This is a genomic window from Myroides sp. C1519 (assembly GCF_038039755.1).
GTDB lineage: Bacteria > Bacteroidota > Bacteroidia > Flavobacteriales > Flavobacteriaceae > Flavobacterium > Flavobacterium phaeum_A.
Window position 1 is genome coordinate 1 of the sequence record NZ_JBBPHM010000023.1, and the last position, 42,191, is coordinate 42,191.

General features: G+C 31.7%; 33 protein-coding genes. 12 read left to right on the forward strand and 21 right to left on the reverse strand.

Annotation, left to right across the window (positions count from 1 at the left end; genetic code table 11):
• Positions 1-218: 218 nt before the first annotated feature.
• The 4 genes from AABL81_RS11745 to AABL81_RS11760 all read right to left on the reverse strand — a co-directional run bounded on the left by AABL81_RS11745 (position 219) and on the right by AABL81_RS11760 (position 4,473).
• Positions 219-914 (reverse strand): RluA family pseudouridine synthase, encoded by a 696-nt coding sequence (locus AABL81_RS11745; protein WP_090407252.1) that lies wholly within the window; start codon positions 912-914, stop codon positions 219-221.
• Positions 915-993: 79 nt separating this feature from the next.
• On the reverse strand, positions 994-1,812 hold the full coding sequence (gene panB / locus AABL81_RS11750) for a 3-methyl-2-oxobutanoate hydroxymethyltransferase (RefSeq protein WP_341341106.1): 819 nt from the start codon (positions 1,810-1,812) through the stop codon (positions 994-996).
• A 56-nt stretch (positions 1,813-1,868) separates the two neighbouring features.
• Entirely contained in the window at positions 1,869-3,044 is a 1,176-nt protein-coding gene (locus AABL81_RS11755; RefSeq protein ID WP_341341107.1) for an SH3 domain-containing protein, read from the reverse strand.
• A gap of 4 nt (positions 3,045-3,048) precedes the next feature.
• Positions 3,049-4,473 carry an L-serine ammonia-lyase gene (locus AABL81_RS11760; protein ID WP_341341108.1) on the reverse strand — a complete coding sequence of 475 codons (1,425 nt, stop codon included), beginning with the start codon at positions 4,471-4,473 and terminating at the stop codon, positions 3,049-3,051.
• Between the two features lie 396 nt (positions 4,474-4,869).
• Between AABL81_RS11760 and AABL81_RS11765 the strand changes: the two genes are divergently transcribed.
• Positions 4,870-6,318 (forward strand): ATP-binding protein, encoded by a 1,449-nt coding sequence (locus AABL81_RS11765; protein WP_341341109.1) that lies wholly within the window; start codon positions 4,870-4,872, stop codon positions 6,316-6,318.
• 82 nt (positions 6,319-6,400) lie between these two features.
• Here the strand turns inward: AABL81_RS11765 and AABL81_RS11770 are convergent, their stop codons facing one another.
• A complete protein-coding gene (locus tag AABL81_RS11770) occupies positions 6,401-7,030 on the reverse strand; it encodes a DUF6266 family protein (RefSeq protein ID WP_341341110.1) in 630 nt (209 codons plus the stop codon).
• 1,123 nt (positions 7,031-8,153) lie between these two features.
• On the opposite strand from AABL81_RS11770, the gene AABL81_RS11775 reads away from it, so the two are divergent.
• The 8 genes from AABL81_RS11775 to AABL81_RS11810 all read left to right on the forward strand — a co-directional run bounded on the left by AABL81_RS11775 (position 8,154) and on the right by AABL81_RS11810 (position 20,117).
• Positions 8,154-9,692 (forward strand): type I restriction-modification system subunit M, encoded by a 1,539-nt coding sequence (locus AABL81_RS11775; protein ID WP_341341111.1) that lies wholly within the window; start codon positions 8,154-8,156, stop codon positions 9,690-9,692.
• 2 nt (positions 9,693-9,694) lie between these two features.
• Entirely contained in the window at positions 9,695-10,555 is an 861-nt protein-coding gene (dinD, locus tag AABL81_RS11780; protein ID WP_341341112.1) for a DNA damage-inducible protein D, read from the forward strand.
• A complete protein-coding gene (locus tag AABL81_RS11785) occupies positions 10,536-11,705 on the forward strand; it encodes a restriction endonuclease subunit S (RefSeq protein WP_341341113.1) in 1,170 nt (389 codons plus the stop codon). Before dinD ends, AABL81_RS11785 begins: the two co-directional genes overlap by 20 nt.
• Before the next feature lie 13 nt (positions 11,706-11,718).
• Positions 11,719-12,243 (forward strand): hypothetical protein, encoded by a 525-nt coding sequence (locus tag AABL81_RS11790; protein WP_341341114.1) that lies wholly within the window; start codon positions 11,719-11,721, stop codon positions 12,241-12,243.
• Between the two features lies 1 nt (position 12,244).
• Positions 12,245-13,066, forward strand: a complete 822-nt coding sequence (locus AABL81_RS11795) for a hypothetical protein (protein ID WP_341341115.1) — start codon at positions 12,245-12,247, stop codon at positions 13,064-13,066.
• Positions 13,067-13,081: 15 nt separating this feature from the next.
• Positions 13,082-16,291 (forward strand): type I restriction endonuclease subunit R, encoded by a 3,210-nt coding sequence (locus tag AABL81_RS11800; protein WP_341341116.1) that lies wholly within the window; start codon positions 13,082-13,084, stop codon positions 16,289-16,291.
• A 172-nt stretch (positions 16,292-16,463) separates the two neighbouring features.
• A complete protein-coding gene (locus AABL81_RS11805; protein ID WP_341341117.1) occupies positions 16,464-17,372 on the forward strand; it encodes an endonuclease NucS domain-containing protein in 909 nt (302 codons plus the stop codon).
• Positions 17,373-17,405: 33 nt separating this feature from the next.
• Positions 17,406-20,117: a KAP family P-loop NTPase fold protein gene (locus AABL81_RS11810; protein ID WP_341341118.1), complete on the forward strand. Its 2,712-nt coding sequence runs from the start codon at positions 17,406-17,408 to the stop codon at positions 20,115-20,117.
• Between the two features lie 610 nt (positions 20,118-20,727).
• Here the strand turns inward: AABL81_RS11810 and AABL81_RS11815 are convergent.
• Together AABL81_RS11815 and AABL81_RS11820 are read right to left on the reverse strand one after the other, a co-directional pair.
• Positions 20,728-21,822 (reverse strand): hypothetical protein, encoded by a 1,095-nt coding sequence (locus AABL81_RS11815; RefSeq protein ID WP_341341119.1) that lies wholly within the window; start codon positions 21,820-21,822, stop codon positions 20,728-20,730.
• A gap of 99 nt (positions 21,823-21,921) precedes the next feature.
• Positions 21,922-22,965, reverse strand: coding sequence for an SMI1/KNR4 family protein (locus tag AABL81_RS11820; protein WP_341341120.1), 1,044 nt, complete (start codon positions 22,963-22,965; stop codon positions 21,922-21,924).
• A gap of 96 nt (positions 22,966-23,061) precedes the next feature.
• On the opposite strand from AABL81_RS11820, the gene AABL81_RS11825 reads away from it, so the two are divergent.
• Complete coding sequence (locus AABL81_RS11825) at positions 23,062-23,295, forward strand: hypothetical protein (protein WP_341341121.1); 234 nt, start codon at positions 23,062-23,064, stop codon at positions 23,293-23,295.
• 102 nt (positions 23,296-23,397) lie between these two features.
• Here AABL81_RS11825 and AABL81_RS11830 read toward each other — a convergent pair whose 3' ends face one another.
• The 5 genes from AABL81_RS11830 to AABL81_RS11850 all read right to left on the reverse strand — a co-directional run bounded on the left by AABL81_RS11830 (position 23,398) and on the right by AABL81_RS11850 (position 27,011).
• A complete protein-coding gene (locus tag AABL81_RS11830; RefSeq protein WP_341341122.1) occupies positions 23,398-23,886 on the reverse strand; it encodes a DUF7832 domain-containing protein in 489 nt (162 codons plus the stop codon).
• Positions 23,887-23,906: 20 nt separating this feature from the next.
• The gene (locus AABL81_RS11835; RefSeq protein ID WP_341341123.1) at positions 23,907-24,587 is read right to left on the reverse strand and encodes an Abi family protein; all 681 of its coding nucleotides are present in this window, start codon (positions 24,585-24,587) and stop codon (positions 23,907-23,909) included.
• 293 nt (positions 24,588-24,880) lie between these two features.
• Complete coding sequence (locus tag AABL81_RS11840; protein ID WP_158210458.1) at positions 24,881-25,162, reverse strand: hypothetical protein; 282 nt, start codon at positions 25,160-25,162, stop codon at positions 24,881-24,883.
• A gap of 308 nt (positions 25,163-25,470) precedes the next feature.
• Positions 25,471-25,902, reverse strand: coding sequence for a hypothetical protein (locus AABL81_RS11845; RefSeq protein WP_341341124.1), 432 nt, complete (start codon positions 25,900-25,902; stop codon positions 25,471-25,473).
• A gap of 293 nt (positions 25,903-26,195) precedes the next feature.
• Positions 26,196-27,011 (reverse strand): class I SAM-dependent methyltransferase, encoded by an 816-nt coding sequence (locus AABL81_RS11850; protein WP_341341125.1) that lies wholly within the window; start codon positions 27,009-27,011, stop codon positions 26,196-26,198.
• A 252-nt stretch (positions 27,012-27,263) separates the two neighbouring features.
• Here AABL81_RS11850 and AABL81_RS11855 point away from each other — a divergent pair, with 252 nt between their 5' ends.
• Positions 27,264-28,112 (forward strand): hypothetical protein, encoded by an 849-nt coding sequence (locus tag AABL81_RS11855; RefSeq protein ID WP_341341126.1) that lies wholly within the window; start codon positions 27,264-27,266, stop codon positions 28,110-28,112.
• 193 nt (positions 28,113-28,305) lie between these two features.
• Here the strand turns inward: AABL81_RS11855 and AABL81_RS11860 are convergent, their stop codons facing one another.
• From AABL81_RS11860 to AABL81_RS11870, 3 genes are all read right to left on the reverse strand, one after another.
• Positions 28,306-29,016: a hypothetical protein gene (locus AABL81_RS11860; protein WP_341341127.1), complete on the reverse strand. Its 711-nt coding sequence runs from the start codon at positions 29,014-29,016 to the stop codon at positions 28,306-28,308.
• Between the two features lie 237 nt (positions 29,017-29,253).
• Complete coding sequence (locus AABL81_RS11865; RefSeq protein ID WP_341341128.1) at positions 29,254-29,937, reverse strand: HNH endonuclease signature motif containing protein; 684 nt, start codon at positions 29,935-29,937, stop codon at positions 29,254-29,256.
• A gap of 92 nt (positions 29,938-30,029) precedes the next feature.
• Entirely contained in the window at positions 30,030-30,290 is a 261-nt protein-coding gene (locus AABL81_RS11870) for a hypothetical protein (RefSeq protein ID WP_341341129.1), read from the reverse strand.
• 159 nt (positions 30,291-30,449) lie between these two features.
• On the opposite strand from AABL81_RS11870, the gene AABL81_RS11875 reads away from it, so the two are divergent.
• Positions 30,450-30,893 (forward strand): hypothetical protein, encoded by a 444-nt coding sequence (locus AABL81_RS11875; protein ID WP_341341130.1) that lies wholly within the window; start codon positions 30,450-30,452, stop codon positions 30,891-30,893.
• A gap of 243 nt (positions 30,894-31,136) precedes the next feature.
• Here AABL81_RS11875 and AABL81_RS11880 read toward each other — a convergent pair whose 3' ends face one another.
• The 6 genes from AABL81_RS11880 to AABL81_RS11905 form a co-directional block, all read right to left on the reverse strand.
• Positions 31,137-31,883 carry a hypothetical protein gene (locus AABL81_RS11880; protein ID WP_341341131.1) on the reverse strand — a complete coding sequence of 249 codons (747 nt, stop codon included), beginning with the start codon at positions 31,881-31,883 and terminating at the stop codon, positions 31,137-31,139.
• Positions 31,884-32,218: 335 nt separating this feature from the next.
• Positions 32,219-32,959, reverse strand: a complete 741-nt coding sequence (locus AABL81_RS11885) for a hypothetical protein (RefSeq protein WP_341341132.1) — start codon at positions 32,957-32,959, stop codon at positions 32,219-32,221.
• A gap of 244 nt (positions 32,960-33,203) precedes the next feature.
• Positions 33,204-34,742 carry an ATP-binding protein gene (locus AABL81_RS11890; protein ID WP_341341133.1) on the reverse strand — a complete coding sequence of 513 codons (1,539 nt, stop codon included), beginning with the start codon at positions 34,740-34,742 and terminating at the stop codon, positions 33,204-33,206.
• 2 nt (positions 34,743-34,744) lie between these two features.
• A complete protein-coding gene (locus tag AABL81_RS11895; protein ID WP_341341134.1) occupies positions 34,745-36,001 on the reverse strand; it encodes an SIR2 family protein in 1,257 nt (418 codons plus the stop codon).
• A 138-nt stretch (positions 36,002-36,139) separates the two neighbouring features.
• Complete coding sequence (locus AABL81_RS11900) at positions 36,140-37,126, reverse strand: hypothetical protein (protein ID WP_341341135.1); 987 nt, start codon at positions 37,124-37,126, stop codon at positions 36,140-36,142.
• 731 nt (positions 37,127-37,857) lie between these two features.
• Positions 37,858-41,778: an AAA family ATPase gene (locus tag AABL81_RS11905; protein WP_341341136.1), complete on the reverse strand. Its 3,921-nt coding sequence runs from the start codon at positions 41,776-41,778 to the stop codon at positions 37,858-37,860.
• Between the last annotated feature and the right edge of the window lie 413 nt (positions 41,779-42,191).

Genomic DNA, 42,191 nt, shown 5'->3' on the forward strand with positions numbered 1-42,191 from the left:
AAACAACAAGGGGCGAACACATAGGTTCGCCCGTACGAGCGCGATGCGTGATATGGAAACCGAAATACGTGAAACGTAAAACGTGATGCGTCGAACCGGAAACTGAAAACCGGAAACTGAAAACCGAAATACGTGAAACGTGATGCGTTGAACCGGTAACTGGTAACCATATAAAATATAAAAGGTGCATATCGCAATTGATATGCACCTTTTATATTTTAGTTTGATACCTCATTCCAGATAACATCTTCTGGAGTAGGGGCAGTTATCGTCAAGGATTCTTTTGTTACAGGATGCACAAAAGTAAGCTTGCGTGCGTGTAAGTGAATACCTCCATCAGGATTACTGCGGTCAGCGCCATACTTTAAGTCGCCTTTAATCGGGCACCCCACAGCGGCAAGTTGACAGCGAATCTGGTGGTGTCGTCCCGTGTGTAAATCAATCTCCAAAGCAGAGTATGTTTTCAACTGATGGAACATACGGTAAGACAACTTTGCTTTCTTACTATTTGGAACTTCCTTTTTATGCGCCTTAGACGTATTGTTTTTAGGGTTTCTAACCAAGAAATGCTCTAAAGTATCTTCCACTTTAGGAGGGGCATTCTTAATTACCGCCCAATACGTTTTTTGTGTTTCTCTATTTTTAAACGACTCATTCAAGCGAGTAAGCGCTTTTGAAGTCTTAGCAAAAACCACCAATCCCGATGTAGGTCTGTCTAAGCGGTGAACCACCCCTAAAAACACCTCACCCGGTTTGTTGTATTTTTTCTTTAAATAAAGCTTGACGATATCACTTAGCGGCATATCGCCCGTTTGGTCACCTTGAACAATATCCCCCACGCGTTTATTAACCACAATAATATGGTTATCCTCGTGAAGCACTTGTAAGTTATCAGGTGTAGAAACAATTTTCATAGAATAGATTTTAAAACAAAAATATCCTTTAATAGTGTTTAAAGGATATTTTTGAACTTATATAAAAGAGTATATAAGCTTAATATTGTTCATTTTCGTTGGGGAAATCAACAGCTTTAACGTCTTGTACGTATTGCTCAACAGCCTCTTTCATTTGGTCGAAAATGTTTAAATAACGACGTAAGAATTTAGGGTTGAACTCGTGTGTTAAACCAATCATATCGTGGATAACCAATACTTGTCCGTCAACACCATTACCAGCACCAATTCCGATTACAGGAATAGAAATGCTTTCAGCTACTTTTTTCGCTAAAGCAGCAGGAATTTTCTCTAAAACAACAGCAAAACATCCAATTTCTTCCAACATTTTAGCGTCTTGAATTAATTGAGCTGCTTCTTCTTCTTCCTTAGCTCTTACCGTGTAAGTTCCGAATTTGTAAATAGATTGAGGCGTTAAACCTAAGTGTCCCATTACAGGAATACCAGCATCTAAGATACGTTTAATACCATCTTTAATTTCAATTCCACCTTCCATTTTAACTGCGTGTGCACCACTTTCTTTCATGATACGAATTGCAGAACGCAAAGCTTCTTTAGGATCCGATTGATAAGAACCAAATGGCAAGTCAACAACTATTAAAGCTCTCTCCGCACCACGTACAACAGATTGTGCGTGATAAATCATTTGGTCTAATGTAATAGGCAATGTTGTCTCATGTCCTGCCATTACATTACTTGCAGAGTCACCCACAAGCATTACATCTACTCCTCCAGCTTCCAATACTTTAGCCATTGAGTAATCATAACACGTAAGCATTGAAATTTTTTCACCATTAGCTTTCATATCGATAAGCGACTTAGTAGTCACTTTCTTATAATCTTTTTTTGCTACTGACATAATTGTTCTTTTTGTTAGAAATGTAAAATTAGATAAAAAGAGGGGAATTAAAAGGATTAACAGTAATAAATCAATTCCACTCTTGATAATAATCCATTTTGGAAGATGAAAAGGTAAGCCTGTCCATCTAAATAAATGGTGTATGATTTGTCTAAAGGCGAGATATTACCTATCAATCCCTTAGCTATTTTTAAAAAATCTTTCTCCGTTGTTTCGCCATTTAGCAAATGCTTGCCAATTTTAAAACCGTTGAAATTAAGCATATCCATTTTTCGAGCTTTCACGGTACTTGACAAATCGTTCGTGATAAACTCAGCCGAGTTATATAAAGCATTACCTTCATAATCACCTAAAGCACAATCTTCCAAATCCGAGTACGTCTCTAAAGGATACCCAATGTATTGTTTAACCAGCTCTCCATCAAAACCAGCCAATGGTTCAACGATGCCGTTGATTGTAAAACCAAATTGTTGTTTTTTCTGTAGCTTTTCTACTTTACTTGAATCCCCGTCAAGCGGAGTTGCCTCTAAAACTTGTTTTTTAAGTTGATTAATCTCTGCTAACTCCATCAAATTGTTGTTTTTAGCATACTCAACAAAAACGTCTAACGCCTGAATTGTGTAATAATGTGCACTATTCCAACCCAATTCCAACACGCGTTCAGCGTATTTCTTTTGGTCCTGAGTGTCCGTAGCATACTTATACGCTTGAATTAACTCGTCTAAATCAGGGCGTTGTCCTAAAAATTTTGCTTGAATATACCCCTTTCTATCCATATAATCAATAGGAACCCACGCTTCTTTATCATCAGGGAAAAAGGGTAGTGGCACAATAGTACCATTTAGCACTGTTCCCAACACAGAAGACGTACTTGAAGGATACTCGCGAACTTTTAGTCCCGCCACAGTTGTAAACAAGTGAGGAGCCGCATAAAACTCGTCCTCATCAATAATAGGAGCAGGAGAAGCAATTGTTTCCACCGCTTTATACTTCGTGCTGAGGTTTTTAATGTCGTTTATGTACATAGGCGATTGGTAATCAACCAGCACTTTATACAATTTATTAGACACTTTTTCAAACGAAGTCAGCTGTGTTCCTTGTGTGTAGACACCCATTTTTTGCGTTGCTTGGCTATCCTTATAAGCAACCGTAGGCGCGTTGACATACAGTATGTCTTGCGCCCACGTTTGTATTGTAATACAACAAAGTATTGTCGTTATTAGTCTCTTCATATAGTTAACAATCAGACAAACTAACAGCAACTGCCAGTCCACCTTCAGAAGTTTCTTTATACTTGTTGTTCATATCTTTAGCTGTTTCCCACATCGTGTTAACCACTTTATCCAAAGGCACTTTCGCATTCTTAGGATCAGTGTCTAACGCTAATTCAGCCGCATTAATAGCCTTAATAGCTCCCATTGTATTTCTTTCAATACAAGGTACCTGTACTAAACCACCGATCGGATCACACGTTAATCCCAAGTGGTGTTCCATTGCAATTTCAGCTGCCATCATCACTTGTTCAGGCGTACCACCCATCATTTCACACAATGCACCAGCCGCCATAGCACTTGACACGCCAATTTCAGCCTGACAACCACCCATTGCAGCAGAGATAGTTGCTCCTTTTTTGAAGATACTACCAATTTCACCTGCCACTAAAAGGAACTGCTTAATTTCTTTCTCACTTGCCTTGTGGTTTTCAATTACCAAATAGTACATCAAAACAGCCGGAATTACTCCCGCACTACCATTTGTAGGAGCAGTAACAACGCGACCTAAAGCAGCGTTAACCTCGTTTACAGCTAAAGCAAAACAGCTTACCCATTTCAAGATTTGGCGGAAGTACACCTTCGTCTTGCGGATTGTTTGTAGCCATTCTTGTGGATTAGTATAAGGTAAGTCGCCTTTTAATTTAGAGTGAGTATCATACGCCCTTCTACGCACATTTAGTCCACCAGGCAATATACCTTCAGTGTGACAACCAATGTACATACACTCCAGCATTGTATTCCACACACGCATAAGTTCGTGGTGAATTTCATCATCCGTACGAAGAGATTTTTCATTTTCGTACACGATTTCAGAAACCGACATTCCTTGCTCTTTACAATAAGCTAACAGTTCAGTTGCCTTATCAATAGGGAAAGGGAAAGACGCTTTAATCTCGTCATTTTCTTTATTCTGAGCCGTTTCCTCTTTCACAACAAATCCACCCCCAATAGAGTAGAAAGTAGATTCATAGATTTCGTGTTCACCATATTGAGCAGTAAACGTCATTCCATTTGCGTGAAAAGGCAAGAAGTTTCTATTGAAAACAATTTGAGTTTTAGGATCAAAGGTAATTGGTGTTTTACCCCCTAAAACCAAGGTTTTCGTATCATTTATCTTAGCTATAATTGAGCTTATATCCTCCACAGGCACATACTCAGGGTCAGCCCCACTTAAACCCAGCATCACAGCTAAGTCCGTTGCGTGTCCCACTCCCGTTAGAGAAAGCGAGCCATATAAGTCTATTTTTACATTAGAAACTTGATTAAATATTTGGCGATCGTGCAGTTCATTTAAAAATTGTTCTGCTGCTCTCCACGGACCTAAAGTATGAGAACTTGAAGGTCCTACGCCAATTTTGAGCATATCAAATACAGAAATACATTCCATAAAGTTGTTTCAGTTTTAGTAATACGAAGATAGCTAAATTCTGTTCTGTTGCAAGTTTTAACAAGTGATTTAACGTGGCCCTATCATCGATTATAACTGCGTGACATATTGTTTTTTTATTGTTGTATGAGTTGTAATTATGAGGTTTATAATGATGTATTGTTTATTAAAAGCAATGATTTCCATTTACGACTGATGTAGGGCTAAATATTTTTAGCCCAGAGAGCATACGACACAAAGTGTTAGTATAAATGGTAATTGCGAATTGTATTACCGACCTATTCTCAATAATAAGCTTTAATTTTTTATTTTAGACATCTATTATAGTATATTTTGTAAAAATAAGCATTTTTAGAATTGTCTATTTTTACTATATTTGTATAAATAAGAAAAATTATGAATAATTCAAGGCTTATTCCTACAGAGAAAATAGTTGAACGTTTACAATATGAAAACCCTTGGTGGGTAAGCGAAGAGATTCCATCCTTGTATAAGGAGATGTCTAAGAGATTATATTTTGACTTATTTTATCCTTTTGTAACAGAAACAGATGTGCGTCGTGCAGTTGTTTTAATGGGACCAAGACGAGTAGGTAAAACTGTAATGATGTTTCATGCTATTGATAGCTTAATCGAAGAACATATAAATCCACAACGTATTTTTTTTATAGGGATTGATAATCCTATTTATGTAAATCTTAGTTTACAAGAAATTTTGGACTTATGTAAAGAATCTGTAAAAACAGATAGTTTAGACAATTGTTTTGTCTTTTTTGACGAGATTCAATATTTAAAAGATTGGGAACGACATTTAAAAGTATTAGTAGATTCTTATCCTAAGACAAAATTCATTGTTTCTGGTTCAGCAGCAGCAGCTTTAAAATGGCATAGTACAGAGAGTGGAGCGGGGAGATTTACTGATTTTATGTTACCTCCACTTACTTTTCAGGAGTTTATTCATTTAAAAAATAAAAATCATCTTATTTACAAAGGCACTATTCAATATGGAGAAAAAGAGATTTCGTATTGTCTTCCATTAAACATTGATGAGCTAAATAATGAATTTTTACAATATCTAAATTTTGGCGGTTATCCAGAAGTGGTTTTATCTGAAAAAATTCAAAAAGATATGGGACGTTATGTGAAAAATGATATTGTAGATAAAGTATTACTACGTGATTTACCAAGTTTATATGGTATAAAAGATGTACAAGAACTTAATCGTTTTTTTACATATATAGCTTACAATACAGGTAATGAGTTTTCATATGAAACGATGTCTAAAGAAAGCGGTATTCAGAAAGAAACGCTTAAAAAATATTTAGAATATTTAGAAGCTGCTTTTTTAATAAAAGTGTTAAACAAAGTTGATATCAATGCAAAAAGGTTGAAGCGAGTTACAAGTTTTAAAGTATATTTAACTAATTCATCGCTTAGAACAGCATTGTTTTCTCCAGTTAAGGCGATAGATAGCGAAATGGGAAATATGGTAGAAACTGCTATATTATCACAATGGATGCATCGTGAAAATTTAGATTTAACATATGCTCGTTGGAAAAATGGACGTTTTGAAGGAGAAGTAGATTTAGTTTTATTAGATGATAAAAAGTTCAAACCTCTTTGGGGGGTAGAAATAAAATGGAGTAATCGTTTTTTTGATATGCCTCAGGACTTAATGAGTTTAGTACAGTTTTGTAAATCAAATCAATTTGAGAATGCATTAGTAACAAGTATAGACAAGCAAGGTACAAAGAAAGCCAGTGATATAAATTTTACATTTGTTCCTGCTTCTGTTTATGCATATAATATTGGTGAGATAACGTTAAAAATGAAAAATGTAATGTGATTAATATATAAGTAAAACAAAACCCCCTCAGCATCACACTGAAGGGGTTTTGATTAGTAAGTTTAAGTAATAGTTTAAAGGCTTAGTATAAACCTAAAAATGAGCTAATACTACAATCAGTTTCTTTTGCATTTACGACAACAAACCACAATACAATTTCATTACCTACCCAGGTTTCAGGTAATGGAATTTGGATACTTTGTTCTGATCTCATTACTGTTTCTTCAGGTAAGAAAAACATTTTTTGATTGGTTGAGTATAAAATAGGAACAATCTTGTCATCGCCTTTTGCTATTTTAGAAGTCATATTTGTATTCCACGAAATATTTATTTCATTGTTTTCTTTTACGATATCCGTAACAGTAACCTGTGGCAAGTTTCCTTTAGTGATAACCACTTTAGAATAGTCAATCTCAAAGTCTTCACCGCTTTCAACTACTGTTTCCAGTAATTGGTGCGACATAGCTAAATTCGTACGTGATTTAGAACCTTGGTACTGTCCAAAATACTTAGCCGTAATTTTGTTTAGCGGCGCTAAGAAGTGCGCGATTAACTTAAACTTTGCACGTTGTTTAATTTGAAGTTCAGACCCCACTCTTTTTTTCTTTTTAGGTTTAGCACGAATAATGTCTTTACCTCTCCAGTTAGCACCTACTACAGTTCCTACTTTTCCGCTGAATCCACCTAAGATTCCAATTGATAATTCTGCCATAATTTTAGTTTTAAAAGGTTATAAATGAATTGTATCGATTTGGTGTAGCTACATTTCCTTCATCTTTACATTGCAAAACTACGGTCATAAAAAAACTTTTTTTTCAAAAGTGGTTATTTTGACATCATTTGCTATCATTTGCTATCAAATGAACATATAATTGACCAAAAGTGGGACGGAGTAAAAGGACTTTTCTTTTTTGATGTAGGGGTGAATTATGGTGTTTTCGGTTAACATTTATCGGTTTTCTAAAAAATCCGATGCAGGGGCCTAAATATTTTTAGTCCGCTATGTTGTTTATTTATAAACAAGTCTGCTTAATACATATCCATACAGAGACATTGCGTATTTTGGTTTCCCGTTCCCGGTTTTCTAAAAAATCCGATGTAGGGGCTAAATATTTTTAGCCCGTTATGTTGTTTATTTATAAACAAATCTGCGTAATACATATTCATACAGAGACATTGCCTATTTTCGGTTTTCAGATCCCGGTTTTCTAAAAAAACCCGATGTAGGGGCTAAATATTTTTAGCCCGTTATGTTGTTTAATTATAAACAAACCTGCGTAATACATATTCATACAGAGACATTGCGTATTTCGGTTTTCAGATCCCGATTTTCTAAAAAAATCCGATGTAGGGCCTAAATATTTTTAGTCCGCTATGTTGTTTATTTATAAACAAACCTGCATAATACATATTCATACAGAGACATTGCGTATTTTGGTTTCCCGTTCCCGGTTTTCTAAAAAAATCCGATGTAGGGGCTAAATATTTTTAGCCCGCATAGTATATGACATAATGTGTTTCTACAGCAATAATCACGTTTCACGCTGACGTTTGGTAGACGTGATACTTCGCGTCTCCACATTGCATCTGATACTGCCATTTCCATAATTATATTTGAATTTCCACCACCCCAGGTGTAGAGGTGAATTATTATGTATCCCGGCAATGCTCTACATATCGGTAGAGATGAAATATTGATCACTACCAAATAGTAAGGAAGTACTATTGTTTTATTTTTTTATATTTCACTCAATGAAATTGTTACTTCCCCTTATTTTAGTAGCTTTTTATATAAAGAATAGATATTTTTACAAGAATTACAATTAAATCACAGAATGGCAAAAAAGAAAAAAGAAGAAGTTCAAGAAACTATCGAGAAAACCTTGTGGAAAGCAGCAGACAAACTGCGTAAAAACATCAATGCAGCAGAGTATAAAGATGTTGTATTAGGTTTAATTTTCTTAAAATATATATCAATTGCATTTGAAAAGATGCACGCAGACCTAACAGCAGAAATTGACCAAGGAGCAGATCCAGAAGATAGAGAAGAATATACAGCAGAAAACGTATTTTTTGTACCACCATCTGCACGTTGGTCTTTTTTACAAAGCAGTGCAAAACAACCTACAATTGGAAAGATTGTAGATGATGGGATGGATGCTATTGAAGCAGAAAATGCGCAGTTAAAAGGAATTCTTCCAAAAGTTTACGCAAAACAAAACCTTGATCCTACAAGTTTAGGGGAGTTAATTGACTTAATAGGAAATATAGACTTTGGAGAAACGGCAGAACGTTCTGCGGATGTTTTAGGTCACGTATTTGAGTATTTCTTAGGACAATTTGCATTAGCAGAAGGACAAAAAGGAGGGCAATTCTATACCCCTCGTTCTGTTGTAGAGCTATTAGTTGAGATGTTAGAACCTTACAAAGGACGTGTATTTGATCCGTGTTGTGGTTCTGGTGGGATGTTTGTACAATCTGAAAAGTTTGTATTAGAACGTCAAGGAAATATAAATGACATTTCAATTTACGGACAAGAATCTAACCAAACCACTTGGCGATTAGCTAAGATGAACTTATCTATTCGTGGGATTGATTCTTCTCAGGTAAAATGGAACTCTGAAGGTTCGTTTTTAAATGATGCTCATAAAGATGTAAAAGCTGATTATATCATAGCTAATCCTCCGTTTAACGTAAGTGATTGGGGTGGAGAGCTATTGCGTAAAGACGCACGTTGGCAGTATGGTGTACCACCTATTGGAAACGCCAATTTTGGGTGGTTGCAACATTTTATTTACCACTTAGCACCAAAAGGACAAGCTGGGGTAGTATTAGCTAAAGGGGCTTTGACCTCTAAAACATCAGGCGAAGGAGAAATACGCAAGCAGTTAATTGAAGAAGGATTGATAGATTGTATTGTTAACTTACCGGCTAAGCTCTTTTTAAATACACAAATTCCAGCGGCACTTTGGTTTATGAGACGTAAGAAAGTTGAGAATCCAGCATACCGCGATACAACTAATGAAATCTTGTTTATTGATGCACGTAATTTAGGACATCTAATCAATCGCCGTAATCGTGAATTGAGTAAAGAGGACATTGACTTAATTTCAAATACATATCACAATTGGCGTAATGTAGAAGGAACCTATGAAGACGTAGCAGGATTCTGTGCCTCAGTACCAGTGAGTAAAGTAGCCGAATTAGATTATGTGTTAACACCTGGACGTTATGTAGGATTACCTGATGAAGAAGATGACTTCAATTTTGAAGATCGCTTCACTTCTTTAAAGGCAACCTTAGAAGAACAATTAGAAAAAGAAGCAGAACTAAATCAGATCATTAAAGATAATTTATTAAAAATAAACCTTTAAGTATGGGAGGTGATATGCAAAATATAAACGATAGCTTGTTTGAGCAAATTAAACATATTGATGAGTATGGCAATGAATATTGGAGTGCACGCGATTTAGCAAAAACATTTGAGTATTCAGAGTATCGCCATTTTCTGCCTGTAATTGCTAGAGCTAAAACAGCTTGTGAGAATAGTGGGCAAAATATTGTGGATCATTTCGAGGATATCCTCGATATGATAGCGATTGGTAAAACAGCTCATCGTGAGGTGGATAGTGTAAAAATGTCTCGTTATGCCTGCTATCTTGTGGTTCAAAATGCCGATCCCTCTAAAGAGATTGTGGCACAAGGACAAACGTATTTTGCAGTTCAAACGCGTATACAAGAGATACGCGAGATGGATGAGTATACTAATTTATCAACTGAAGACGAGCGACGCTTGTTTTTGAGAAATGAATTAGCAAAACACAATACCCAACTTGCCGCTGCGGCAAAGGATGCTGGAGTAATTAAGCCTTTAGATTATGCTATTTTTCAAAACCATGGATATAAAGGATTATACGGTGGTTTAGACGCTAAGGGAATCCACCAAAAAAAGGGATTGAAAAAAAGTCAACAGATATTAGACCATATGGGCAGTACGGAGTTGGCAGCTAACTTATTCCGCGCTACACAAGCTGAGGGAAAATTGCGTAGAGATAACATCCAAGGCAAAGCAAACGCAAATAAGGCACACTTTGAAGTAGGGGCAAAAGTGCGTAAAACAATTGAAGAATTGGGAGGTACAATGCCAGAAGAACTACCTACAGTAGATAGTGTAAAGAAAATAGAGAAACAACAAGCTAAGAAATTAAATAAGAAGAATGACAGTGATGGGGAATAAGGAGTGGAAGGATTGTAGACTTAGTGATATTATATCTTTAGTTGGAGGAGGTACTCCAAAAACTAGTGTTTCTGAGTTTTGGAATGGAAATATACCATGGTTATCAGTTGTAGACTTTAATACAGGAAGAAAATATGTGTCGGAAACAGAAAAACATATAACAGATATAGGGTTACAAAATAGTAGTACAAAATTATTAGAAAAAGGGGATATAATAATTTCAGCGCGAGGAACTGTTGGAGCATTAGCAATATTGAATGAAACAATGGCTTTTAATCAATCGTGTTATGGGATTAAAGCTTTAGAAAAATATAGTTTTAATGATTTTATTTTTTATTTGCTAAAATTCACTATTGCAAATTTAAAGCAGTTTGCACACGGAGGTGTTTTTGATACTATAACGAGAGATACTTTTAGGGAAATAGAGATAAAACTACCACCTCTTGAAGAACAAAAAGCTATTGCTGATGTACTAAGTAGTTTAGATGATAAAATAGATTTATTGCATGAACAAAACCAAACCTTAGAAAATTTAGCTGAAACCTTATTCTGTCAGTGGTTTATTGAAGAAGCTAAAGAGGAATGGGAGGAATGTTCATTAAGTAGAATAGCAACTTTTTTAAATGGTTTAGCTTGCCAAAAATATCCTCCAAAGGATGGTGTAAATAAATTACCTGTTCTTAAAATAAAGGAATTGACTACAGGTATAACGGATAATTCCGACTGGGCTACAAATGAGGTTAAATCAAGTTATATTATAAAAGAAGGAGATGTTATTTTTGCTTGGTCTGCTTCGTTAATGGTGAAAATTTGGAATGGAGAGGAGTGTGTATTAAATCAACATCTATTTAAAGTGTCTTCAGATAGGTTTCCAAAGTGGTTTTATTATTTCTGGTGCAAGCAACATTTAAGAGAGTTTATTTCAATTGCTCAGAGTCATGCAACGACGATGGGACATATTAAAAGAAGTGATTTAGATGAAGCTATGGTTTTGATACCAAGTGAAAAGGAGATTGTTAAAATGACTGAAAAAATAGAACCTCTTTTAAATAAGATGCAAATAAATAATATTCAAATAAAAACCCTAACCAAACTTCGTGATACTTTATTACCCAAGTTAATGAGTGGGGAGGTAAGAGTGAAAATGTAAAATTAATATAATAATGGACTTTTTATATAGACTTTTTTTAGCATTTAATTCAACTTATTTAATTGTAGTTATTTACTTAATTAAAGAGAGATATTATTTAAAGTTTTTAGAGTCATTTGACTGTATATATCTGTCATGGGGATTATTTATATTATTTCCAATAGTATTAACAGCTATAAGCTTTATAGTTGCAAAGATGTTGCCAAAAGACAATATTAAGAGTTCATCAATTAGTGAAATAGAGTTAGCTAATAATAATTTTTTACCAACATATTTGGGTTATTTTTTTGTGTCACTAAGTGTTAATGATATTCCAACCTTGTTTGTTGTGTTTTCAATAATTTATGTTTTCACTTTTTTATCACAAACATTATATTTTAACCCAATATTTTTATTGTTTGGGTATCATTTTTACTTTATAAAAACGGCTCAAAACACTAAAATATTTTTAATAACCAAAAAACAATTGAAAAATCCAGGTTCTATTGGATTTGAAAATTTAAGAAGAATTAATAATTACACTTTTTTAGATTTATAATATGGCAGAGATCTACATTTATGGTAAAGTCAAAAGGAATACTGATTTATTCAGAGTTTTAGCTACCAAGAATAATATATATAGTTTAGAGCAAGTACCAGAAGAAGCAATAGAATACGATCCTAATACTTTAATAGAGCAAGAACAATTTTATAAGCTGAGTAATTTTTCAGGCTCTCAATATGCGTCTAATTTTATTAGAGAAGAAGTTGAATCAGTTAATTTTGATCAAATAACAAAGGAGAATTTGAAGAAATTATCTTATATCTGTACAGTACAAGAGAATTTTTTCTTTTTTCAAGCTATTAGTGCAAGCTTTTACATTAGTAAGAAGTGGTTTTCAATTAATGAATTAACAATAGAAAAGGAAAAGCCTATTATTACCATTAATGACAATGCAGATGTTATTTATGATAATCTAACAGATATATTATATTTTAAAAAGCTTTCTACAGCCAATAGGATTTTTAGAGGGTTAGATCAGTTGTATCGTGAAGCTACTGCTGAAGAGTCTCAAGAGTTTTTAAATAGTGATTTTTTAGATGTAGTAAGAAGTTTTACGGTAGAAAGAATCTCAATCCCTAATAGAAAGAAAATAGCTTTGATTAAAGATATCTTGAATAGATATGATGAGGTAGAGAAACAAGCTATATACGATTATACACAAGAATATGGTCAAGTTTCTTATGAAGATGGTAAGTTTAAGATTGAATCGGATACTGATTTGAAACATGTATTGTGGGGAATTGAGCAGCGTTATTATACAACTCCGATTGGAGGAGAAAAACGTGTTGCAAATTCTGTGATCGCTATTGAAGCTTAATAACCATTAACCATTATGACCGAAAACGATATAGAATTACTTGCAATTGAACTATTACAAAAGCAAGCATATACATATATAAACGGAGCGGACATAGCACCAGATAGTGCTACGCCAGCACGTACTACTTTTGAAGAGGTTGTTTTAAAAGAACACTTAGAAAAGGCGGTACGCCGTATAAATTCATCAATTCCAATTGATGCACAAAATGAGGCTATCAAAGAAGTTATGCGTATTGCATCTCCTGATTTGTTGGCTAATAATGAAAGTTTTCACCGATTACTGTCAGAGGGTATCTCTATTACTAAAAGAGTAGCAGGACAAGAACGTGGGGATTTAGTAAATCTAATAGATTTTGAGAACCCTTTACACAATGAGTTTTTGGTGATTAACCAATTTACGATTGTAGAAAACGGAGTCAATAAAAGGCCAGATATCATCATTTTTGTCAATGGGCTGCCTTTGGTAGTTATTGAATTAAAGAATGCTACAAATGAGCAAACGACCATCAATGCGGCTTTTCGTCAGATAGAAACCTATAAAGCAATGATTCCTTCGCTGTTCACTTTTAATGCTTTTTCTATTATCTCAGATGGGTTAGAAGCAAAAGCAGGGACAGTATCTGCTGGAATATCTCGTTTTATGACGTGGAAAACTTCTGATGGAAAACAAGAAGCTTCTCACTTGGTTAGCCAATTAGAAACTTTAATCACAGGAATGTTACAGCCAGCAACATTGTTGGACTTAATGCGTCACTTTATTGTTTTTGAGAAGTTTAAAAAAGAAGATGAAAACGGAATTGTATCAGTGCGAACGGTTAAGAAATTAGCAGGTTATCACCAATATTACGCTGTAAATCGTGCCGTAGAATCTACTTTACGAGCTTCTGGATTTATTTCAAAACAGAAGTTGTCTCACTTGCTTAATGAAACGCCTGAATCTTATGGTTTACCAGGAGTAAAGCAACAAGAACAAGGAGACAGACGAGGGGGAGTTGTATGGCATACACAAGGATCGGGTAAGTCGTTGTCTATGGTATTTTATACAGGTAAAATAGTCTTAGCATTAGACAATCCTACTATTTTAGTTATTACAGATAGAAATGATTTAGACGACCAATTGTTTGACACCTTCGCTGCGTCTAAGCAGTTGTTGCGTCAAGACCCTGTACAAGCTACTGATCGCAAACGATTAAAAGAGTTGTTGAAAGTAAATTCTGGAGGAGTAATATTTACTACCATTCAGAAGTTTCAACCAGAGGAAGGGAATGTTTTTGAAACACTGTCAGAGCGAGAAAATATTATTGTAATAGCAGATGAAGCCCACCGTACCCAATATGGTTTTAAACCTAAAACAATTGATGATAAAGATGATCAGGGTAATGTAATTGGTAAGCGTATTGTCTATGGTTTTGCCAAATATATGCGTGATGCCTTACCTAATGCTACATACTTAGGGTTTACTGGTACTCCTATTGAAAGTTTAGACGTAAACACACCTGCTGTTTTTGGTAACTATGTGGATGTTTATGATATCGCCCAAGCGGTAGAAGATGGAGCTACGGTTCGCATTTTTTACGAAAGTCGATTGGTTAAAATAAAATTGACAGAAGAAGGAAAAGAGCTTGTAGAGGAAGTAGAAGATGATTTAGAAAATGAAGATGAGACTACTACGCAAAAAGCCAAGAGTAAGTGGACACAATTAGAAGCAATAATTGGAGGGGAAGATCGAATAAAGAACATAGCTACAGATATTGTATCCCACTTTACCCAACGTCAAGAAGTTTTTGAAGGAAAGGGGATGATTGTATCTATGAGCCGTAGAATTGCAGCGGATTTGTATAATGCAATTGTAGCTCTTAAACCAGAATGGCATTCCGATGATTTAAAGAAAGGAAAGATAAAGGTAATAATGACTTCTGCATCTTCAGATGGGCCTACTTTAGCAAAATTTCATACCACTAAAGAACAACGACGTATGTTGGCAGAACGTATGAAAGACCCTAATGACGAGCTTGAGTTAGTTATTGTACGTGATATGTGGTTAACTGGATTTGATGCGCCAAGTATGCATACGTTGTATATAGACAAACCGATGAAGGGGCATAACTTAATGCAGGCTATTGCTCGTGTAAATCGTGTGTTTAAAGACAAACCCGGAGGACTGATAGTTGATTATTTAGGGATTGCTTCTGATTTAAAAAAGGCATTAGCTTTCTATTCTGATGCAGGAGGTAAAGGAGATCCAGCTATTGCACAAGAGCAGGCTGTTTCTTTAATGCTTGAAAAGATTGAGATCATTTCAAATATGTATTATGGTTTTGCGTACGAGGATTATTTTGATGCTACTACTTCTGATAAGTTAAGTCTTATTTTAGCAGCAGAAGATCATATACTTGGGTTAGATAATGGCAAGAAAAGATATATAGATGAGGTAACTGCACTATCACAAGCATTTGCTATTGCTATTCCACATGAGCAAGCTATGGATGTTAAAGAAGAAGTTTCTTTCTTTCAAGCAGTAAAAGCTCGTTTAGCTAAATTTGATTCCTCAAGTACTGGCCGTACAAATGAGGATTTAGAGACTACAATTCGCCAAGTAATAGACCAAGCTTTGGTTTCTGATCAGGTGATTGATGTGTTTGATGCAGCGGGAATTAAGAAACCAGATATTTCAATTTTATCAGAAGAATTCTTGATGGAGTTGAAAGATATGCAGCACAAGAATATAGCCTTAGAGGTGTTGAAAAAGTTGTTGAATGACGAGATACGTACACGTAGTAAAACAAACTTAGTGCAAAGTAAGACTTTGATGGAAATGTTAGAACAATCAATCAACCGTTATCACAATAAAATCTTAACTGCTGCTGAGGTTATAGACGAGTTAATTAATTTGAGTAAAGATATTGTTGAAATGGACAGTGAACCTAAAAAACTTGGGTTAACTGAATATGAATATGCCTTTTATACAGCTGTAGCGAATAATGATAGCGCGAAAGAATTAATACAACAAGATAAGTTAAGAGAATTAGCTGTTGCATTAACGGCAACCATAAAAATGAATGCTTCTATTGATTGGAATATCAAAGATAGTGTACGTGCTAAGTTAAAAGTTGCTGTTAAACGTCTTTTGAGAAAATATGGATATCCACCTGATATGCAATTATTAGCGACAGAAACAGTACTTAAACAAGCAGAAATGTTAGCGAAGGAGTTAATGCATTAAAATTGTTTATTAACTGGTATATATTAATAAAAAAGACAGACTATTTAGTCTGTTTTTTTGTTTACTAAAGAAAGAGCACCACTTGCACATTTAATTATCATCAAGATTTTACTTATTGTATATTTGGACATCTTGTGAAAAAAAATCAAATCAGAAATAAAAACAGTACCCTATGCAATTATATACTCAACAAAAAAGTAAGTTGTCAAGCTTAAAAGAAAAGCCATTTAAGCTTGAGAAAGAAATACAGCAATTATTTGAAACCAACTTAGAGAATATAACAGGGTGGAAGTTTATTAAATCAGAGTTTTCTATCAAGGCAAATCGCATAGATACTTTAGCTTATGATGAAGAGAACAATTCATTTGTTATTATTGAGTATAAAAGAGAGCGCAGTTATTCTGTAGTTGATCAGGGAGTATCTTATCTAAATCTGATGTTAGAGAATCGCGCAGATTTTATAGTAGAATACAACGAAAGTCAAAGCGGTAATCTAAAGCGCAATGATGTAGATTGGTCTCAATCTAAAGTTGTTTTTGTATCACCATCATTTACTTCATTTCAAAAGCAAGCTTCTAATTTCAAGGACTTGCCTATTGAATTATGGGAGATAAAGCAATATACCAATGATATCATTGTAGTTAATCCTATTAAGAAGTCAAAGTCAGCACCAGCTATTAAAGAGGTGCAGAGCGATCAAGATTCGCAAATAGCTAAGCTAACAGAGGAGGTTGTAACCTATACAGAAGAAAGATTGTTGGAGTCAAAAAGTGATGAGGTAAAGGAGTTATATGAAACGTATAAGAACGCAATACTTAATTTGTCATCAGATATTGAGGTAGAACCTAAGAAGTGGTATATAGCTTTTAAAATAGGAAAAAGAAATATAGCTGATATTGAACTACAGAAATCTAAGTTTAAGATGTGGGTTAATTTGCGAAAAGGACAATTGGATGATTCAAAACTATTAGCGCGTGACGTTGCAGGTTTAGGACATGCAGGAAATGGAGATTATGAGTTAGTGATATCAGACACAGAGAATTTAGAATATATCATGAGCTTGGTTAAGCAAGCTTTGTAGAGTATTGATTATATTTAAAAAGGTATGTAATATATGAACACGAAAAAAGACAAGAATGAAAAAGGTATTTCTATATTGGCTTATAAAGATAAAAAAACGATTTATAGTTTATTAATTGTAACTATAGTGTTACTGTCTTTTGAGGACTCTATATTAAGACTATATGATAAGCATATTATGACATATTTATTAGATGTTGAAGATAATATGTTACCATTTTGGCTTGTATTAATTGGATTATTATCTTTTTTTATTTGGAAATTCGAAGGTTGGGTTAAAAATAAATTATTTACACCTTATCGTTACTTGATCGCAATGGGGTATGTAATTTTATTATATGCTTACTATAGTTGGTATAAAGTAATTTATATAGCATACCCAAGTTATTGTGGTTTTGGTTTAAGTGATTTATTGATATTAGCATTAGCAGTAGTGTTTTTATTAATGCTTTATTTGAATTTTAAAGCATTAAATATTACTACTGAGAAAGAGTCTATAAATCATAGACTCTATAGCGACGGGCCAATCGAATATTTTGAAGATGATTTGTTTGGACTTGAAAATAAAATTTTGGATGTTATACAAGGTATTAATAATATTGATGAGAATATCAAAGGCGCGTTAAGAATAGGGATAGTAGGTAAATGGGGACAGGGAAAAAGTAGTTTTTTAAATCTTTTAGAAGAAAAGATTTCTAAAGATGGTGATAAAGTAATTGTAAATTTTAATCCGAGACACTCCAAGGATATAGATAATATACAGTATGATTTTTTTCAAACCCTATATTCTAAAATAGAAAAATATAACGGAGAATTTTCAGTCCTCTTTAAGGATTATTTAAAAGCTATCAATGTAATTGATAAAACTGGGATAATCGAAATATTTACAGTAAAAAATGTTTTTAAAAGTAAAGAAGATGAAAAAATAACTTTAAATAGAGAAATTAAAAAAATTGGCAAAAAAATAGTTGTTATAATTGATGATTTAGACAGATTGCAAGCAGATGAAATTATAGAAATATTTAAACTTATAGATTATACGGCTTCTTTTTCTAATATAATATTTATTACTGCCTATGATAAAGAATATATAAATGGAGTTTTGGAAAGTAAATATCATCAAACAGATAGTTACTTTTCTGATAAGTTTTTTAATCAAGAAATTTTTCTTTCTCCTATAAGTAAAGATACAGTTTTTAATTTTTTAAGTACTGAATTAAAGAAATCTTTGAATTCTACTACTGATGTAGTTGAAAAAGTAGATGCTTTATTACAAAAACATAGAAAAATTATTAATAGTGTGTTTTACTCCTTAAGAGATGCAAAACGTTTTCTAAATATGTTCACGCAGCGCTATAAATTTTTGTCAAAGTATGATGTTTTTGAGAATTTGTTTTTATTGTATATTTTAAAATCTAAATGGTATGATTTCTATTTATTTGTTTATAAAAAATGCTTAGATATACATTTAGAATTATTAAGTAATATTTTTGACAAAGATAAAGTAGAGCAGGAGGACTATAGGAAATTTATGCTGGAAGAATATTTGAAGCAAAAAGCGAATAATATTACTATAGTACATGATAGAGAGATTTTAAAAGCTATCTTAGAAGGACTTAACTTTATAGATGAAAGTTTTTTAAGACAGCCTGCTTTGTTTGAATTTTATTTTCAAGAAGAAGTAAACGGAAATAGTTTTAAGTATACATATTTATATATGGATCACTTTTTTAATAAGAAATTAGATGATATTATAGAGGAGATAAATTGGTATTTTGACACTAAAAGAATACAAGAGCTATGTTCGTTTGTTGCTCACCAGGATTTGTATAAGATTACGGATAAAGAACAATTAAACAATTACTTAGATTTATTGTTGTATACAAATGCACGATCAGAAAACGAGTGGGGTTTGTATTTTAGGTTATTAAAGTTTTTTGATAAAAAGGATGGTGACATAAATAGGGTTATAGAAGAAATAACTAATGTAGATTTAAATTCAATTCTATTGAGTAAATTAAAAGCATCTTCTCCTTATTATCCTAGAGTTTTTATACGAAATTTAGTTTCTAAGTTATTTCCTTCTGGTGATAATGGTGAAGTCTCTATTAGTCCGATTGTAACAAATGATGAAGTACTAAAATTAACTAAAGAATATTTAAATAAATACATAGAGGATCATCCTAAATTTAGTAAAGAACACTTAAATATACTTTATACATGTATTTCAAGTATAGAGCAAAATGAAAATAGGACTATAACATTAGATAACGAGGCTTGTCAAATAATTTTGAATTTAATTAAACAATCTCCTGAAGAATATTTCAAGATTGCACTTACTTATCAAGTCAATGAAATTTATTTAGAGCCTTTTTATAAACAAATATTTGGGAGTAATGCTATGTTTGAACAATTTATAAATAGTTCAATTTATGATAAATATGAGATTATTGAGTTAATTAGAAATTACTGGACATTATATAAAGCAAATAATTACCAAAGTATTACACTTCAGGGTAATGCAAAATTATCTCTTGATAGAAATCTTAAAGATGAAGTCTTGATTTTAAATCAGATAAATTTATATATCGATGAAGTAAGGGCTATTGATGTAAAAACAATTGCAAATGAAGAAAGATTGGCTGAGATAGAAGAATATATGTATAGAAATAATTTATACATAGCAAGAAGATATAAATTAGATACTTTAATTATAAAGAAGAAAAAAGAATTAGGTATTTACTAAACCCAAAACCCCCACAGCATACACTGTGAGGGTTTTCTTTTTCCAACAACACTCTCCTCATTAAAACTTCCCTAAAAAAGCACTGGCACTACAACCTGTTTCCGGTTTATCATATTTCACAGGTCGTGCTTGAGTACTGTGTCATACTCTCTAACCAAATAAGAATAAAAGTAGGTATAGGTTGTTCTTGTATCTATATAAAACTATTTATGATAGATTTGTTGTCTTTCAATTTCCAGTTATAAAAGAGATATTTTATTACAGATATATTTTACTTTATATTGTTATATAGGCGAATAATGATTTGCCTTTATGATGTTTGAATAATGATTTACTTTGTTGTTTTAATCGGGAACGAGTTTGGCATTGGTTAGGAATCCTTCGCAAAACACCCTTGTTTTGCGAAGGATTCTTGCACTATTGCAAAGCCGTTCCAAAGAAAGAAGTGAATGAGATATGTATGTTGTTGTAATTCAGTGTTTAGGGTGTTTGTATGTAGGCAGGCTTTTATTAGGTAGATAAAAAAAACGATAGGAACATTATCGTTTTTTTTGTATTATGTTGAAGCACATTGTATTATATGTATTGTGTTTCAAGGTGTCATAAATCTTTATCCCACAACGCGATTTAAAACAAGGATCGTTTTGTTTTTAGTTGGGTGATCCGTCATTGGGTAAAATACAACAGCATAGCTGTTCTGTTTCGTTTTGTTTATACTTGAAATAGCCAGGTTTTCACTGTCCATAGGTAAGACTTCATTTGTCAGTAAATTCTTATACCCCTTTTGTCCTTTGCTGTAAAAAAACTCTAAGAGTTGATCGTTTTGTATTGTGAACCAACCGTTGCCAAACTCTCCGTTGAATTGGGTAATAGACGTGTTTTCTGATAGGCTTAGAGGTTGCCACGTATTGTAAAAAGGATCTTTTATATCGATGAGATCAATGCTTCTACAATTGCCTTGTATGTCTATTTTTTCAATGCTTACTTTTCCTTTTTTTTGTGTTATTAAATGAGAGTCTTCTGTAAACGATAGGTTGAGTATTTGGTGGAAGTTGTCTTGGGTTAACTGTAATTTACGCTGTTTTAGCTCTTTTCCTTTTTCGTCAATTTGCCTGTGTAACCAAGTGTTTCCGCTATCCGTAAGCAGGTGAATTTCATTGTTGTTAATGAATATTTTGTTGTTCCTTGGAAGTGGAATCTTGACATTGTGTTTCTTTTTTATCAGGTTGTTTTTAAATTCAATCGACAGCATCTTGTCTGGTTTTGTGTCTGACCAAAAATCAACATCATAGAAGATAGAAAACTGATTAGATACACCTATGAAATCACCTTCAAAAGGTCGGTTGCCCTTTGGTAATTCGGTATTTTCTCTATTGAAAATAGGAATGCTAATTTCTAATTCTTTAGTAGGATGGTAGGGAACAATCGACACGTAATTCTCCTGATTAGGGCTTAAAAATAAGGTAGGTAATATGCCGTCTTCTTCTATAAAACTCTCCATATTTCCGTTTGCGTCAATGAGGGTATAGACTAAATTATAGGTGTCATTTTCTTTATAAATATAATTTGCCATCAACGTTTTGTCATCTATTGAAATACTATTTTTGGTTGATACTTCAACTTCAGCTAAAAGAGTTGTAAGTAAACCAAAATCGGTTGTTTGATTCGTTATTTTGAATGGGCTTGTACTGTCTATATTTTTCATAACTGTTTTTTGTTTTGCACCTCCTAATAATTAGAATAGGCGATTTTTGTTAGCGCTCATACTGTAAAATTCGTGCTTATTGCTTATCTATTATAGCAGTTATTTCCCCGCTATTTCCTTTAAAAAGCTAAGAAAACTATCCGCATATAATTCAAATTTCCATTGCCCAGTTCCGTGCATACTTGTGTAAATAGGAGCGTCGTGGTCTGTGATTTGATTGATATCAATGCAATACGGATCAGCACCAGCGTCTGCAATGACGATATAGTTCGTAGGCCAATCGGCAATTGGTTGATTGGTTACAGGGTTAAAAGCGTATCCGTCTTGCCTGCTTAGAAGTTCGCCAGCGCCATATAGATGTAGGCCTTGAAAGTACTTTTTGTTGTCTATATACACATTTAAAGGCGAGAAGTTTTTAAGAAACAACAGGTAATTTTGGGGTAGTTGCCACTTGTTCTCAATCGTTGAAATATCCGTTTCATTAGCAATAACCAGCCAATTGGTAGGGTTTGACAAATCTTGGTGTTTGGCTCTTAGCTTTTCAAGTTTATTGTTGAGCTTAGCCGTTGTTTTGTCAAGTTCCGTTGTTGGGTATAGCAATGAAAGATGGGTTTTAGGTTCGGCATAACCATCTCCGTCAGGACAACCGTTGTTTTGCCAAGTTTCTATTTCTGCTATTCTTAGGTTGTCTAATTTCCAATATCCAGGGTCTTTAGGCAACTCTCGGTCGAATGCTTGTTTGCTGTAAACCGCGATACTTTTGATAGCCTTAGCGCGGACAGATAGTTCAATCTGTTCGTTTTTTATCAGTTCGATTAGTGCAGGATACGCCTGTTTTCCTTTAGTTTTAAGCAATCCGTCAATTCCCCAATAGGTCAATGCAGGTTGGGTGATACACCATTCAAAAAAGGGGATGCAGTTGGTTTCATTATCACCTACAAGTTTGATAATATCAGTCAGTAAGAAATTTCGCCAATGCACTATTTGTCCGCTTTGCGCATAAGTTATCAATAGGTTTAAGACGTATTCTCTCTCTGCTGTGGCGTATTTTTTCAATAGCTTTTGGATGAGTTTAGCGAATTTGTTTCCGTCTGTTTCGTCTATTATTTGCTGCTGTAATTTATGTAAATTCTTGTCTATCATTGGTGTGTTGGGGTTATGGGTAATTGCCTCTTTATAAGCGTTGTGATTTTAGCTTTGTACACAAAGGATAAAAACATTCCGATTAATGAGAATACGATGTCCCAAATATCAAAAACTTTAGAGCCAGAAACAAGCGGAAAGAATTCTTCTGATATTAGAATTACGGTTATGATGACCATTAAAATGGAGATTGTTCTATTTGATTTGGTCAGTTCTGAGATGCTTTTTGCCTTGTATAAGTCCACACATAGCGCCAATGGAATTGCCGTTGCTGCTGTGAAATTGGGAAATGAGCCTATTATAATTTTGATTATAGCGCTATCAAAATGAAGGGTTCTCAAATACGATTTTGTGAATACGTATAGTCCAAAAAGAAGTAAACAGCAGAGTATGGTTAGTTTTTTTGAGTTGTTTTTTGTCATCAAATCGGGGTTATTTCTTTTTCATTTGTAGAAATTCCTCATAGCGATTGTTGATTATTTCTTTAAACCTGGCATAGGTGTTTTCATCGTTCTCAATATAGAAATAAGCATCGTCATTTCCCTTTTTAACTAATTTGCTTTGTGCTTGTGCCCAGTTGTCTACATCGGCACAATAGTAGCCGTAGTTCTTTGCAAACTTTGTCTTTGTGCTTGTGTAGTAGGCATTGGCAAACAGGCGACCTTTTGTATTGAGGTCTTCCGAGGTTAAAACACCATCTAAGTAATCCATCAAAAAGGCTCTGCAATCAGCTATTCCATTTTTAATTTGCGTGATATCATCAGGGGTATCGTTAGCAATTTCTTTTCCGATGAAGTTGTTTTCGATGCACCAACGTAGAAAAAAGGCTATGTGTGTAGCTCCGTTTTCAACGGGTAAGCTTGTAGGAAATGTAGCTGAACCGTAATGCCATTTTGCTTTATCGTAAACTTTATGTTCCATTTATCTTTTTTTAGAGTTGTTTATAGATTGTCAATTTCATTACACAAAGATGATACGTGGTCTAAACCATATAAAAGAGCGCTTTCATTAATATTCATCCATTGAAATAATTGAATTATAAGGTTATAATGCTGTAATGCATTTGTAGTGTCAATTTTTTGACTCCCAGGTTGAAAACAAATTGGCTCATGGTGAGCAATTCTATTGCGAAAGTCATTGATTAATTTTAGTTGATTAAATATATAGGATTGATTGTATTGTATAGTCGGTGTACTTTTGGGTTTTGATAGGAAAATTTTTAGTAAGGTTTGACCTCCTGCATAATATTGTGGTTGTGCAAAAAGATATCTCCAAAAACCAAAATCAAGTGTTGCTAATAGTTTTGAGTGAGTATATATAGTTAGTTTTTTTAATGATTTATTAATTATTTTGTTAGTATTTGCGCATTTCTTAGAGGTGAAAATACCATTTGCAGTTACGCTATGTTTTAGCCAATCACTTCCATGTTGTGTAGTATATTGGTCATTTATTTTATTGCGTATTGCGACTTCAAAACAACTTATTATTGTAAACATTTCTTGAGAAAGTCGTAAGTTTTTACGATATAAAGTCATTGCTTTTCTGGAGTTATTACCAGTTGCAATAAGATATCGATGCATTCTTGCTTTTGACATAATATCTTCAAATTCAATATATTTCATTTTAAATTAGGTGGTTATAAAATTAGTCATTAAATTTGTAATACATTATTCCCGATAGCCCCTGATTTATCAAGCTATCGGGTTTTCGTTTTTTATATACTTTCAATCTGTTGTGATTGGACAAGAATATATTGTTTTTGATTCTTAGTTAAATAACTTATTAAATGTTTAATCTTGACTAAATTAAGAAAAAATAATATTTGATATCGAAGTATTTTTTTATAAATATTGAAAATGTAATAAAAAAAGGAGAAACAAGTCGTTTCTCCTTTCGGTGATATTAGTAAATCATATTATCGTTTTGCGGCTTTGATACCTGCTTTAAAACCTCTATTGTACCCGTCTTGGTAACTTTTTTTACCCATTTCAGGTACTGGAGTATGTGGTGTAGCGGGACAAATAGCGTGTTTTCCTTTTACGTCTTTCCAGCCCTCACAATAGCCTTTTTTCCATCCTTCAGCATATTCTTTTCGCGTATTGTTTTGTACTGCTATCGGTGTTTTAGTTTCCGCTTTTAAGGGATTAAAAACTGAAAAAGTAGTGGCGATAATTGCAAATAAAATAAGCTTTTTCATAGAGAATTAGTTTTGGGTTATAATGTAAAGGTATGCACTCTTTTTGAGTTTTGAGCTTTGACGGCAAACGAAAGAGGGTTTGCTTTTTGTCTGTTTTATCAAACGCGATTAATTTATAGTGCTCTTTCTAAAGCTTCTTCAAGTATTCTGAAGTTGTAGTATTCATTTTATGTAAGGGATTTAGCTTAGCAATAGTTGTTTTGTGGTGCTTGAGGTTATTTGTGGTTGTTTTTAATTCTACTCAAAAGAAAGCAGTAACGTCTAAGAATAGGTTGGATTTAGTGTGTATGGTTCCGTTGGTTGAAATATTAATCTTCGTTATAAACAACCGTTAGTACACAAAGGCCTGCTCCAGTTGTTATTTGGTACAAGATTTTGTTGTCATAGTCTTTCCATTCTGCTGTATCGGTTTGTACTAAGTTTTCTCTTATGTAACTTTTAAGCGTATTTATTTCTGTTTCAGGAACAAAAATTTTAAACATATAACACATTTCTGTTTTGTCGTCAAGTTCAACAAAGTACATCGCTATCGTTTGCGCGAATGTACCTCTGTCTTCGGTTTCAACTTCATCGTTGTATGTAATATACTTTGTGTTGTCGTTTGCAGTATGCGCTGTGTAATCGCTACCGTATTTTTGGATAATGTTCGTCTTCGTTTGAAAGATTTGAGCTGAGGCTGTTTGTAAGCCCATTAAAAAGAAAGCGGCTACTCCTAAGAATAGTTTGAATTTTGTATGCATAATTTACTCGTTTTATCAATAAATACAGGTTAGTTTAAAAGCGTTAAATTGCTGTATAGTAGTCTATTTTTCTTCTAATTTACTGATATTTAATGGATAATAAGGTTGTGTTTAGTGAACTGCTTGATAATTTGAGTAAAGGGGAGTAGGGAGCAAAAAAAACAACCTCTTTGGTAGGAGGTTGTTTGTTATTTTAGAAACGTACCTTATACTTTTTGAAGCAAATGACTTTTTAGGAGATGCATTTATACTGGTTTTGACGTTGTGAAAAGTTTCAACAGTACTTATTTTATCTACAAAGTATAAGGTGCTTTTTTAGTTGCAACAATTGAATACACCATTGGAATTTTGTTGTCTAAATGGGCTATTCTATACTTATGAGGTTCAAATTCTACGGTGTGGTTGAAACAATTATAAGGCGAGTAATCAAACTCATCAAGGGTGTTAATTTCAATGCCATTGCGGATTAAACTATTGACAACCTCGCTTAAGCTATGATTCCACATAACGTACGATTGAGAGATGTCTGCTTCTTTATCCGCATACGTTCCGTTTTCCGTTTCGACGATGGCTCCTGAATTAAAATATCTGTAACCAATTTTGTCAAAATCATCATCAAACATCCATACCACAGGGTGAAATTCGACAAACACAAATTGTCCGTTTGGCTTTAAGAATTTAGAAATAACCTGAGCCCATTTATCTAAGTCGGGTAACCAACCAATGGTGCCGTAACTCGTAAAAACAAGGTCAAATTGTTCGTCTAAATGGTTTGGCAAATCGTAAATATCACAGCAAATAAACTGCGTGTTAGCGTTTGTATCAGCCGCAATTTGTTTGGCACTTTCAATGGCTTTATCAGACAAATCAACCCCCGTAACCTTAGCGCCCAATCTGCTCAACGAGATTGTATCTTGTCCGAAATGGCATTGCAGGTGTAAAATCTTTTTTCCTGTGATATCGCCCAATAAGTCCAGTTCAATTTTATTTAGAGAGGTTTTTCCATTCAAGAATCCCTCAAGATTATAAAAATCAGACTTTAAGTGCGTATCCGTTCTGTTGTTCCAAGACTGTCGGTTTATTTCTAAATAATTCTGTTCTGCGTTCATTTGGTATAGGTTTAATACCAGCCAACCGTTTGTGTAAACAAGCATACATTCAGCAGGTTAGTGGCAATGCGCTAATGTAATTAAATTCTTCTATTAAAAGATTAGTGCGTTTAGCAAACAGTAAATTTAGTAACGCTGCTTGAGTTGAGGGAAGTTAGCGATAGTTGTTCGTTATTGGTAGTCAAGGTAGATTTTTGTACTTTTAAATAAAGTTTATAAGTAAGCTCTTAAAAGCTAATTTACACGATTATTATGAAAAAATTACTTCCCTTTTTTATGTTGACAAGCTTCCCTTTCTTTCTCTCGTCTTGTTCTAAAAGTTATGAGTTAGAACCAAGAGATGCAGGGCAATACGGATATGAGGTGTGGCAAGGGCATTTTATTGTACAAGATGGCGTGCATATCCCTTTGTTATTTGGAGTAGAAGGAAGTGAGGGAGTACGACAAGTACGCATATTTAGTGGTTCGGAATTAGCACATTCGAGTTATTGGCAAGAAGGAAGTGAAGGGCATACTGGTTTAGATTCTGTTCATTTTAAGTCAGGGGTACACAGTGAGTTTAGAGGGGTTAGAAATGGAGATACGGTATCAGGAGTATATTTAGATGGTGTAAATACGAAAGTAGAACGTGCCAAATTTGTAGTAGAAAAGAAGGACAAACAGGAGTCTGCTTTTCCACAAATAGCTAAGCCTACTGATGTTTCTCCCACAGGTACTTGGGAGCTTGACTTTGGTACATTAAAGGATTTAAGTGATGCTAATGAACTGCTTCGGTATACTATAGATAGAGTGAAAACCTTTGATTTATACAGAAATAATCATACTGTGATAGGCAGAGCGTATGGGGCTGGAGGTATTCAGGGTTTTGATGGGGTAATGACTGAGAATGGATTTATATGTTCTTCCTTTCATCAATCAGAGCCGTTTTTAATAGAGGCAACTTTTATAGATGAGAATACCTTTGATGCTAAAATTACGTCAACAACAGATGTGTATAAGGTGAGGGGGATACGCAAATCTCAAAATGCAGAAGATGCGGAATTTACGGGTTCTGTGATTCAAGGGATTTATTTGTCGCTAAAGGCTTTCTTTAGGTGGTAATTTAGGTGATGATTTAGGAAAGAACAACTATTTGCCAATGGAGTATTCTTTTGCGTGGTTATGCGTTAAAGCGTACTGGGTTTGGCAAACAGTCTATTTAGCAAGTACCATTGCTTGAGATGTGGTGTTTGCTTATAATGTGGCAAGCGGGATATATAAATGCGCTGTAAGCTATTAGTTTCTTTAGGAAGGGTTAGATTATATATTTGCCGAAATACTGCTTTAAAGCGTCCTTATTATACTTATCCTCTCCACGCCAATAAGTAACAAAAGTCCAATCGTGTTTTCCTTTCACTGGTCTGTCATAAGAAGCAGGTTTTAAGATGTCGATACACGCTAATATTTCGATTAGTATCTGGCGTTCGTCTTTGGTTGATTTGATAACTGATGCGAGGTTTTTTTCTAACGCACTTGGATAGTCGTTTGGTTGAGAATTTTCGATAACCGTTAGTATATTTTTGAAAATCTCGATATCCTCTATTGTAGGTTCTGGGATGTCTGCCGCTTGCAGTTGTTGAAGGTCAAACAAGGTGTAGACAAGTTCGCCGTGTCTTACGCCGCCCCATTTTATTCTTTCAAAGTTCAATACGTTTAAGTCTTTATCAACGTAGTGTTCATCGCCAATAATTCCGTATTTCAAATCTCTGCATATACCACACGTATAGCTTATGTGTGTTACGTTTCCGTTTAGATCATAACTTTGTCCGCTAATCGCCTTGGTGTATTTGTGAGGCGTTAGTTGCTTAGCAATGAAGTAAGAGGCTAAGCCAGAGCGCCAGTCTAAGCGTCTGGTAGATAGGCTGCTTAGGAAAGCTTTGGCTACGTGTTGTGTTGAGATGGTAGGCAGTATGTTGGCTATGAGGTCTAAGCAGGTGTCGTGCGAAATAGTTAGGGGGTCAAACATTAGTCCTTTTGCCTTGGCATAGGCCAGGTCGTCAGGGGTTGTTTGCCTGTCTTTTACGTTGATCCATCCGCTTTTCCAATAGGTTTTGAATAGTATGTTTTTAGCTTTTTTGTCCATTTGTGGTGTTGGTTTTGTTTTGCTAAAATAGGGATTTGTTTGTTAGGGGTAAATGAAAACAAGATACGTTGTGGGGGGTATCTTGTGGGACTCAAAGTTTTAAAAGTGTTTTTTAGGTATTTAGCTCTTTAGTTTAGATTTTATAATGATTACTTCTTCATATTTGATGTCTCCTTTAGTTATTTTTGAATGACAATTTGGACAAAGCATTAATAAATTTTCAAGTTCATTATTCATTGGGTTTTCATCAATATGGTGAATTTGAAAGTGTCCAACATCTTCATTTGAACAAATTGGACAAGTTGACTTTATCTCTTTTTGTAAAATTGATCGAGTTTTGGCTGGGATATTTTTTCTTGGTTTAGATTTTGTTTTTTTGCCATTTTCAAACATAAACAAACTAAATTCAGGGCATTCAGAATAATGTTGAGTTTTTAAAATTTTACGTTTAGGCTCATTACTCTCTTTATCGTATTTAGCAGAAGTACAGGCTTCTCCTTTGCATAGTGAGTTCATTGAATCAAAGAGATTTACTTCAGGACACATACCATCATAATGATAATATGAATTACCTTTTATCCAAGTCGGTGGTTCACCTTGTAAATCAATTTTTTTAGATAGGTAATCATTTGGCATTGTTCCGTCTTTAAGTAAAGCTTCCTCCATAGTTAAACCAGAGTCGTATTTAGCATAATCAGAATTAAAATAGATTGTTATAAATCTTCTACTACAATAGTTTAAGATAGGACATCTTAAAGGTAGATTCTTTTTATCTCCAATGTTGAAATATTCTTTTTCGTTCATTATTTTATAAAGGTTGAGTAAATGGGACTGTGTGTTGATGATAGTTGCAGATTAGAAAGGCTAACCTTTTAATTTTACTTTAAAAAACTAATTTATTTTACAAAATCTAATTCCTGTTTATCTGCTCTCAAATAAATTCTTCCTATTTCTTTTTGACAAACTTTAACTCGATTTGCAATAAAAATACTTCCCAAAGGATATTTATTTGGATCTCTAAAAACTTTAGAACTTTCAATAACTAAATCTGTTGGTATATTTTGACCTGAAAGCGGTCTAATTCTAATTCTATTTGTTTTAAGGTCTTTAAAACTTTCACATTTTACATTATCAATATAATTACCAATTATCAACATACTTATTCTTTATTATTAAATTACAATTTAAAGAGAAATACCTTCTTGGAAAGAAAGTGAAAAAAATCAAATTCTTGATTAAGGAATTGTAAGATAATCAATTTTTACTATCTTTAAGCTTGTGATTAACGTGATTTTTAGAAACAAAACATCTTCATTATGAATGAATACTTGAATTTTTTTCCTGAATTAATAAATATCCTTCTCTTAATCTATTTGCCAATAAATAATTTAGCCAATAAATATTTAGAGCAAAGAATATCACCAAGTATTCAAAGTCCCCTAAGTTGGCAAATTAATCAAGCAAAACCTTTTCACTATATTTTAAAAAGTTTAGGTAATTTGTCTATTGCTTTAGTAATTATTACTGCTATTATTATAGGTTTTAAATTCAAATGGTATTATTCAATATTTTTTTTATTGCAAGCTGTTTTAGTTCCCTCTTTACTTGTAGGTTTTATTAAAGGAATTTTACTGCGATTTTATGATAGGGGAGACTATTATTTCTGGAAGATTGAAACAATTGTTGGTAAAACTCGTTTCATAACTGTATTTGTTGTTGATATTCTCCTATATTACTCTCTTTTTAAGTTCATATTTTAATTATAGATAAATATTGAGTTTATAAAATTTTTCAGAATTGTAGGTGTTTAATTATCTTAGGTAAAGTCGTTTTGTTTCTAAGATTGTTTTCATAGTAGTGATGGGGGAACTTCTCTATTACCTTAGTTTACTTCAAAAATAAACCTCGCTTTAAAAGGTAAAACGAGGTATTTTATATTTTTGGTATAAAAAAATGAGAAATTTAAAACTTCTCCCTTATCCTGCTATTTCTCCAAGACAATGTTAGCTGCTTATTTTATCTTCTATCTTACTTAATAACAGCTTTAAATCATTTACGTTAGAAAGATCTAAAGACATTAGAAATGATTCTTCTATTAAGGGATCAGATAGACTTTTTAATTCAAGATTATTAGATTTTAAATTGAAATTGGTCAAACCTGCTTTTTTTGATTCGATATATTGCTGTCTTTTGGCAAAGAATATATTTTGATTTTCTAAACTAATTTTAATTAAAAATAAAATTTTTATAGATGTCTCATTTAGTTTATAAATAGTTTTTAGAAATTTAGTGCGGTCATTCTGAATGTTAAGATCTATTTCTCCTTGATATATTAAATGACAATTATTTTTGTCGATGTAAGAATTTATAGAAGATTCAAAAAGGGTTTTATACGACATTAAAACTTTTAATTCTTCGTTTTTGTTTTCCTCGTAAAATATAAAAGGTTCCCATTGTGCCGCTTTTTCTAATAAAGGTTTATCAAAGTGACCTGAAATTTTATTTCTTATATGGTTAATAAAATCTAATTCTTTTATTATTGTTTTTTTAAGTTTTATGAATTCTTTATTGTCTTTTAAATCTTTACTTACAAGCTGAAGTAGTTCTTTAAATTTATACAACGTTAAAATGTTATATTTTAATTCTCTGAAAAAAGTTTTAGGTTGTTCAAATGAGAGATTTGAATGAAAATATTCAATTTCATCTAATAATATTAAAGTCTGTATATATTGGGCTCTTTTTTTGATCATTAAATTGCATGTAATATCGTATTTAACAATTAAAGTAATATTCTATTTCTTTAAAAAACACTTATATCTGTACTTTATTAAACCGATAACTCTCATTATCGGTTTTCTTTGCGGAGAAAGAGGGATTGTCTCTTTATACTTCGTATGCTTTATAAATAGGGATGTTCACTTTTTTAAATTGTAGTGAGCACCTAATTCGGAAAAATTTAAACTATGATTGGAATCGCTTGATTCAAAGTCAAATATAATATTTAATAATTGATTTTGAGGAAAATAGAGTTTTTTAATTTATCTTTAAAATGTATATTTCATCAATGTGGTGTTATAAACAGATTTTATTTTTCTGTGAGGTTAGTTAAATCTTCAAATTTTTGATTATTTTGCTCGTTAATTATTTTAAGTTGATCTTCTGTAAAGTCCCAGACTTTTGTATTATAGTCTACCGTTAAGTTAGTATTAATCCATTTCTCTACTTCAGGGAGAATTCTATCAATTTGATCAATATAACGTCCTCTTTCAATTTTTGTTTGTTTACTATCCATATTAGAATATTCTAAATGTTTAATACGATATTGTACACGAAGAGCATTTCGTAAAGAATTATTTAGCGTTATTAGTTTAGAAGTTAAAAAGCCTCCCAAGTATACAGAGTTTAGAAAAATCCTTTCTCTATTTAATTGAAATTTTTTATCCTCCTCCTCAATTTCAGTATCAAATTGCGCCTTGTCAAAAAAATAAGTTCTTTGAAAATTAAAATACAATTGATAGGTTTCTGTCCAAATTTGGAGTTTTATTTCAATTGACTTTATAACAAAATGAGATGTAATTGAATTTCTTATTTCATCATTTCTGAAAAACAATTTTAATTTTCCCTCTAATTTACTATCTAATACACTTTGAAATTTAGCAAGAGATTTTTCAGATGTTTCTTCCGCTATCTTTTCTACAGACTTGCTTAACCAAGTGAAAAGTAGATAACCAATTAGGCCAAGTACAATTACTATTATTGCTCCTGTAAGCCCAAGAACCTTTTCTATTTGGTTTAATGCTTGTAAAGCTTTGTCAATTTCATCCACGAGATAATTAATTTAGTTTAACTATTTGTAATTAAATGTATTATAAAACAAGGTTGTTATAAATTTGTTACTAAATTGAAATCTGAAAAAACAAAAAATCAAATCAAAACTTCATAACATCAAGAAACCGTAATCTGCTAATTTTTTTAAAAAGCACAATGGGCTTTTATAGAAAAGAAAGCCAAAACTGAAAATTAAGTCTTATTCCGCTATCACAGCCAGCCGTTTTAGACATTATATAAATTTATAACGTTTTAAATATTTTAGGTGTTTCACTATGTGGTAATGGGTTCGCTTCTGCAATCTTTATTAATGATGAAAAAGTAAACGCTTCACCTAATGCTAAAGCTTGTTGTTGTTTTAAACTAGTCAATAAATCTATTTGAGATTTATCATCATATTCAATAGTGTTACGAATAAAATCTAAATCTCTACTATTTGTTATTTTATGAACTATTAAAGAATTACATTGTGAAATAACAGTATGCGATACTTCGCTTGGTCTTTGTGTAGACACTAATAAATTCACCCCGAATTTTCGCCCTTCTCTAGCTAATTTTTCAATATAATAGTTGTTCATTTGATCTGTTGAATCAGTAGATATGTAGCGATGAGCTTCCTCTAAAACTAATAGAATATTATCCTTTTCTCTATTTACAGGATTAGTTTTGTAATTGAAAATACTTTTGCTAATCATATACACAAAAAGTGATAAAATATCATTTGCAACTTTTAATGATAAGATCAAAACTTGTTCTGTTTCGGAATTTAAAAAATCTTCAATCGTATTTCCTGTTTTATTAAAGACTGCTTTAAATCTTTCATCAGAAGAAAAATGATTGATTCTCATAATGATATGCTTCAAAAAACCAATTGTAAATGTATCAGGAACCATAGCTCCTCTTTGGTTTACTAAAGGAACTGCATCTTCAATTTCAACTTGTAATGATGAAAATTCGTAGTATATTTTTTCATCTACATTTTCAGTACCTTTTAAATTTTTAACAGCTGTTTTTAAATAAGGTAGTACATTAGGAGAATCTTCTTTTAATAGTTGCGTTAGCTCATAAAAACTTAAATCTTTATGTGATAATTCTAAATCAGAATAGTCTTTTAAAACTATCCAATCAGGTTTTAAATTATCTACAGTATTGAAAATTTCAGAATACTCCTCGTTTGAATCAATAATGATTGTTTTTAAAGCTTTTGAATTTGTATTATTTAATCTGTTTTTTTCTAAATATACACTTTGTAATATTGAAGTTACAGTACAAGATTTTCCACTACCTGTATTACCGAAAATAGCTAAATGCTTCCCAAAAAGTATATTTGGGTCAGCAAATATTTTAATATCATTAAAGTAAATATCATTACCCAGTTCTAGCGATGGTTCATTGGGGTTAATTGTAGAATTGTAAATTGCTTCAAGTTCATTCTCTTCAACTGTTAATACATCACTATCTAACGTTGGAAAATAATCTATTCCTCTTTTAAACTTCCTCGAAATAGGATTATATGTACCTATAAGTCTAATTTTTGAAATAATAGTTTCGTTCTTAGGATCGAATAACATTTCTCGTTCCTTAGAAGCTTCGTACTGTTCAAATATAACACCGATTGCACATTGAGAATTGTACAAGGGAATAGAAACATAACTATTTAACATTCCTATTATATGTAATCCATTACCAGAAGATACAGGTTTAGAAAAGATATCCTTGTTATGGATAACTTCTAAATAACGATTCGAGATTTTATAAACTTCTCCTATTTTAAATGCCATAATTATTTCGCTAAACTTTTTAATGTTTCAATAATTGTATCTTTTGATGGTAAATAAGAATTTAAAGGAATTAGAAATTTAACATAGTTTGTAAAATCTCCGACTAATGCTCCCTCAAAAATTACAATTCTTTTATCGCTAATAGCTCGTTCTTTTAAGGTTTGTAAAAACAAAGGTGAACTATCGTCTATTAAACCATAATTATGTATAATTATTGTAAGATTTGGATTATATAACCCTGTTCTAATTATATCATTAATATGCTCATCTAAAAAAGAATAACCAATTATAACAAGGGTGTTTTGAGTTTCTGATAAACTTTTAGAAAGATTCCTAAACAATTCACTATATGGTAAATCAAGTGAATATGATTTTTTAGTTTGAATAGGATAAATCATTAAACTTTCGAAAGAAAAATCTTCTTTTTTTTCTGTATCTGAAATTTGAATTTCTTTAATGTTATATAAATCATTTAAACTTTCAGCATACTGCCAAGAGATACTTCCGTGTAATTTATAAATATTTAAATATGTAGTAATTCTCTTCCCTTTTTCAGCAGAATCTTGTTTAATGTATGTTTCATTATGAAAAGTATCCGGATCAAACTTTCTCATATGAACACCTCTAAAACCATTATTATAATTAACACCTATTTTTTCACAAGCATTTTCAAATGCTAAATCATAATTTGGTGTAAAAATTTTAGGCCTATTTAGATTCTCTTTTCTACTAATAATCTTATTTATAAATAATTCGTGAATACTTAAATTCTCTTTTACATAATCTATTGGAAATGGGACATATTTTTCAACAAATATTTTTAAAGCTTGGTCTAGATATTTTTTGATTTCTTCTGCAGAAGCTGGATCTTCTTTAATATTTAAATGATAAAGATATTCTTGATTAATTTTATCAAACTTTTTTTCTAAAAGAATTTCGCTTTCAAAGAACTTTATAAGTTGATTAATATGATCTTTTAGAGGTTCTATCTCCTTTAATTCTTTTATAATATCATCAAAAGGATTTTCTCCTTTATTGATTGTTTTACCTCCAATAGCAACAGATGTACCAGAACCACAAAGAAAATTTAGATTTTCATTTAAATAATATTTAGCTAAACTATTTAAAGGAATATTGTCTTCATCTCTAAAAAACTCGACCAAATCTGTATCGAGTTTTGATTTACTTTCTTCTAGTTCAATTAATTTTGTTGTTCCATCAATTGTAATAAAATTTTGAATTATTTTTTCTTGTTCCATTTATGAGTTGTATTAATTCGATTCATAGTTAGTTAATAACATTGCAGTTAACATTTCGTTTTTTTTGTGGGTTATAAAATAATGCTTCAATCTTAGTAAAAATTAGCAATTTTATCAAAATCCATGTTATGCAAAGTTTTATTCATGTCTAACTAGTTTGAATTCATTATTGTTGAGTATTAAAATAGCGTCCCCACCAATGTGTGATAGTCCACCTCGTATTGTACCTTTTTCATATTTTAATACAATTGGGTCAATAAGTGTGTAGGAAATTGCATCATATTTATCCTTGTAAAGTCCGTCTTTGCTGACAGGATAATTATCAAACATTTCTTTGTTATAAGACGGTTGCATAGCTTTAATTAAAGCTTTTTCAGCATCTAAAAATACTTTTTCTTGATCTAGGTAATTTTCTCCGAGAAACAAAGCAACCATATCTTTTGTGTCAGTTTCTGGTCCAAATGATTGAATTTGCAAATTGTCTTGAAACTCAAAGGGAAGAATTACAATTTCATTTGCTGGCAGTTGTTTTTCAGTTACAGGTACTTCTAAAGAAAGTATATCTTGAAATGTTGAATGTCCTTTTAGACGTTTTAATATATTTTGTTTTGTCGCTTTACCGACATAATGAACTTTGTAACATAAAAACGTCTTCCAATCTCCTTCAATATCACATTCTATTATTCCTATCATCCAATTTTGAAGTAGCTTTTCAGGTGAGAACCACATAAGAAACTCTTTTCCTTCTTTTTCGTGCTTTATTAATGAAAATCCATGAATGTTATTAAATGGAGGGGTAACCGGCTTAATTGTTTTGTCGAAAAAATTAAATGCAACATCAACTACATTATCATCCATTAAACCAAATCTTTCTTGGTCAAATCGTAATTTGCATTTTAAAATATTGGAATTTCCTTTTTGATGAATTTCAAAATTCAATTGGCAAACCGTTGGGTCGGGAATTACATTTTCAAAAGTAATAACAGGTCTTTGCCCAATTATATACAAACTAGCTTTCTCAAGAGCTCTTTCAATTGCTTTGTCGTTCTTAAGAACCGTAAATTCATAAGCTGTTAAGGGAGCATAAGCTAATTTAAGTTGGTTTAATAGACTTTTTCGGTTCATAAAAATTGTATATAACGTCTTTTTTACGAATAATCCGACTATCTGTCTCAAAAAAAATGATTAAAATAGTATTTCGTAAAATCAGAATGTTAAACTACTAGTTTTTTGTGTAAATAAGCTGTCTAAGAGAATATTTTAGTATATAACAAAATTTAATTTACAAAAAATTAGTGTAAATAAGGATATAAAATCAGCATATCTTTACTCGTTACATGTACAACTTATTGTGTTTCAAAATATTCAATTCGTATCTTATTACTTGCTTTCAAACATATTAAAACTTTCTCTAATTCTATTACAGAATTCCGTAAACCCCTCAATATTTTGAGTCTATCTACTATTTCAACAAAAAACTATTGACTTCGGAGTAGTTTTCCAGCCCTCTGCAAGAGCAAGTAGTTTTGAAAGCGAGAATCTCAATTTCGAGTACCTCAAAACATAACTTGCTGTTACTTTTGCAGTAACTTTTACTAATATAATTTAAAAGCAATTTTCATAACGCACACTTCTTAAATATCAGGTATATCTTCTAAAAGTATAATGTGAATATATTTGTATATATATGAATACATATATATACATATTACGTTGTAATTCAATAAGTAACTTAGTACTTGGATAAATATGTATATAAAATACATTTAGCTGTAAAATTATGAAAGTACTTTTACAGTTTAACAACTTAAAATAACAAGAGTCTATCTGATGAGAACAATTTCTTTTTTTAATACCTAAGAAACATCTTTTGAATTATTACCTCCTACTTCTTCATAACCATTTAATCCATTCTCAGAAACTTCCCGAGCTTGAATTGGTTGCTGAACAATTATTGTAGTATCTTTTTTAGTATTCTTTTCGATAAAGTCAATCATTTTTTCAATTTCTACTTGCGGGTTTCTCTTAAATGCAGAATAGAGTACACGATATACTTTCCAGCCAACACGTTCTAAAAATTCTTGTCTTTCTATATCATAGATTACATCTTCAGGAAGTGAATGAAATGGATCCCCATCACATTCAATTGCAATCATTTTACCGTTGTGGTAAACAACTAAATCTATTTTGAAATTTATATAAACATCCTTTTTCAGCTTATGATTATAAAAAAGTTCAGCTTCTTTTACATTATATTGAGGTTGAATATAACTGTATCCCTTTTCAATAAGAAATTTTGTTATATCATATTCGAACCAACTATCAAATGGTTCAGGAACATTATGTCTAAATCTTTCAATATTATAATTATCAATTTGTAAAGGTTGCATAAGTTTTACTTCATCATTGAAAAAAGCAAGAATTTTATTTCGGAAATCATTTGGTTGTAAATGGTCAAATTTGACAGAATGAAACAAAATCATCTGTTCTTTTGCTCTACTTAAAGCAACATTAATTTTCTTAAATTCATCTTGACTACTTATTATTGCTCTTGGTTTTGCATTTTGATTTTCTTTTAATTTTATAAAATCCAATGCGACACCTAATGAAACTATCATAACATCTCTTTCATCTCCTTGAAATTTAGGAGAATCCTCAATAATTAGTTTATGTTTATCTATTTTTTCCTTTCCAAATTCAGATGCTAGATCCTCTTTTATATCTTTAAGCTTCTCAGTGTGGTTTACAGTTCCTAAACTAACTACACCTATTGATTTATTAATATACAATTCATCATTCAAAATTTTTTGAAGAAACCGCTTTATTTCTTGAACCTCTTTGTGAACTATTTTATCTTCAGCAAAAGCATCTTTAACAAAAAAAGTTTCTTTTGGATTTAGTCTGTTTGAATTAATTTGTTTTAAAGGCCTTAGTGAATTATCATAGAATTCTCTTTTTGAAAATTCTATGATTTCAGGAACACATCTAAAATGTTCTTTAAGTGATAAATTAGAAGTCCCCGCAACCATTTTCGAAAGCATAAACAAACTATTATCACTTTTTATATGAAGTGCATTAGTACCTAAAAATTTCAGATATTTGTTTTTTATAGCCTCAAAATCGTTGCCATCTGCACCTGTTAAACTACTTGGAGATGTTTGTTTGTCATCTCCAACTATTATCATATTTTCAGCATAATAGCTTAAAATAAGGCTATTGAAATCTAACTGACTCGCTTCATCTACAATAATACAATCAAAGATTTCAGGTTCACTTCCGACTGAATTTAAAACATCGTTAAATTTCATCACCCAACATGATAAACGTTTACTTATATCAATGCTATTTTTACGAGTTAATATTTGATATTGTGTTTGATTTCGAATTTTTCTAGTGCTTTGAGAAAGATTGTATTTATACGCTTCTAAAAGATTTATGAATGCATCAATTTCATCTTTCTCAAACTTATTCTTAAAATTTGATTTGGCTAAATCAAATAAAATATCGCATTTGGCTTGAAATATTTTTTTATTGATAAAAAACAATTCTTCCTTACATTTTTGTAAATCAATAAATTCATTTTGTTTTATAAACTTATTTGCAGAAGCATATTCAAAGTTCTCACTTAAAATATAATGATTAGGAACATTATTAAGAGACGCAAAAGTATTCGGAAGTAAGTTAATTAGAGACTTTTTTAGATTATTAAAAGTCTGTTCAATTTCAATTTGTCTACCTACTTCAAGAAATTTGCTTTTTAAGTGTTCAAATTTTGGAACATTATCAATTTTATTCACAGGTAAAAATTCTGAAAAAATTGCTTTCATCGTTGATTGATCTATAATACTGTCAAGATCTTGAAGCATTTGTTTTTGGTCAGTCAAGTTATTACTTAGATTTTGTAGTTTTTCAAAATCCTCTTTTAATAAAATTGCTTTCCTGGATAATTCATCAATATTAAATAAATTAATCTGACTATATTCTGCGAAATTTATGAAATCAGAATCAAACTGGATTTGAGAAACAACATTTTTGTTGTTTTCTACTTTCTTTAGAACATCATTTAAAACCTTATATTTTTCAAATAAATTAGAATTATCATCAAAAGAAAATGAATAACCACTTTCTTTCAATGCATTGAAATTATTATTGATGACAAGAAGGTTTTCAATTAGAGATTTTAATTGAAATATTTCAATTTTATTATTACATTTTTTACCATTAATAGTAAATTGCTCCAAATATGAAACTCGTTTAAAATTTGAATTTGCAAGTCTTGTTAAAAAACCTGCTTTACCATTTTCAGCAAAAGACAAATAGGTTTCTATGTCTAAAAGATATTGTGTTCCATTGTGTATAAGATCACTGAAACCTTTATTTGTTGTCAGATTCTCTTTTGAAACATAAAAATTGATTTGTTTTTGAAGCTGATCTAATTCTTTAATATTTTTTAGAACAATATCAGATGTTGAAAATTTACTCGTAATATCTGTTATTTTTTCTAACTGTATTTTTAAAACCTTATCTTTAGAATATTCCGTTAATCCTAAATGAATTAATTGCTGATTGTAATTTTCTTGAATTGAAAGAAAATGTTTAAAATCAAAATGCTCCAATTTGTCTAAAACTATTGAAATATCAATATCTAAAGAATTACTATATCGAATTTCTATATCATATAATTCTTTATACTTCAATATATCTTGTCTAATTATTTCAAAATTAGATAATTCTTCATGTGTGAGTTCATCTTGAATCCAACTCCATTCTTTTGAATCTTTAGATTCAAATTTTTCAACTATTTGATAGGCTCTTAAATTGTTAAAAGAATCATTGATTTTAATTTGTGTATATTCTTTTTCAAGAGTTTGGATAATTTCAGATTTAAGTTTTATATATTCTCCTTTTAAACTGTCTAATTCATCTATTTTAGAATCAATATTTAGGTAAAAATTATCTGTAAGAATTTTTGAAATCTTTCCAATGCTTTTTTCTAAAGAAAACCTATTTTGATTGGTTTCTAATTGAATTTTTGTAAAAATTAAATCATCAAAAGTTTCTGGTATCTTATCTAATAATGATTCTAAAGCCTTGTCTGTTTGAGCTGTAACAAGAACTCTTTTACCTTGAGCTAACAAAGAGCAAAGAATATTTACAATTGTATGTGACTTTCCTGTTCCTGGAGGACCTGTTACAACTGTTAATCTGTTCTTTAAATAATTTTCATAAATCTGTTTTTGCTCTTTGTTAAATGGAAGAGGAAAAAAAACAGAAAAGTCGTCCTCTCCATTTAAGTTTTTGGCCTTGTATTTATATGTTTCAAAAAGTTTATCTTTAAAATAGTTTGGTTTAGTATATGAATTATTTCCTAATGAATCAGGATTTCTTACTAATAAATTGAATAACTTCGCTTCAATTTCATTTTCTCCATTATACTTAATGATTGAGTCGGTTAATTTTTCAAAAAAACGTGGTTTTCTTTGTTTGATATTTATAGCTGGAGAAAATGAAATTCTAAAATGACCTTCTCTAAAATTGTCGCTTTCTGGTCTATATACAGAATTTTCAAACTCAGAATTACTAGAAATTTTTTGAATAGATTTTGAGATTAACTCTTTAAAATCATTTTCATAAATATATTCATAGCCTAATTCCATAATTTGTTCTTCAAATTTATCTACAATATTTGATAATATTTCTTTCTCTATAGGAGTGTTATTTAGAAAGAAAAAATCTACATAAGGATTTTCTAATGTTGAAAATACGATTTTCACCACATTGTTTGAATCAATATCTAAAAATAGTGGAAAATGAAATAAGTGTTGATTGGTTTTCGATAAGTTTCCATTAGTGTTAAGTTTTGAATATTGAACGAATCCAACACTTAAAACAATTTCTAAATTTGAATCATTTTTGATGTCATTATATGCCCTATATAGCTTTGAATAAACCTCTTTATTACTCTTGAACTTTTTTAATTTTTCTATTTCAGTTTTACCTTCTATTGAACTTTGAAAGTTCTGAAGTTCTTGTTCATCTCCATTTATGCTTTCAAACTTATTCTTGACTTCATCAAACTCAATAATTCCAATAAATTTTTTTGGAATATTTATGTTGGGTTTTAAAGGTTTTGCTTGTATGTCTTCAAACTAATGTAGACTTTTAGCACGTAAATATAAGATAGTGTATT

Bases quoted from the DNA above. Each gene is read 5' to 3' on its own strand.
- AABL81_RS11745 (WP_090407252.1), bottom strand. From the start codon at position 914: ATGAAAATTGTTTCTACACCTGATAACTTACAAGTGCTTCACGAGGAT.
- panB (WP_341341106.1), bottom strand. From the start codon at position 1,812: ATGTCAGTAGCAAAAAAAGATTATAAGAAAGTGACTACTAAGTCGCTT.
- AABL81_RS11755 (WP_341341107.1), bottom strand. From the start codon at position 3,044: ATGAAGAGACTAATAACGACAATACTTTGTTGTATTACAATACAAACG.
- AABL81_RS11760 (WP_341341108.1), bottom strand. From the start codon at position 4,473: ATGGAATGTATTTCTGTATTTGATATGCTCAAAATTGGCGTAGGACCT.
- AABL81_RS11765 (WP_341341109.1), top strand. From the start codon at position 4,870: ATGAATAATTCAAGGCTTATTCCTACAGAGAAAATAGTTGAACGTTTA.
- AABL81_RS11770 (WP_341341110.1), bottom strand. From the start codon at position 7,030: ATGGCAGAATTATCAATTGGAATCTTAGGTGGATTCAGCGGAAAAGTA.
- AABL81_RS11775 (WP_341341111.1), top strand. From the start codon at position 8,154: ATGGCAAAAAAGAAAAAAGAAGAAGTTCAAGAAACTATCGAGAAAACC.
- dinD (WP_341341112.1), top strand. From the start codon at position 9,695: ATGGGAGGTGATATGCAAAATATAAACGATAGCTTGTTTGAGCAAATT.
- AABL81_RS11785 (WP_341341113.1), top strand. From the start codon at position 10,536: ATGACAGTGATGGGGAATAAGGAGTGGAAGGATTGTAGACTTAGTGAT.
- AABL81_RS11790 (WP_341341114.1), top strand. From the start codon at position 11,719: ATGGACTTTTTATATAGACTTTTTTTAGCATTTAATTCAACTTATTTA.
- AABL81_RS11795 (WP_341341115.1), top strand. From the start codon at position 12,245: ATGGCAGAGATCTACATTTATGGTAAAGTCAAAAGGAATACTGATTTA.
- AABL81_RS11800 (WP_341341116.1), top strand. From the start codon at position 13,082: ATGACCGAAAACGATATAGAATTACTTGCAATTGAACTATTACAAAAG.
- AABL81_RS11805 (WP_341341117.1), top strand. From the start codon at position 16,464: ATGCAATTATATACTCAACAAAAAAGTAAGTTGTCAAGCTTAAAAGAA.
- AABL81_RS11810 (WP_341341118.1), top strand. From the start codon at position 17,406: ATGAACACGAAAAAAGACAAGAATGAAAAAGGTATTTCTATATTGGCT.
- AABL81_RS11815 (WP_341341119.1), bottom strand. From the start codon at position 21,822: ATGAAAAATATAGACAGTACAAGCCCATTCAAAATAACGAATCAAACA.
- AABL81_RS11820 (WP_341341120.1), bottom strand. From the start codon at position 22,965: ATGATAGACAAGAATTTACATAAATTACAGCAGCAAATAATAGACGAA.
- AABL81_RS11825 (WP_341341121.1), top strand. From the start codon at position 23,062: ATGTCCCAAATATCAAAAACTTTAGAGCCAGAAACAAGCGGAAAGAAT.
- AABL81_RS11830 (WP_341341122.1), bottom strand. From the start codon at position 23,886: ATGGAACATAAAGTTTACGATAAAGCAAAATGGCATTACGGTTCAGCT.
- AABL81_RS11835 (WP_341341123.1), bottom strand. From the start codon at position 24,587: ATGAAATATATTGAATTTGAAGATATTATGTCAAAAGCAAGAATGCAT.
- AABL81_RS11840 (WP_158210458.1), bottom strand. From the start codon at position 25,162: ATGAAAAAGCTTATTTTATTTGCAATTATCGCCACTACTTTTTCAGTT.
- AABL81_RS11845 (WP_341341124.1), bottom strand. From the start codon at position 25,902: ATGCATACAAAATTCAAACTATTCTTAGGAGTAGCCGCTTTCTTTTTA.
- AABL81_RS11850 (WP_341341125.1), bottom strand. From the start codon at position 27,011: ATGAACGCAGAACAGAATTATTTAGAAATAAACCGACAGTCTTGGAAC.
- AABL81_RS11855 (WP_341341126.1), top strand. From the start codon at position 27,264: ATGAAAAAATTACTTCCCTTTTTTATGTTGACAAGCTTCCCTTTCTTT.
- AABL81_RS11860 (WP_341341127.1), bottom strand. From the start codon at position 29,016: ATGTTTGACCCCCTAACTATTTCGCACGACACCTGCTTAGACCTCATA.
- AABL81_RS11865 (WP_341341128.1), bottom strand. From the start codon at position 29,937: ATGAACGAAAAAGAATATTTCAACATTGGAGATAAAAAGAATCTACCT.
- AABL81_RS11870 (WP_341341129.1), bottom strand. From the start codon at position 30,290: ATGTTGATAATTGGTAATTATATTGATAATGTAAAATGTGAAAGTTTT.
- AABL81_RS11875 (WP_341341130.1), top strand. From the start codon at position 30,450: ATGAATGAATACTTGAATTTTTTTCCTGAATTAATAAATATCCTTCTC.
- AABL81_RS11880 (WP_341341131.1), bottom strand. From the start codon at position 31,883: ATGATCAAAAAAAGAGCCCAATATATACAGACTTTAATATTATTAGAT.
- AABL81_RS11890 (WP_341341133.1), bottom strand. From the start codon at position 34,742: ATGGCATTTAAAATAGGAGAAGTTTATAAAATCTCGAATCGTTATTTA.
- AABL81_RS11895 (WP_341341134.1), bottom strand. From the start codon at position 36,001: ATGGAACAAGAAAAAATAATTCAAAATTTTATTACAATTGATGGAACA.
- AABL81_RS11900 (WP_341341135.1), bottom strand. From the start codon at position 37,126: ATGAACCGAAAAAGTCTATTAAACCAACTTAAATTAGCTTATGCTCCC.